This window comes from Candidatus Zixiibacteriota bacterium, from assembly GCA_036480375.1.
Taxonomy (GTDB): Bacteria; Zixibacteria; MSB-5A5; order GN15; family JAAZOE01; genus JAZGGI01.
Genome location: JAZGGI010000028.1, coordinates 115,344 through 173,014, shown reverse-complemented (window position 1 = coordinate 173,014; position 57,671 = coordinate 115,344). Strand labels below are relative to the sequence as shown.

Here is a 57,671-nt window from a genome sequence, read left to right as displayed (position 1 = left end):
CTATCTGGGTAATGCGCCAGGCCGGTCGATATCTTCCTGAGTTCCGCGCCGTTAGGGAGCAGATTTCATTTATGGATTTGTGCCGTTCTCCCGAGCACATGACCGAAGTAACTTTGCAGCCGATTGATATTTTCGGATTCGATGCCGCAATACTATTTTCCGATATCTTGATTCCCTTGGAGCCGCTGGGGGTGAATGTCTCATTTGATAAGGGGGGCCCCCAGGTATCGCCTACCGTACGCTCACCGCAAGATGTTAAGGATCTCAAAAATTATAACCCCCTCGATGAACTGGTTTATCCTTTACAGGGGATAAAGGAGATAAAAAAACGTCTCGATGGTCGCGCCCCGCTTATCGGTTTTTGCGGTGCCCCTTTTACTTTAGCTTGCTACTTAATTGAAGGTAGCGGAACACTGAATTTTACAGAAACCAAGAAATTTGTCTATAATTATCCAACGGAAGCGACAGCTTTATTGAGTCACCTGGCTGAAGTAACCGGAAAATATCTGAAGGCGCAAATTGAAGCCGGAGCTGACGCGGTGCAACTATTTGATTCCTGGGGGCTGGCCTTACCTCCCGAGGCTTACAGAAAATACTCTCTGCCATTTATAAAAACCGTATTTGAAATTTGTAAAACCGAAGGTATCCCTCGCATACTTTATTTGAATAATACTTCCCCTTATCTGGAAATTATTGCCGAGCTTGAATGCGAGGTGATCGGGGTTGACTGGAGGACCGATATAAAAACAGCGGCGACAATACTCGATGGAAAGGCTCTCCAGGGCAATCTCGATCCGCATATTCTATTTGGGCCCGGTGAATTAGTGTGCCGCGAAGCTACTCGTATTCTTGAGGCGACGGCAAATATGGATGGATTTATTTTTAATCTGGGACACGGCATATTGCCGGAAACTCCGGTTGAAAATGTTCGTCTTTTAGTCGATACGGTTCACGCCTTTAATTGCAATAACAAATAAGATTTACTAACCCAAAAATTGAATACTCACTATTATTCGCGTATATTAATTTATGGAATATCTGATGCGGGTTTTGCGTTTGTGTGTACAATCGATTATACTTCGTGCGAATAAGGAGGATTATCAATGTCAGAAATAAATAACAAATGGCGGATTCCGGTTGAGAAACTTCGTTTCCGTTTTGATGAGAAGAAGGTTGAGCATACGCCTTTGGATGAGATTGAACCGTGCTGCGGGATAATAGGGCAGGATCGAGCGATTTCCGCTGTTGAACTGGGGCTTGAGATAAAATCAAAAGGATACAATATTTTCGTAACCGGCTTGCCCGGTACCGGACGGACTACCGCCGTAAAGCTTCTTCTGGATGAAATTGAAAAAGACGAAACGGTTGAACTTAAGGATATTTGCTATGTGAACAATTTCAAAATGCCCGACTCTCCGCGGGTGTTGTACTTTGCCGCCGGTGAAGGGCGCAAATTCAAAAAGGCCGTTTCGTATCTGATAGATTCCCTGGTAACGATTATTCCCAAAATATTTTCGGGCGAGAATTATCGACAGCGACGCGAGCGAATTATCACCGAGTTTGAGACGCGTCAAAAGGAGTTGTTTAAGGATTTTGAAAAAGACCTTAAGGAAAAAGGATTTGTTCTGGTACAGCTTCAATTTGGCCAAACGGTACGGCCGGACCTTCATCCGTTTATCAATAATGAACCGGTGTCTTTGAATGAATTGGAGAAATTAACCGATGAGGGGAAATTCCCTGAAATCAATTTAAAGGAATTGAAAGCGGAATATGAAAAATTATCGAAGCAGTTTGAAGTAATTTCCGGCCAAAGTAAAAAGATTTCATCCGATTTGGAAGAGGAGTTAAATAAGCTTGATACGTCGTTGGTGGTTCCCCTGGTAAATGATAAAATAGAAACTCTAAAAAATCTTTATGATGATGAAAAAACACGCGAATACCTGTCAGACTTGAACGAAATCCTGATTGAGGAACTTGATTTGTTTCGGGGAACTGATGCGGAGAATGCTGAACAAGATGGCGCGACCAAAATCCGTTCGTTGTTTAATGCTTTTACCGTGAATCTATTAGTCGATAACAATGGTTTCAATAAACGCCCGATCATTATAGAAGAATTTCCAACTTACAAGAATCTTTTTGGTTCGATTGAGCGGGTGTATTCATCGGGTTCGGGATGGAGATCCGATTTTACTCGCATCAGGAGTGGCTCTATTCTTGAAGCCAACGGCGGTTATTTAGTTCTAAATGCGATTGACCTGTTTAATGATCCTCAATTATGGCCTATGCTGAAACGGACTCTGCGCTCCGGGCATCTCGTTATTTCAAATATTGATACGCCGTTTATGAGCGGCAGCGGTCTGAAACCGGAAAAAATCGATTTGGATGTCAAGGTGATTTTGATTGGCGAAAGCCGGGTGTATGATACATTGTTTCGAGCCGACGCCGATTTTAAGAAAGTCTTCAAAGTCAAAGCCGAGTTTGATAATGTTATGAAAAATGATGAGTCGGGGATTAATCAATATGCTCAATTTGTCAAAAAGATCGTTTATGAAGATGATTTGATGGATGTGAATCATTCGGGATTGGCAGCACTCCTGGAATTTGGCGTGAAACTATCCGGGCGTCACGACCGTTTATCGACTCGCTTTACCAATATCGCCGATGTCATTCGAGAATCATCATGGCTGGCGCGAAAAAACGGCAAAAGCAAAATTGATCGTGAAATCATAAAAGAAACCATTCTCATGCAGAAAAACCGAGTCAATCTTATCGAGACCAAGATGCATGAGATGTATCAGCGGGCGTTATATCTTATTGACGTGACCGGTTGGGAAATCGGTCAAATCAACGGTTTGTCGGTCTATGACCTGGGAGAGCATTCTTTCGGGCGGCCGACCCGAATCACCGCTTCTCTTTCACCGGGAGCGGACGGCATTATAAATATAGAGCGTGAAGCCTCGCTATCGGGTCGCTTGTATGATAAGGGTGTTTTGATTTTAACCGGTTTCATGCGCCATCGCTTCGGGAGTAAACGTCCTCTGGTATTTACGGCATCGCTTTGTTTTGAGCAGTCATATTCCGGAGTTGACGGTGACTCAGCTTCATCAACGGAAATTTACGCCCTGCTTTCGGCCTTGTCCGGCAAACCGATTAATCAATCATTGGCGGTAACCGGTTCGGTAAATCAAAAGGGGGAGATTCAGCCAATCGGAGGAGTCAATCAGAAGATTGAGGGTTATTTTGATACTTGTATGATTAACGGCCTTACCGGTGAGCAGGGAGTCATGATTCCCAAACAGAATGAACCCGAATTAATGCTGAAAGATGAAATTATCGAAGCAGTTGAGAAAAATAAATTTCATATCTACGCTGTCGAAAATATCGACGAAGGGATAGAGTTGTTGACCGGCATTCCCGCTGGCGAGATAAATGATGATGGCGATTATCCGGAAGATACCATCAATTATCTGGCTGACATAAAGCTTCGGGAGCTCGCCGATACCTGGCGCGATTATATAAAGTAGACAAAAGGCATAATGATGTATCGGGACGCTTTGCTTGCGTTCTTTATCATAATAAGTGAATAATTGATTCCTCGATTAAGTTTGATACAAACGATAGAGAATCTTCGTCGTTTAACATGACGTTTGAATTAGTATTCATCGAAATGTGCGCAAGATATGTCGGCCGGATAAAAAAATGATGTGATGATGTTTTTAGTATTGACTTGATAGGAAAAAGAATTACTTTTAATACAGTAAAGAGTTCACACACCATTAACCACACTCGCATTCCCATAATTGATGCGAGGAATTGATAGGAGGGTTTTTCCGTGCGAAAACCTACAAAAAAGAAAGCATCTCCCAGAAAGAAGACTACGACTAGAAAGGTCGCTCGAAAGCCAGCCCGTACAACCTGGAAGAAAGCGGCTCCGAAAAAAACTACTAGAAAAGTAGTCAAGAAAGCCAAACTCTGGACACCGGCTGAGATTCGCGAATTAAAAAAGCTGTACAAAAAGACTCCCAATCCTCAAATCGCGAAAGCTCTGAAGAGAACCCTGAGTTCCGTACGATCCAAAGCGGTTGCTCTTTCTTTGAAGAAAGCGGCTACACCTAAAAGGGCCGTGCCAAAGAAAAAAGCGACTGCTAAGAAAAAGACGGCTCGTAAAAGGATGACGGCAATGAAAAGAAAAGCCGCGCCCAAACGCAAAATCAAACGCCGCTAAAATTCAAATTGGATGAAACAAAAAAGCCCGCATTGTCGCGGGCTTTTTTTATAGCCTTTTAAGATTATTAAAAATCGGCTCCCAGCGAGAAGTAATGTTTGGTATGGGGCTCGACGGAATCAAAATCGGTTCGCCAGGCAAGATCGTAACGCAGTAAAATAAAGCCAAGATTGGCGCGGGCTCCAAACCCAAACCCGCTTTTTATGCCGATCAACTTGGTGCCGTTAGCGGCCTTAAAGGTAAAGGTGTCGTCGCCTTTGTTCCAGGCGGCGCCCATATCCAAAAATAACGCACCCTGTATCCGGGCAATTCCCAGGCTCAAAGGATAACGCATGACGAAATAGTCAATAAACGGGAAACGTATTTCCATGTTCACCACGCTATACCGGTCACCCACCAGATCGTAATAATCATAGCCTCGCAAAGGCGTTATCAGGTTGGAGAAATAGAGGTTCTCAACATCATAAACGCTATTGTCAACCGATACCGATCCGATATTGTTGACGTTTCCGCCCAGATAATAATTCTTGGGAAAGGCCCCGTTCGAAAAACCGCCCGAATATCGGAACGCGAATGTAAATGAACGGCTTAGCGGGAAATAGTGCCTATAATCAACCTCACTCGAATAATATTCCAATGATTCGGTACCAAAAACGGGAGTAGTTCCCTCCACACTAAATTTGAATCGTCGACCTTTGACAGGACCGGTGAGGCCCCACAAAACGTTATCATGCGTCCAGCTTAATGAAGCCGTGGATAAACGTATATTACTTTTTTCCTCAAAGGGATTATCATAATTGTGGCGGTCGACGAAAAACGTGGCTAAATTCAAGTCAAGGCGAGTAAAGCGCGACCGCGGCCACGAGACCAAACCCACAAAGCCGTAGAACCGGTCAGAAAATAATTCGTTACGGCCGTTGATATAGAAATTCTTGGTATGGAATAAACCGCCTCCGAAATTTATCCGGTGTCGTTTATAATTGTAAAAAGCCTGGATGTTCGATTGGTCAATAGTATTTATCAGATCCGTCGCGATAACAATTTCATGGTCGCCGAGATAATCGGAAAACAGGAAAACGGTCTGACCCCGGAAGCCAAAAAAAGTGTCATATTGCAATCCGCCCGAAATTATATCCGGGGTAAATTTAGTTTTATACGGTCGTATCCTAAACTCTCCATCCGGCAATTTATTGTTTAGCTCAACTTCCAGAAGACTATCGACCGGTTCTTCATCAAACAGTTCTTGTCCGTCTTCAGTCATTATTTTACCGGAAGGCGAAAAAACAGATTCGTCCGAGGGAGGAGCGTGATAAACATAGATATCTTCTTCTCCGGTTTCCTCGGTTTTATCGCGGACAATGGCTGAATCGGATGAGGGCCCTTCCGCGGGAGGAATTGCAGTATGGGAACTATCGGTAGCACTGTCCGTTTTATTCGGATCATCCTCTCCTGCGGCAGAGGCATTTAATAATTCACTTTCATCGGGATTAATCTGCGTAAATTCTGATAGTCCTTCGTCCGGTTTTATGGGATAATCCGGATCAACCGGGGATTCATCCGTTGCCGCCAATCCGATGTGACTTAATTCTACATGTTCACTTTCCGGTTTTTTGCGAGCCCATTCAACGGTGTTGTCGAACTTGCCTTTGGCAAAATCCGTTAAGGTCAGGATACCATTTTCACCTTTGGGCTCCATTCTTGACATCACATAAACATCGAAACCGCCCTTATAAAAAGTCGAGATAGCTAATTTGTCTCCTTTGTCATTCCAGCTCGGAGAGGCTAATCCGGTAATAGCATCGGTTACCGCCAATGAACGAGCAGAATCAACATAATGTACATAGATATTGTCAATGCCGTTGCGGCCGGATATAAATGCAATCTTTTTGCCGTCGGCCGAAATGACCGGTTCCCGATTATTTCCAGGGCCGACATTTATCGTGGTAATGTCTCCATTATCCAGATTTAAGGAATGAAGATTATAATAGCCAAAAATCATTTCCTCGTCAGATATCTCGACACCATTTTCAGGATGGGGTCGATCAGAGCTGAAAATAATTCTCTTGCTATCTGGATACCAGGCAATATCAATATCGTCGTAAAGATCATTGGTTAATTGCAATAACCGATCCTGCTCCAGATGATATAAATAGATATTGCGGCTGGCGTTATCCAGGGCCGTAAAGGCGACCATTTTCCCATCAGGTGACCAGGCAGGAGAAATTATTGATTTGAGTCCGAATTTCTTTGATAGAAATATGTCTTTGCCTCGGATCTTCAAAAAGTTTAGGGCGTCTTCGCCTTTGGATTTGGCGACGAAGACCAAATTTTCGCTGTTGGGTGAAAATGACATGCCTGATGTGTACCAGCGCAGCGATTCAAGAGCGGAGTTGCGCTCTCCCTTTACCAGCCGAGCGATTTCTTTTCCGTCGATGGGTGAGATTAAATAAATCTCAGAATATCCGTTACGGTTAGTGAATATAGCCAGGAGACGGCCGTCCGGTGAAAATACCGGTTTTTCATTGTAAAAGGAGCCATCTTTCCCTTGATGAGTTAATTGTTTGGCAAAATCTCTGGGTTCCTCGCGAGATGCGATATCGGGCCAGTATCTCTTTTTCATTTCCTTATTGAATTTTTCAAATAGCTCCTTGGAATCCAATCCCAGAGATGATTTCAGGGCTTTATCGATTGAGATTAGCGCTTTTCCTTTTTTGAATATTTCACCGGTTTTTTCAATACCGTAATTGTCAACAATATACTTGACGAAAGCAAACCCCTCGGTGTAGGCGAGTCCTCCCATATATCCCAGAGGTTGTAAATATCCGTGAACGGTGGCGTCGCGGACCATCATATCCGCCTCAGCCGTCCAGCCGCCGTTGGAAGTATATTCAGCGTATCCTTCGGCCAGCCACAAGGGGATTACAAAAAGACGGGAAGAACTGATTAGAGATTTGAAAAACTGCCCGTAAATCATATCATAAGCGACCGCGTGCGATAATTCATGGTGAAGTAAATGCCTTAATTCGGCATATGAGCCCATGAAATGTACAACCATGCGGTTTTTGAAGACTTCAGTAAAACCTTGAATACCCTCGGAGATATCCTGGCCGATTATATTTGTTTGTTGAAAGTCATTATGCGAACTATAAATGAATACCGGTATCCGACGGGCAACAAAATACTTGAGCTGTTCTGAAATTATTAAATAAGATTTTTCCAATTCTTCGGCGGCAAACCTGGCGAGGTCATATTCACCGTCATAAAAATAAATATCAAAATGTTCCGACTGAATATAATTCCAGTCGAAATTTCGATACTGTACTTTGTTCTTGCCAAAGTATGTGTCCTGTGCCCCAGCTATAGAAAAGCCGCAAATAAGCAGCACTGCAGTAATTACCGCGATATATCTCATTTTGATCATCCTTTCAGAATCAGTCGCTTATTCTATTAATATCGGCGCCCAGCGCCCGCAACTTTTCCTCCAATCGATAGTATCCCCGATCAATATGATACACTCTCAATACCTCAGTCTGCCCTGAGGCGGCCAGCCCGGCTAAAACCAACCCGGCTCCGGCCCGTATATGCGGAGCCATAACTGAGGCTCCCGTCAATTTTTTTACGCCGGTTATGGCGGCTTCGTTGGCGGTGACGCTGATATCGGCTCCCAGGCGGTTTAATTCCATCACGTACGTGAAAGCATCTTGAAAAACAGTCTCGCGGACACGGCTGATTCCATCACCTTTCGATAAAAGAGCGGTCATGCAGGCCTGTAAATCGGTGGGAAACCCGGGAAACGGGAAAGTAACCACGTCAACAGATTTTATTTTTTTCGGGGCGGCAAGTTTAATACCATTTTTTATATCCTTGATTTCAGCGCCTGCCTCCACTAATTTCTTTAACACTATTTCGAGGTGAGATGTTTCCGCACCGCTAACAATGATGTTGCCTCCTGTGGCCATAGCAGCCATCAAAAAGGTACCAGCTTCAAGACGGTCTCCCATGACGGTATGTTTAACGGGCTTTAATTGCGCGACCCCTTCTATAGTCATACGGGGTGTCCCCGCGCCTTTTATTTTCGCGCCGGCCCTGGTTAAGAATTTAGATAAATCTACCACCTCCGGATCGCAGGCGGCGTTTATGATATGTGTCGTTCCCTTAGCCATAACCGCGCCGAACATGATATTTTCAGTTCCGGTATGGCTGGGACGATCAAAATAAATAGCATTGCCTTTCAAACGTTTTGCGCGAGCGATGACGTATCCCTTTTGCTCTGAAATTTCGGCGCCTAGTCCGGCGAATCCCTTGATATGATAATCGACCGGCCGCGGTCCCAGGGCACATCCACCGGGGAGAGAAACTCTTGCCTCGCCCATTCTCTGCAGGATAGGGCCCAGTACCAAAAACGAGGCCCGCATTTTACGCATGAGATCATAAGGCGCTTTATTGCTGGTAAGATTTGAGGCGTCAATGGTCATAACCCCTTCATTGCGGTCATAGCTCACCTTCGCGCCCAAATGAGTCAACATGGCCGTCAGGGTATCGATATCTCTGAGAGGGGGGATGTTTTTGAGGACCGTTTCACCTTTCTTGACAAGAAGTGATCCGGCTATTATCGGCAGGGCCGCGTTCTTGGCGCCCTGCACTTTTATTTTTCCCGAAAGAGGTTTGTTACCGCGTATTAAGAATTTATCCATAGTTTTTTCCTACCCCATACAAGTTATACAATATTTATATCAAAAAGGTGTACGCTAATTTTCTTATTGCCTGAATTTAATTATAAAATCCTTCAATGATTCCCGAACGCGCTGCAAAAAATCGATTGTATCGGCGGTACGGTAATCCGGATAAGTCCATTTTAAGGGACGATAAGAGTTATCTTCATATAGAAGCGTTATTTCGCCAAAAATTCCGTTGCCCAAATAAATTCTGTGTGAATATTCCTTGGTTGAGGCAAGGATTACATTAGCCAAACCAATCAATCCCGGGTCGATATTGACCAAACGCCCGCCGTCGGCATTGACGAATTTGCGTTCAATGGAATTAGTCTCGTTTTTAATATCCTTGAGATTGTCGGGCATGACCGGTTTTTCAAACGATACAAACAGGCGTTTCAAATCCGCGCCCATTTCTTTTTTATAATACACTGTATGCGAAAAATCGAAATGCTCCGATTCAAACTCCACCGGCCCAAATTTATTTTCGAGTATTTCCAAAACCTGTTTCAAAGTTTCGATATCGCTGTAGATGAATCCCGCGAACAGCTTCACCGGTTCGATATTAGTTTTTTTCGTCATCTTTTATTCACTCTTTTGTGCATGGGGACAAAAGTTAAGACATAGGCCGCAAATAAGCTGTCCGAAATTATTTTGCTTCGAGAAATAAACGACTTGCTCCTGACACTTTTCCAGAGAAAAGTTATCCACCGAATCACCAATTGCCCCGGCTGGACATTTCTTTATGCAGGCTTTGCAATCGCCGCAGTCATTTTCGATAATCTCATCCGGTTCAAGCTCCAAATCGGTCAGAATCGTCGTTAGCCGAATCCGTCCACCGTATCGGGGATTTATAAGAAGGTTATTTTTCCCCCGCCAACCGAGCCCGGCTTTCCATGCAATTTCCCGGTGATTGACATGAGCCAGAAGGGGATAGCGGGTGACAATCATCGAAGCCGGAATCGGAATCGCGCTCCGGTCCATTTCGGCGATACGTTTGGCTAAATGAAACGTGATATTATCCATAACAGCGTTGGCTGTGCGGTAATGCGATTTGTAGATATCGTTGGGGCGATCAACGAGCGTATCCATGACTGCCTTACGCAGAGAAACACCGATTGAAATCGCAAAAGGCAGTTTTTTGGCTTTGTCTCTGATTTCAGGGTGAAAATTCTCAACCAGGTCGCCGAATTCGCAGATCCCGAACGCAGACGCGCCGAGTTCCATAACCAGATCTCTCAAATTGTTCTTAACCTGAGCCAAATTCATAGTTTTATATGGTAGAGGCTCGCAATACCGAAGTCAACTAAAAGGGCGGGATTTAGGGGAAAGCATAACATTCGATTCCTTACGATCTTAAATCAATAAGATGTAAAATTTCGTAGCAACTAAACATTTTCGGGAAGAAAAACGTCTTATAAGTGTAATCCCCTCAGAACATCGTTATAACACTTAAGCTCATGGAGGTGGATTATGCGTATCAAATCATGCATACCACATCTGATCCTCACCCTTCTCCTCACCGTCACAGTGTTTTTCGCCGCCGCCGGAGATGCCGGAAAGATCAAAGGAACCGTTATTGACGCCAAAACCGGCGATCCCCTCGCCGGAGTATCGGTTCAAATCAAAGGCACAACGATGGGAGCCAAAACCGATTTGGACGGAAAATTCCTTATTCTCTCGGTTCCGCCGGGAACCTACACTCTTGTTTTTTCATCCGCCGGATTCGAGACGGTTGAGATGACAGATGTTCAAGTAACAGCGGGAAAAGTTACCGAGCGGGATATTAAGATGAAGCCGGGTAAATCAGAGATTGGAAAAGTCGTCACCGTAACGGGCAAGCGTAAAGGGATTGATTTTAATCAGACCGGAACAATTTCTGTAAAGCCCTCTGGGTCCATCCATGAAATTAGAATTCCGTCAGCCGATTATCAACCATCCAGTGATGCAATTAGCGCTTCACGCAGCAAGGTACATTATAATGGCGGGCCTCAGGGTTATTGTCGGGAAGTACAAATTCCGCCGGTTCATGGAGGATCTTCGATTGTCAATGATGAGCCTTTCGATGCCATGTTCTTCAAAAATTACGGCGTCAATCCGTTTGTCGATACCGAAGACGATCATCTTTCGACTTTTGCCACCGACGTCGATGATGCATCGTTTATTATGGCTCGGTCATATTTGAATCGGGGTGAGCTGCCCCCGGTCGATGCCATCCGAGTCGAGGAATTTATCAATCATTTTGATTATCGCTATCCGGCTCCGTTTGAAAAGACTTTCGCCGTCAATATCGAAGGGGCCCCCTCCGAATTCGGTCAAAACTGTACTCTCTTACGGATCGGCATTAAGGGTTTGGAAATCCCGGATGAAATGAGGAAACCGGCCAATCTCGTTTTTGTCATCGATATTTCCGGGTCAATGAAACGAGAAAATCGCCTCCGATTGGTAAAAAGGTCGCTTCTCATGCTTCTCGATGAACTCCGCCGCGACGATAAAGTCGGTATTGTCGTTTACGGTAATCACGGGCGTGAAATTCTTCAGCCGACGTCAATCCGGTATCGCCAGGAGATTGAAAGGGCAATTAAGTGCCTCCAACCCGGTGGTGCGACCAACGCCGAAGAAGGTATAGTCCTCGGATATCAAATGGCCCGGCGGAATTTTGAAAAGGGTAAAATTAACCGGGTTATCCTTTGCAGTGACGGGGTGGCCAATGTCGGCAGGAGCGGCCCTGATGCCATCCTGGAACAAATTAAAGAATATGCTGATTTTGGGATTACGCTTTCGGCAATCGGTTTTGGGATGGGCAATTACAATGATATCCTGATGGAGAAACTGGGGAATAAAGGCAATGGCCACTATGCCTATGTGGATAACCTCAAGGAGGCTCATCGTGTTTTTGTCGAGAATTTAACCGGTAATCTGCAAGTTATTGCCCGTGACGTCAAGATTCAGGTCGATTTCAATCCTGATGTTGTCCGCAGTTATCGTTTGCTGGGATATGAAAACAGGGATGTCGCTGACAATAAATTCCGTGACGACAAAGAAGACGGCGGTGAAATTGGGGCTGGCCATACCGTTACGGCTCTGTATGAAATTAAATTCCATAAGTACAAAAACCATGGCCCAATCGGTAAAGTTTATATCAGGTATAAAGATCCGGTCGGTTTCGAAGTTACTGAGTTCAGCAAACGGATAAATCGAAAGATGATTCGCAGGCATTTTGCAGCGGCCTCTCCGGAATTTCAATTGGCCGCGGTTTCGGCCGAATTGGCGGAAATTCTTCGTAAGTCCTACTGGGCCAAGGAGTCACGTCTGGAAGACGTTTATAGAATCGCTCGCAGGATAAAAAGAAATTCTGAAATTTTTGGAATTGTTGAGCTTTTAAGAATGATTTTGGCGACTCAAAGGCTTGAAGATGAGTTAGCCGAAAGATAAAATTAAAAAAGGGATTCAGATAATGAGGGCTGAATCCCTTTTTTTGTCAAAAAAATAAAAATTATTTGGCAAAAAAGGGATAATAACTTATATTGTCGATAGCGATTAATGGGGAGGGTTATTTAATAGAGGGAGACGTTTATCGGGGCAGAGCACATTAAAATATCAAAGATTTGACAATCAAGTGCGTTTCAAATAGTAAATCAGAAAAATAATTCTCGTCGTTACTTCTTCCCCTCATGGGATGGCATTAATGGCGGGATTCGGGTCGATGGAGTTCGTGCTCTCTCCATCGACCATTTTTATTTTTATCGAATTAAAAATATTTTTATTGCTCACGGGTTGCCAATCCCGCCGCATTGATATAGATTTAGGTTTATTTTTTTGATGGTATAGTTATTAGCACAGGACTATTAAGTGCGGAATTATTCTTTCGGTTGAGGAGGAACCAATGATTAAGTCACGCCTGGCAATTTTCCTGGGGCTATTGATTGTGACAATGTTGGGGGTTTATTCTTATGCGGATGAAGATCGACTTTTGCGTTTCCCTGATGTAAGTAAGGATAAGATCGCTATCGCTTATGCCGGTGATATTTATACTGTTGATCGAGACGGCGGCCCGGCAATGCGCTTGACTGCGGATGAAGGATTGGAATTATTTCCTAAATTTTCGCCCGACGGCAGCAAAATCGCTTTTACAGGGCAATATGACGGCGATTTCTCCGTTTATTACATGCCTCTTGAGGGAGGCCTGCCAACGAAGCTAACTTTCCATCCGGGGGTGGCGCGAACTTCCGAGCGCATGGGACCAGAAAACATAGTAATGGGTTGGCACCCGGACGGCCAATCGATATTGTTCCGTTCCCGAAAAGCCGAGCTCGACGTCTGGCAGGGCCGAGCGTACCTGGTTAAAACCTCGGGCGGATTGCCTGAACCGTTACCGATGGCATGGGCCGGATTTACTAGTTTTTCTCCTGATGCCAAAAAAGTCGTTTATTGTCCCAAGTTCCGTGATTTTCGAACATGGAAAAGGTATAAAGGCGGAATGGCTCAGGATGTCTGGATTTTTGATCTGGAAAGCCTTGAGGCTCAAAAGATAACCGATTGGGTCGGTACCGACAATATGCCGATGTGGTTCGGAGATAAAATCTATTATAATTCCGATAGGAATGGACGGCTGAACCTCTATTGTTATGATATTGCCACCGGTGAAACCCGAGCCGTAACGAATTTTTCCGATTTTGACGTTCGCTGGCCAAGCCTGGGACCGGATGCCATCGCCTTTGAAAACGGCGGATATATATACTTACTGGAATTACCAAGTGAAACCGTTAAAAAAATCTCAATCGATATGATATCCGATTATAACTCTATCCGACCGGAATTTATTTCGGTGGGTAACAGTATTAATGACTTCAATCTTTCCCCGGATGCAAAACGCGCTGTTTTTTCGGCCAGGGGCGATGTTTTTACGGTTCCGGCTAAAGAAGGGAATACTCGGAATTTGACTAATAGTTCCGGGGCGCATGATAAAGCGCCGATTTGGTCGCCCGACGGGAAGTGGATCGCTTATTTATCGGATGAGACCGGGGAAGATGAACTTTATTTGATATCCCAGGATGGGAAGGAAAAGGTTCGCTTAACAAACGATGGTCATTGTTTCCGTTACATGGGAACCTGGTCGCCGGACAGCAAAATGCTGACTTTTGAAGATAAAAATAATAAGCTGTATTATGTCGATATCGAAAGTAAAAAAATCACGCTTATAGACCATGATAAAAATGGAATTGGCGGCCACGACTGGTCACCCGATAGCCGTTACATAGTCTATGACAAGAATCTTGAGAATAATATTCGGGCCATTTTTGTGTATGCCATTGATGATGGGAGCGCCCGGCAGATCACGCCCGGTTATACTGAAGACTACAACCCCGTATTTGATCCCGACGGAAAATATATCTATTTCCTTTCACAGCGATCTTTCAATCCTCTCCTGGGAAGTTACGAATTTCAATACGTAAATACAGCGATAACCAATTTATATTTAATTCTTCTCCATGCAGATGACAAATCTCCGTTCTTGCCTGAAAGCGACGAAGTCGCTGTTGCAAAAGATGAGGATGAGGATGAGGATGAAGATGAAAATGAAGATGAAGAAAAGGATAAGAAAGAAGATAAGAAAGGCAAAAAAGATAATAACGGTAAATCGGATGAGGATTCCAAGGAAATCAGGATTGATTTCGAGGGAATATATGATCGCCAGATTGCGTTCGATTTACCGGCCGGGAATTATTCCGGTTTGGCGGCTGCTTCGGAAGCAGTATTTTATGTATCCAATCCTCTGAGAGGCTTGCGGGGAAGTATCACCGACGGCGAGCGCACCTTGTATAAATATGATATTGCCGAAAAGGAAAACCACAGCTTCGCAAAAAATATCGGCGGGTATGTTCTCGACGCCCAGGGCAAAAACATGCTTCTCATTCGCGGCGGCGCTTATCATATCGTGGATATTTCAGGCAGTAAAGCGAGCTTTGAGGACAATCAGTTAAATACTTCACAGATGAATATGAAGCTGGATCGCAGGGACGAATACGCTCAAATGTTTCATGAGTCCTGGCGGCGCGACCGCGATTTCTTTTATGATACCAATATGCATGGTGTGGATTGGGAACTCATGCGGGAAAGATATGGGGCCTTAATTCCGTATGTCGCTCACCGCTTCGATTTGACTTATCTCATTGGGGAAATGCGAGGCGAGTTATGTTGCTCACACACATATACCGGGGGAGGAGATTATTATCAACCGCCTTCGAGCCGAGTTGCGCTGCTTGGTTGTGATTTTGAGATAGATGAAAAGAATGACCGCATTAAAATGGTTAATATTCTTGAAGGTGAAAACTGGAGCGGACAATTGAGGTCTCCGTTGACGGAAACGCATGTTGATATAAATGAGGGAGATTATCTTTTGGCCATCGACGGCGAGGAGATTAGGGCGGATACGAATCCTTATAAATTGACCCAAAATAAGGCGAATCAAAAGATTACTTTGACGGTAAATGATCGGCCGAGTTTGGATGACGCTCGCGAAGTCGTAATTGACCCGCTGGCATCGGAAGGTGACTTACGGTATTATAATTGGGTCGAATCCAACAGGGCTTATGTCGATTCAGTTTCCGGTGGCAAAATCGGATATATTCATTTGCCTGATATGGGCAGTTATGGTTTGGTGCGATTCAATCAGATGTTTTATCATCAGTTGCGCAAAGAAGGACTTATCATAGATGTACGCTGGAATGGAGGCGGTTTCGTTTCACAATTGGTTCTCGATCGCTTAAAGGAAAAACTCTCTGGCGTTAATACATCCCGTAACGGAAATCCCAGCCCCCGTCCGGGAACCGCGGTTACGGCACATATGATAACTCTGTGCAATCAATTCTCTTGCTCCGACGGTGATAACTTCCCGTACTTTTTCAAGTATTATAAGCTGGGAACCGTCATGGGTATGAGGACCTGGGGAGGAGTCGTCGGTATAACCGGTTTACGCCGATTACCTGACGGAGGGTATATATATGTTCCGCAATTCGCCAAATATTCAATGAACAGCGAATGGGTCATGGAAAATGAAGGCGTTATTCCGGATATTGAGGTAGATAATACACCCGAGCGATTGGCAAAAGGATACGATGATCAATTATCGGAAGCAATAGAAATGCTTTTGAAAAAGATTAAGGAGGAACCGGTAGCGCTGCCGCCTCACCCGGGAATCCCCGAAGAAAGATAATCAAAGGATAATTAAAAAAGGCCCCGAATTTTTTGTTCAGGGCTTTTTTATTGATATAAACCCATCACAGTTCTTTAAGAAGTTCCTTTACGGCCCGGACTAATTGTGGGTCTCTGCCGTTCATAAAATCATCCGGAAGGCGTTCCACCAGAATATCCGGCTGCCGGGGAGCTAAGTCGGTATCTTCCATATCTACTGTATAGGCTCCGGTTGATGGGCGGCGAATGCGAGTACCATCAATCAAGTAATAACTGCCCGTTCCGATAACTGCTCCGGCGGTCGGTTCCCCGATAACTTTACCCAATCCCAATTCTCTGAAACCTTCGGCAAAAATCTCAGAATTGGACGCCGACCCGCCATTTATAAGAACGTTCATTGGTTTTTCGAACGCTTTAGAGCGATATTTGGTTTCAGAAGTTGTCGGGAAATCGCGGAAGCTCCTGATGAAAAATGGTTTTCTGGCCAGCATCCCCAAAAGATGAACCGCGATATTACCGCCGCCATTGTCACGCACATCGATAATCAACCCATCTTTTTCTTCGGCATAAGCGATTAACTCCTGCTTGAAACGCCGGAGCCAGGTGCTCGACATCGCCGAAATATGGATATATGCCAATCGTTTGTCGGAAAGCGAATCTACCAAGCGTCGCCGGTCTTCTATAATTTCATTATATTTTAGCCCAGTTAATGCGCCTCTCGAAATCGGCTTAATGACGATACTGGTATCTTCTTTTCCGGCTTTATTGCCGATTGTTAACGTCAGACGCTTACCCCGTTTACCGGATAGATATGTAAAGAAATTATCGCCTGATTTTAATTTATGATCATCAATTTTGACGATATATTGTCCGGCTTTAATTCCCGCGATTGCCGCCGGGGATTCGGGAACAATGCGTCCAATTCGAAATTCGCCGTTTTCATCCAACTCCTCATAATCGAGCAAAATACCTGTTTCAGTGGTTACGATATGACGATTCGTTCCGGGGTCGCGAGAGTAAATATTTAAATGAGAGGCCCGTAGTTCACCCATCATCTCAAGAACCACATCTCTGAATTCCCGGTCGGAGCGAACATGATCCACCAAAGGTTCATATTTTTTACGAACGTCATCCCAGTCGGTACCGTGGAATTCCTTATCATAAAAAAATGAATTCAGCATTTGCCAGGATTCGCGGAATTTTTGCCGATTGAGCTCCTGAAGATCAATATCCATGACTGCCGAGAAGCTGACGGTACTCTTCTTGTTACCATCTATTCCGATTTTCTTAATCTTATCATCCTCAAGGTAAAAAACGGATTTTGAATCTTCTGATACGCGAAGAAGAGACTTTCGCGATTTTGAATGAGTCAGCTGTTTCAGATTTATTTTATCTTCAGTATTGACCGACCATAGTTCGGGTTCCCCTAATAGAGACGCGACAAACACGTATTTTTCGCCGTCGGGGGCTAAAACGGGTGATCTACTGGAACCGGATAAGTTAAAGGCCAAAGACCTTCTCTTTTCAATGCGAGTAAAATCGATTATAGTTTCTTCGGCTGACTTGTCCTTATCATCCTTGTCTTTTTTATCCTTTTTATCTTTGCCGTTTTCTTTCTTTTTGTCTTCAGGCTCTTCGATAAACAGAGAATCGAAGGATGATTCGTAGAACTCGAGAGGTTCATGCTGCAAATCAATTTTATATGTATTGACATCGCCTTCAAAATAGTTTGAAAAGTACACAATTTTACCATCTTTTGAGAAGCGAGGAGCAAAGCTCCATCCGGAGGATTTGGACAAAAGCTGAGGCTCACCATCAAGCGTAATGGCGTAAATATGCATTTCATAGGTGGGGCCAGTCATCGTAAAAGTGAGCCATTTCGAATCGGGCGACCAATCATACTCAAAATCCGGTTCAAGGCTCAAATCATAAAAATTGCCTTCAATCCAGGTCGTTTCGCTTCCGGATTCAATATCGTACCGCATTAATTTGTTCAATCCGCGATAAAAGGCGAGATATTTGCCATCGGGGGACACCAGCGGCTTGACATCGTTTTCATCGGATGAGGTTAATTGTTTTTCTTCTTTTGTAGTGACATCAACGCTATATAAATCATAGTTGCCGTTGCGATCGGATGAATAATATAGAGTTTTAGAATCGCTTCCCCATACCGGCGTAATTTCCCGGGCCGGCGTATTAGTGATTCTAAATCCGTCCTCAGGGTCCTTGGCCGGAAGTATAAAAATTTCACCGTGAATTATGGTGGCGATCTTTTTCTCATCCGGGGAAATCGAATACCAATCGATATCACTTTTGAATAATTTTGTTTCGACCAGATTAAATCGCTCATCGGAACGAATAGATATTGGAATACGTTTTGGTTTGCCGTCGGCTGGATCAAACAGCCATATATCAAACCCCTGTTCAAATACAAGCTTGGTGCCCTGCGGATTGGAGTTTAACCATTGAACGCCGTCACCTTTAAAGTTAGTTAGTGCCTCCGCTTCGCCTCCGCCGAAAGGAATTTTCCAGACTTGCGCCCAATTACCCGGGCATGAAACATAATAAACTTCACTTCGTTCGGCATTATAAGCGGGCCAGAAATTATGGCGTGGCTCATTGGTTAGACGCCTTGATGTAAATTTTTCTTTGGTGCGATCCTGGATATAAATATTGGCGGGAATGCTGGCTTTTAAGTCTCGCCGCCACCATCGGGTAGAGCCGACGTTAAAGATGAGATACTTGCCATCGGGAGTAATTCGTCCGTTGTATTCTGACGCATAATGATAACCGGTCAACTTGATGGGTGTACCGCCGGTTAAGTCAACCTTGTATATATCGTATCTTCCTTCCCGGCCCGAATTGATTATTACCGAGTCGCCTTCCGGGGTCCATCCGCTGCCGTAATCGTAGGATGTATGAAAGGTGATTTGCCGGGCCTGGCCCCCTTCGGCGGGGATAATAAAAGCATCGGCATTGTTAAATCTCCATGAGGTAAATAAGATATATTTTCCGTCAGGTGAATAAAACGGCCGAGCATCAACCGCGTCATGTATTGTCAGGCGGGTAGCTTCCCCTCCTCCGGACGGTACCGTCCAGATATCTCCAAAATATGAAAAAGCTATGGTCGATCCGTCGGGAGATAAGGCAGGATATCTCGCGTATTTGATATCTTCGGCAACCGTTAAGATTGTAAATGAAATTAAAAAAATAAGAAGGGTTCCAAAAATACTGGCTGATTGTTTCAAGGCGACTCTCCAATCTGTGATATTTGGTTAGAGTTCAAATTTATATAGAATTGCGGATAATGTCAACTGATGCAATATTGTAATTGGGGAGCGAATAACTGAATAACATGCAAAAAAAAACGCCCCGTTCGGGGCGTTTTGACGTGATATTTATTTCTTCTTTTCGCGCATAGCGTGAACGCCCTTGGCTTTCATCTTGACAAAATCAAATGTTTTGCCGGTTTCGCCAAGCTTACCCGGGGCTTTTTCGTTGTGACATTTTTTACAGGTTTTCTCATCGGGGATTACCAGGCCGTTGGCGACCGCCTTTTCGCGATCTTCCATAATTGCTTTCTTCTTATAATCAGATCCGGCGCCATGACAGGCTTCACATTGAACTTCTTCCAGTAGAACTCCCTTGACGTCAACACCAGTTGTATAATATTTTTTGTATTCATCTTTGGCCTTATCAGCATCGGTAAGCTTGTCGTATACTGTCGCGTGGGTAGTTGCAGACCATGATTCAAAGATGCCGTCCTTTTTATGACAAACTTTGCATTTTTTTACACCAACGTACTCATGCTTTTTGGCTTCATCGGCGCCCACCAGTACAAACGTTCCGCCGACAAGAATCAAGATGATGATAGCAATGATACCTTTTAAACGCATATGCCTACTCCTTTTACTTTTTCCCTTGCGGTGAAATCATTATCTTCGCTACTTTCTTGTACAAGAATCTATATAAATAGTTTTCAAAATCAATAGTAAAATAGTCTCCAATTAAAAAACAATTCCAATTTGCCCCATAACCAATACCGCCAATCACCGCTTTCCTGTTGACTTCTGTGGATGATTATATCATACTATTCGGTTTAGGAGCAAATATGCCTGATTTATATATAGTTGCATTCAAAGGATATCGGCGGGGTTACTATTTCAATACTTACTATCACAGTCTTGAAAAAGGCAATAAAGTAATCGTCGAGGCCGAAAGGGGAGAGGACTTAGGAACAATATCCGAAAAAGTGCCTAATGAAGACTATATTGGTCCCGAAGAGAAACCATTATCTATCCTCAGGCCAGCTTCGGCTGGAGATTTTAAAAATCAGGAGGAAAATGCTCGGGATGAAAAAAGCGCCATTGTGCGTTGTGAAAAACTGGTAGCCAAGCATAATCTCCAGATGAAATTAATTGATACGGAATATCAGCATGATAGAAATAAGCTGACATTTTACTTCACTGCCGACGAGCGTGTTGATTTTCGTGCTCTGGTACGGGATCTTGCCGCTATCTATAAAACCCGCATAGAATTACGCCAAATCGGAGTACGCGACGCGGCACGCAGACTGGGCGGATTCGGAGTTTGCGGGTTAGTGCAGTGTTGTTGTACGTTCTTACATAAATTCGATCCGATATCAACCCAATTTGCCCGCGAGCAGAATTTATCCCTCAATCCCGCGAAGATTTCGGGAAATTGCGGGAGACTTTTATGTTGTTTGACCTATGAAACGGAACATTATAAGGAGATTATCAGTAAGTTTCCGCAGCAGGGCGATGAATATACTACCGATAAAGGCACTGGAATTGTCGAGGCAATAAATATTTTTGAAAAATATATGCTGGTCAAACATGAAAACGGTGAAATGGAAAAAATCACACTTAACGATATCCGTATAAAAGAACGCCATAAAAAATCATTTTTCAATAACTGGCGCGATTAAAAATTAAAAGGGAAGGAAAGTAGCGTTGAAAAATTTTTATGTCACCACGCCGATTTATTATGTAAACGATAAACCGCATATAGGACATGCTTATACTTCAATCGCCGCTGATTTTTTCTCACGATTTCACAAAATCGCCGGAAGAAAATCGTTTTTCCTGACCGGTACTGATGAACATGGTTCCAAAGTCGCCGATACGGCCGCGGCCGTGGGGAAATCGACGCAGGAGTTTTGCGATGAAGTGGTTAAGCATTTCAAGGAAACCTGGAAAACGTTGGGACTGGAGCATGATTATTTCGTCAGGACGACAGATGAGCGGCATATTAAGGCGGTCCAAAAACTACTTACAATTCTCAAAGAGGCCAGGACCCCCGATGGTCAGGATGTTATTTATGAAGGCGTCTATGAAGGTTTATACTGCACCGGTTGCGAGAAATTTGTGACGGAAACGGATTTGGATAACGGGAATTGCTCAATACATAAAAAACCGGCGACTCCGCTCAAAGAACGCAATTACTTTTTCCACCTCAAACCGTATATCCCGATTCTCAAACAAATGGTCGAAAAGAATGAACTGGTAATTCTGCCGGAAGAGAGGCGCAAAGAAGTTCTCGGTCTATTAAATATTGATCTGCCTGATTTTTCAATTTCGCGTGAAACCGTTAAATGGGGTGTTCCGCTGCCATTCGATCCTAAACAAATTGCCTATGTTTGGATTGATGCCCTCCCCAATTATATTTCGGCCATTGGTTATGAAGATAATCAGGAACAGTTTGATACCTGGTGGAATCAAGCTGAGGTCGTGCATTTGATGGCCAAAGAAATTCTCAAGTTTCATACAATATTTTGGCCGGCGATGCTCATGGCGGCGAAAATTAAATTGCCGGACCGGATTTTTCTTCACGGCTTCTTTACAGTTAATGGCGAAAAGATGGGCAAATCAGCCGGAAACATGATTGATCCCAAAGCGATGGTCGATATTTACGGCGTCGACGGTACCCGTTACTTGCTATTGAATCAATATCCGTTTGGAGTTGACGGTGATGTAAAAGAAAAGGAATTCGTCATTCGCTATAACGCCGATCTGGCTAATGACCTGGGCAATTTAGTATCGCGAGTTGCCAAAATGACAGAGCAGTTCTGCGACGGCATAATTCCCAAACCGTCCGATGAAACGCCCGGTCAGCAAAAAGTGATGGAGATGGCCGAGAAACTTGCGGGAACCGTCTATGATCATGTTCGGAATTTCAGGATAACCGATGCAATCAACAATTCTTTGAACCTGGTTCGGGCGACCAATAAATTTATCGAAAACGCCGCCCCGTGGAAGCTGGCCAGGGAAGGAAAACTCGATATCGTTGGCGGAGTATTATACACCGCTGCAGAATTGATACGAATCGCCAGTATATTATTGTATCCGATAATGCCGGCCAAAATGAGAGAGGTCCGGGAAGTTTTCGGGCTTAGCGATGATACCCTGACGTTGCGTTCCGCCAGTACCTGGTTTGATTTGCCCAGTGGGAATAAAATAAATATCAAGGGCTCAATCTTTCCCCGGCTGGATGCCAAAAAGGTCCCAACATTGGTCAAAGCACAACAATCCGAAAATGAACCCCCGGATGAATCGGGACTAATCGAGATTGATGATTTTGTCAAAGTGAACCTACGGGTCGCCAGAGTGATTATAGCCGAAAAAGTTGAGAAGGCGGATAAGTTGTTAAAACTGCAAATTGATTTAGGTTCGGAACAACGGCAGATTGTGGCGGGGATCGCCGAGCATTATAATCCGGAAGAAATAATCGGAAAAAATATTATCCTCGTCGCCAATTTAAAACCAGCCAAAATCAGAGGTTTAGAATCAAACGGCATGCTTCTGGCCGCCAGGAAGGACGGTGTGCTGAGGCTGGTTACGGTTGACGGAGAGATGAAACCCGGCGCCGGCATAAGTTGATAAATTTTCGATTCTCTTATGATAGATACTCATTGCCATATTGATTTCCGGGATTTTGATAATGACAGGGAAGACGTTATCGTACGTGCCTCCGAATACGGAGTTGACCGACTAATTAATATCGGGGCTGACATGGACTCGACCCGGAGGTCATTCCGACTGGCAAATGAATACGATAATGTATTCTGTACAGTGGGAATACACCCGCATGACGCCAAAACCCTGACCGATGAATTCCTGACGGAAATGAGAAAAATGGCCGAGAATCCCAAAGTCGTTGGCATCGGCGAAATCGGCCTTGATTACTATCGGGATTTATCGCCGCGCAAGATTCAGCGCGCGGCCTATATAAAACAGCTTGACCTCGCCGCTGAGCTCAAAATGCCGGTTGTTATTCATGTTCGCGAAGCGCTCGATGACGCCTTTGAAATAATATCCAACTATATTGGCCGGTTATCCGGGGTGTTTCATTGTTTTCCGGGAACAGTTGAACAGGCCGAATGGGTAATTTCCGTGGGATTTCATGTCTCGGTCAATGGCGTTATGACCTACAAAAATTCCAAAATGGCACATATCGGTCGGGAAATCGATTTGACAAAAATATTAATTGAAACCGATTGCCCGTATTTGACGCCAGTTCCTCACAGAGGCAAGAGAAATTGTCCGGCTTATGTTAAATTAGTCTGCGAAAGATTGGCTGAACTGAGAGATATTAGTATTGAAGAAGCGGATAAGATAACGACTCGTAATGCCGAAAAACTATTTCGGCTGGTAGAAATGTTTGAGTAATGACTAAAGCCAAGAAATCTCTCGGGCAACATTTTCTTATCGATCCCCTGATTATCAATCAAATTATCGAGGCGCTAAATCCTCAGCCCGGTGAAACCATTTTGGAAATAGGTCCTGGGGAAGGGGTGCTTACATTGCCTCTCGTGAATTCCGGAGCCGATATTGTCGCGGTTGAGCTCGATCGGCGACTGGCTCCCGGACTCGCCAAAAAATTTTCGGGCAAAGAAAATTTTCGAGTTCGCGAAACCGATATCCTGACGGTTAATCCGCAGGAAGCGGGACTGGATATTTTCGCCGTCATCGGCAATTTGCCATATAATATCACGACTCCGATAATGGATTGGCTGATGATGTATCATGCCCAAATCAACCGTGCCGTTTTTATGATGCAAAAGGAAGTCGCCGACAGGGTGACCTCACCGCCGGGCAAAAAAGCTCGTTCGACGATATCGGTTTTGACATCATTGTATTTCGATAGCGAAATAATTTGCCCGGTGCCTCCCGACTCTTTTCGTCCTCCCCCAAAAGTCGATTCGACAGTCGTAAGATTTACCCGGCATGACTCCCGGTATCAGATTTCGGATATAAAGCGGTTTGAGAAATTCGTCCGAAATAGTTTTTCGGGAAAGCGCAAATCTCTTTTGAATAATCTTAATTCAGCGTATCCTTTGCCCCGAGCAGAACTGGAAAAAATAATTGTAAAGCTGACAAATTCATCAACTACCAGAGCCGAGCAACTCGAACTCGACGCTTTCATAGAATTGGCGGATACCATATTTCAACAGCTTTAATATCGCCCATAATTTCTTGCCTTGAATGGGCGGAAATCCATATCTTCAATTTATGAGTACATCTGCGGAATTAAAAAAAATCAATACCGAGGAATTATCCAGACCTCAAAGATTGGATAAGTATCTGGCATCTCGGGAAGATCTGGAATTGTCGCGAGCTTATATCCAGAATCTGATTAGTTCCAATTATGTCCGGGTTAATGATAAGACGGTATCGAAAAATTATAAATTAAAAGGCGGCGAGACGATTGTTATTCAAATTCCTCCGCCGGAAAAATTGGATTTAACCCCTGTAGATATTCCGCTTGATATTGTCTATGACGATGAACATCTCGCGGTTGTCAATAAACCGGCCGGACTGGTTGTTCATCCCGGAGCGGGCAACAAATCACATACTCTCGTTAACGCTTTGCTTTATCATTTTAAGGGGCTATCCGATCATGATTCGTTTAATCGCCCGGGAATCATCCATCGCCTCGATAAGGATACTTCAGGATTAATAGTAATCGCCAAAGATGACTTATCCGCGCGGAGGTTGCGAGAGCAATTCGCGGCCCGGGAAGTCGAGAAAATATATCATGCCATAACTTGCGGTCACATGCCCGAAGAAGAAGGCACGATTGAACTTCCTATCGGCCGTTCTCTGCGCGATCGGAAAAAAATGGCGGTTACAAATTTGAAATCACGAAATGCAATTACTCATTATAGAGTTCTGAAGAGGTTTTGGATAAATGATTATGTCGAAATCAGGCTGGAAACCGGACGAACTCATCAAATACGCGTTCACTTAGCTCATTTTAACCGGCCGGTACTGGGAGATCCGGATTATGGCGGTGGACAAAAATGGTTAAAAGGAATTGACCCGTCCCACAGAAAAACCGGTAAACATTTGCTGTCTTTGATTGACCGTCAAGCATTGCACGCCAAATCGCTTGAATTTATTCATCCGATTATGAATAAGAAAATATTTGTCTCAAGTAATCTACCTGAAGACATGGATCGGTTATTGAAATATTTACGGGAATTCTGCGCAGCCTAAATTTATTATTTGACTTTTTTCAAAATAGGGACAAATCGCCAGGATTCGGAAGCATTTGACAGTTTTATTTTCGGATCTACCGCACCGTAGCGATCTACTATTTCAAATCTGCCCGATAGCTCAACGAATGCTTCAAAAGTCTTAATTGAACAACGCCGGTATCGATCAGGGAATTCATATCGTTTTTTCCCTTCCGGCGTAGTCACATCGAATGAAACAACAATATCATCAATCTCGGTCAAGGCATCGAATTTTTGATCATCTCCGCCCCAGTCGGTCATGACCTTTATATCACCGCGAGTCATTTCCCAGGTATTCTTGACAGTTGGTTTTTCATCCCCATAAAAATCGCGGGGATGAGCGGTGGAAATAATATAAATGCCTCCATCAGTTAATAAGTTGGCTGCGCAATTGAAATTATCAATGATATCTTTATTTGTCAAAAGCTGGGCAAAGGAAGCCATCAGCATATATACGAGATCGTATTTCTTATCGCTTTTAAACGACCGCATGTCGCCTACAAAAATATCCGCTTTGATATTTTCTTTTGCGATTAATTCTTGTGTGTATTTCACCATGGCCGGTTCGATATCCAAACCGACCGAAACAACGCCTCTTCGTGCGATTTCCCGGGTATGATAGGCCGGACCGCAGGCCATCTCAAAGGCGGACTTTACTTTTCGACCGATCTGTTTCTCAGAGATTCCCAAAAGGAAGTCAACCTCTTCGGATACGTCGCGAAAATCAAAAGCGATATCATATATTTGTGGGAGAGTATAAGTTTGACGGGGCTTTTCAAGGTCAACGTCTTTTTCTTTTTTTTGATCAGGCATATACGTCCTCTCTAATAATCGAGTGCAATATACTACTTATTTAGAAATTTGAAAAACCTATTCAATCGGGAATTTTTACTATCTTGACAAGTCACCTATATGCGACTACTTTGGCGGGTACTATGGAAAATAAAAATAAGATCGATTATGCGTCGGCGGGAGTGGACCTTCAGGCCGCCGATGAAGCGCTGAATAAAATAAAGAAGCTGGCGCGGACGACTTTCAATGACAACGTGCTTTCGGATATTGGATCATTCGGAGGCTTATATAAACCGCCATTAGAGAAATTCGAAAATCCGGTTCTGGTATCATCGACCGACAGCGTCGGAACGAAATTGAAGCTGGCGTTTATGACCGGAATTCATAACACTGTCGGCCAGTGCATCGTCAATCATTGCGTCAATGATATCCTGGTTCAGGGAGCGATGCCTTTGTTTTTCATGGATTATATTGGAGTCGGGGTGTTAAAACCCGAAGTCGTGGCACAGATTGTAGAAGGATTGACAATTGCCTGTCGTGAAAACGATATGCCCCTTCTGGGTGGTGAAACCGCCGAGCTTCCCGGTTTTTATAATCCCGGCGAATATGACCTGGTGGGGACGATTGTCGGCATGGTTGACCGGGATAAAATCGTTGACGGTTTGACAATCACTGCTGGCAATATTATCTATGGTCTGCCCTCGGTGGGACTGCATACCAACGGCTATTCCCTGGCGCGGAAAATATGTTTTGAGATGGCCGGATTGCAGGCTGATTCCTATGTCGAAGAAATCAAAGGAAAAATCGGCCCGGAGCTATTGAATGTACATCGCAGTTATTTAAAACCGGTTACCCGACTGATGAAAGAAATTGATGTTAAGGGGATGGCTCATATTACCGGCGGCGGTATCGCTGGAAATCTTATCAGGATTATTCCGGAAAATCTCAGGGCTGTGCTGAAAGTGGAAAGTTGGCCTGATTTACCGATTTTTGAATATCTTCAAAAGCAAGGCAGTGTTGCCGATAACGATATGTTTGATGCCTTTAATATGGGCATCGGGTATATTGTGGTAGTCGACGAGTCTGACACGGGCAAAACCGAGAAAACCCTTTCGAATCTTAACCAGGAATTTTATCGAATCGGGGAAGTTGAAAAGGGCGTTCGTGAAGTTGTCATTAAATAGAAGTAAAGTTTCTCTAAACATCCTTTTATCGGACGTATAGTATTCAATTATGATTTTACTCTGCATTTTAGACGGTTTCGGACTCCGTTCCGAAAAAGAAAATAATGCTGTGGCTGCGGCCCGAAAACCGAATCTGGATAAAATTTTTGCCACGTGGCCAGGCGAACCAATTGATGGTTCAGGGTTGGCGGTGGGATTGCCCAAAGGCCAAATGGGTAATAGCGAGGTTGGGCATCTGAATCTTGGCGCCGGACGGGTCGTCTATCAGGATATTACTCGGATTGATAAATCCATTGACGACGGTTCATTCTTCAAGAATGAGGTTTTGGTATCGTCAATCAAGAAAACCGCAAATGCTGGTAAAGCGGTGCATCTTATCGGACTTGTTTCAGATGGCTGTGTGCATAGCTCCATGAATCATCTCGACGCGCTGATTCGTTTAGCCCGGGATTTGAACACGCCGGAATTGTATCTGCATGCTTTCCTCGATGGTCGGGATACGTCGCCGACTTCCGGTGCTGGATTTGTTCAGCAGGCGCTGGATATGTTTGAAAAATATCAAATTGGTTCTATCGCGACGATTATGGGACGATACTGGGGGATGGACCGGGATAAACGCTGGGATCGGATTGAACGGGCTTATCGAGCGATTGCCTTAGGCGAAGGGAAAAAAGTCGATAATCCCATTCAGGCGATTAAAGACTCGTATAAGGCGGGCGTAACCGATGAATTCGTCGAACCGACAGTATTGAATTATGATGACCGAGGCGGCAAGGTACAATCGGGCGATTTGGCTTTGTTTTTCAATTTCCGGGCCGACCGGGTGCGGCAACTTAATCATGTCTTTGAAGGCAACCAATTTTTGCCAACGCTCGATACCGATAATGGCCTGAAAGTTAATCTCGTCAATATGACCATCTATGATGAGAAATTGAAAACTCCCGAGATTGCTTTTTCTCCCCGGAGGATGAAACGGCTGTTGGGCGAATTGCTGGCGGAGAATAATCTCAAACAATTACGAATTGCCGAAACCGAAAAATACGCGCATGTCACTTATTTCTTCAATGGTGGAAATGAAACGCCATTTCCGGGCGAAGACCGCGAATTGATTCAATCGCCGAAAGTCGCCACTTATGATTTACAGCCGGAAATGTCGGCGCTTGAAGTGACTTCCAGAGTTATTGAAGCAATCGAATCTGACAAATACGAAGTCATTGTCCTCAATTTCGCCAACTGTGATATGGTCGGACATACCGGAATAATTGAAGCCGCGGTCAAGGCGGTCGAAACGGTTGACGATTGCGTCGGCAAAGTATTAGATACTCTTATATCAAAGGGCGGAATGGGAATCTTAACTGCAGATCACGGTAACGCGGAGATGATGGTTGATCCCGAAAACGGCGGGCCCCATACCGCTCATACGACTAATCTTGTCCCCTGCCATCTCATCAACGGACCTGATGGCGCAAAATTACGGTCGGGAGGGAAATTGGCCGATATCGCTCCGACAATGCTTCAGCTATTAAATATAAAAAAACCTATTGAAATGGACGGCGAGTCGCTGTTAATTTAGCTGGTGCCGAAGATTTTCCATTATATTGCCAAATCTATCTGGCCTGATGATTTAACCCTGCGCCAGGAAAGATTATATTTACTATTCTTTGCGGCTCTTTTGGCCGCCGCCTGGCCGCCTTTACCTCTGGGATTTCTGGCCGTGATCGCGTTGATTAAGCCTCTGGATATAATATCCGGAAAGCCATTTGGGTCGGCGTTTAAGCAGGGTTATTATTATTCGTTTTTCTATCATTGCTTTTCGCTTTATTGGATTGGCTGGGTGACCATTCCGGGAACAATCGCGGCCATCGGAATTATTTCTTCCTATTCGGCCTTTGTGCTTGCTCTTTATTCGGCTCTTTATCGAAAATCAAAAAAAGTGGCGTTAATATTATTGCCGTTTCTGTGGGCAGGCGTCGAATACTTCAGAACTTTACTGGAGATTGCTTTCCCGTGGTCAAACCTGTCTTACACTCAAGGCGCATACACCGCTTTTATACAGATATGCAAATTCACCGGGGACGCCGGCATTACGATAATCCTGGTCGTTGTCAATATTTTGCTCTGGCAGGCATGGAAAAATAAGAAGCCATTATACGTTTTCATCGTCGGACTTCTGATCGGGCTTCCGACAATTTATGGGGCAATAGTTTTATCTCAGGCGGAGCCGAGTAATGAGGGTCCAATTAAAGTTGCGCTTTTGCAGGGGAGTTTGAGTATTGAGGAAAAATGGGATCCTGATAATAAGGAGTACAGTTTTTTCCTGTATGATTCCCTGGCGGTTGAAGCCGTTTCGGATTTCTCCCAGAGCAAACCTGATTTAATTATTTGGCCCGAGACGGCAGCGCCGGCATATTTATTATCGGAATATCGCCTGACGCGAATGGTGGCGCAAACGGCACGGAAAGTTGAAACGCCAATGCTGGTCGGCACGCTCGATTTTACGAGGATGGATAAAGACAACGTAAAAAGCTATAACGCGGCAGTACACTTTAACGCCGACGGTTCTCATGACAAACCGTATCACAAAAATAAATTGGTTCCGTTCGCTGAAACGGTACCCTATAGTGAATATGTTCCCTGGCTGGCGAATCTTTCGTTGGGCTGGTCTGATTTTGAGCACGGCACTGAGCTTCCCGTATATGAAAGCGAATTTGGCGGGTATGGCGTTTTGATATGTTATGAAGTGGTTTTCCCTGAGCTGGTCAATCAGTACGTTAGAAACGGCGCTGATTTCCTGGTCAATATAACCAATGATACCTGGTACGGATATTCATCGGGGCCGTATCAACATGCCGGAATGGCAGTATTTCGCGCGATAGAAAACAATATTTATATTGCCCGCACCGCTAATAGCGGTTTTACGTATTTCGTTGATAATTTCGGGCGAATATACAATAAGAGTAATTTGTACGAAAAAACAATCGTCCGTGGTCAATTGAAACCGGTACAAGGATTGACTGTTTTTAATAAAACCGGCCCCATCCTGGGGCAATTTGGCCTGTTGTTAATTGGATTATTGAGCATTATATTATTTGGACTATGGATAAAAGAAAAAGCCTCTGCCTGATAGTAATTTTCTCGCTCTTGGTGATTTGCCTTTTTTCAATAAAATTAAAGGCTGAGATAAGAGAATGGACAACTTATACGTCTTTTGGTAATACCAGGGACGCTGTAATATATAATGGGGATATATGGTTCGCGACCACCGGTGGTCTGGTCCGCATCAACCCAGAGGATATGTCTTTTGAAACGTATTCCAATATCGACGGTCTTCAGACAAATCAGCTTTTTAGCCTGTATATAGATGATAAAAACAGATTATGGGTTGGAGGGCACGGACGGCTTGTTAACTTCACCAATCCGAATAATCCCGATGGATATTTATTTACCGATAATGACGGCGTTCTTCTCGATATTGAGGATATTGACGGGGTCACCGGAGGTGATTCATTGTGGTTGGCCAGTCGCGCTGGATTAATACTTTTTCTGCCCGGTGACAATTTGACAGAAGGTTTGGTTTTAGATACTTATAATCGATTTGGAGATATTGACCGGGATACACCGGTTCGAACGATAGCGCTGGATGAAGATAATATCTGGATCGGTTCCGATGCCGGGCTGGCGGTGGGGTCGCGATTTGATATCAGGCAACTGAAAGCTCCGACCGGATGGACATCATATCTGCCATCTGATTTATCCGGCCCCACGTTTGATTCAATAAAAGCGCTAACTATTAAAAATGGGGAAATCTTCGTTGGCACCCCGGCTGGAGTTTATCAATTTAATCAGTCTATCCCCGAATTTACGAACCTGAATTTGTACGGTAATCCTTTGATCTATAACCTGTCGGCTATTGGCGATTCGATCATGATAAATAGCACTCGCGGTTCCTCTATATATTATAATGGCGTCGTTTCCGGATTGCCGACAGCCGGCTTATCGATACCGCATGCTACGTGCGGAACGATTGACGCGAATAATCTTTATTGGCATGGGGGATTAGTTGACGGTATTTTTTATCAGCAGGGCAATGAATTGACTCCTTTTCCGGTGGGGAGTCTGCCCTCCAATGATTGCCGTCAAATAGTCGCGGCTCAGGGAAAAATCTGGGGTGCCTTTTGGAATGCGGGGTTGGCGTATCTGGAAAACGGTATTTGGACTTCGGTAGATTCTGTGGTAGGAGGGATATATAGTCTTGGAGTCGGTCCTTTCGGTGAAATCTGGGCCGGCACCTGGGGGAACGGTGCCTTTCGTATCCTCGGCGACAGTATTATACATTTCACTTACCATAATTCAGCCTTATCGGGTATTGCCGAGGCTCCCCAATTCGTTGTTGTAGCCGATATTCATTTTTCAGGAGACGCAATCTGGTTTGCTAATCTGCGCGCCGCCGAAGGCGAACTGGCTGCGGTTAATCCTTATGACCTTGAGCAATGGCAAAGTTATATATTGACCGGAGGCATTCAGGCCGAATGGGTAGAGACGGTGACCAGCGGTCAGGGAACGGTATATATCGGTTCGGCTAATAATGGCATATTCGCTCGCCTGTATAATGGCTCGCCGTTTTACGCCGCCGATGATTTTACCTGGCAATTCACTTCGGCAAATTCAGGTATCGGTTCGGATATTATTCAATATTTGAAAGTCGATGGATATGATTCGCTTTGGGTCGGAACAGCATTCGGATTGTCATATCAATCTCTGGGGGAAGTAATCTTCACCAATGAGACATTGCCCATTGATTTTGGGCCGGAGACTACCGCGATTAGTTTTGACGGTCAGGGGACACTGTATTCCGGTTCCGGGCGGGGTATAGCGATACGCGATATAGCGACCGGAAATTATGAACATATCACTGAGAAAAATTCAGGGCTGGTCTCGGATGTAATCAACGATATCTATTATGATTCCGATGATAAGGCGTTATGGATTTCGACTCCGGCCGGAATTTCGAAAATGATGCTGCCGGCCAGATTGGCTGCCGATAATGTTGATGAAGTGCTGGCCTATCCTAACCCTTATACTATCCGAACCGGTAATGAAACAGTACGTTTTAATTATTCGGGGTTATCCGAGATAAGAATCTTTTCCTCGGCCGGCGAATTGATTCGTGAGATTCCCGTAACCGGTATGTGGGATGGGCTTAATAGCGCCGGTCAACCGGTAGCGTCCGGAGTATATCTATTTACAATCACCGCCCGCGACGGTGAAGTGGGGCGAGGGAAAATTTTTCTAATCCGCGAATGATAGAAATTCGAATTATAGATCGCCGCTACCTCGATGAACCGAGTTGGGAGAACTTGGCGCGGCGCGGATCTTTTTACCATACTTTACAGTGGGTAGATATATGCGCAAAAGGAATTCCCGGGCGGGGAATTTTTGTGTGCGGATATGAGAATGATTCACTTCTGTGTGGAATGCCCGCAATAATTTCCCGGCGGATGGGTGCCAAATCATTTTATTCCATGCCCAACGGAACCTATGGAGCGGTTCTTTGGTCGGAAGATATACTTAGTGATCATAGGGAACAATTTGGACGAGGACTAATTGATTATTTTACGGAAAACAGTTTTTCCCAGGTAATAATTGTCGATTACGCTAATAGCCTCGGATTCTGGCAAAATCGCCGCTTTTCTTCAGAATCGAACTCAACCCATATTCTCGATCTTCGCGGTGAAAATGATTTTTCTCCTCCCAAAAAAGTCATGACTGAAATCAAAATCGGTGAGAAAGCGAGAGGCGAGGTCATCAGGATTACTGATGATCATTGGCTTGAAGAATACTACGCTCTTTATCTCAGAAATGAACTAAGGCATGGACGAAGCAGGCCGCTTTATGAAAAGAGATTTTATGAAGCGATAGTAGAAAAATTGAAAGACTCTGATAATTTGTATTGGAATGGATTAATTGTCAAAGATCGGCTAATCGGATCACAAATTCATTTCATCCATAACAAGGCTCAATATTACTGGCAGGCGGTTTCGGATTTCGATAAAAGAAATTTCCGCCCCGACTATCGGCTCCTTTATGATGCAATAAAATATAATCGAAACCAGGGAGTGCTGACGGTTAATCTGGGTGCCTCACCCGCCGACGCGGAAGGATTAGTGTTTTTTAAAGAACGTTGGGGCGGCCGCAAATTCAAATATCCAATCCTGACCAATAAATCGAAGCTTAGGAAATTATTGGGGCGTTAGGATGAAAAAACTCCTGGTATTATCCGACGGACGCTCGATTCATACAGAACGCTGGTGCCGATATTTTGAGCAAAATGATTTTGAAGTCGCCTTGTTTTCACTCGAGGAGATTTCAATTTTAGGCCCAAAAATTAAATATCAGGGGAGTCGCCCAACCGGGCGGGGGCTAATTGATTATTCACTGGCAAAAAACCATTTCCGCATAGTCGTCGAATCATTCAACCCCGATATTATAAACGCCCATTACGTGAATTCATACGGTTGGTTGGCTTCGCATACCGATAAATGCCCCGTGATTGTGACCGCATGGGGCAGCGATCTCCTTATAGTTCCTCAAAAATCAAAAATGCAAAAGCGGCGGGTGGCACAGGCGCTTAGCCAGGCCCATTATTGTACCGTCGATTCACATAATTTATTTGAAGCCGCCAACGAATATATTGACGCACAAAAAATAATAAAAATCATTATGGGGATTGGCAGAGAGTTTTTTGAATATCGCGTGAAAAAGGATTATGGCAATAATGAAATCATCCGAATCCTGTCGCCCCGTGGTTTTCAGCCAGTGTATAATCCGGAAACAATCATTGCGGCTGCCGAGAGGCTTAAAGAGAAATTCCGGTTTCACATTGATATGCTTGGGGACAGTTCGAATATTGAGAAATATTCGGCAATAATTGAAGATCGAAATCTTTCCAGCCATATTAAAATAAAAAATCGTCTACCCCGAGAGGAATTTGAAAAATCATTGTCGGATTACGATATTTATTTGTCGGCATCTCGGTCGGATTCCACCTCGGTCTCATTGCTGGAGGCGATGTCGGTGGGTTTGCTGCCCGTCGTTAGCGATATCCCCGGTAATCGAGAATGGATTACAGATTATCATAACGGATATCTTTTCGAAACTGGAAATGTCGCATCATTGACGGAAAAGCTAACGGAAGTTTTAAAAGGGAAAATAGATTTTGACCGCATTGCTCAAATAAATCGATCATTAATTCAGGAAAAGGCAATCTGGCAGGATAATATGTCAAAGCTGAAAAAACTATTTCTGGATATTTCGTGCGAATGAACAGATCCATTCTGATAATCGCATACTATTTTCCACCTCTGGCCATGGGGGGCGTGCAGCGGATTGCCAAACTGACGAAATATCTTCCTCAATTGGGTTACAATGTCCATGTGCTAACCGTAAAACCAATCAAATATCCTGCCTATGATAATTCTCTGCTTGAAGAACTCCCTGATTCGGTCAGGATGTATCGTTCAGGTTCATCCGATCCGGCGCGGCTGGCTCGATATTTACCTCTGCCACTGACTGGCCTAAAAGACATTTCACAAAAGGCCAAAAAAGCCGGAATGATCTGGCCCGATTCAAAAATCGGCTGGAAAAAGTATGCGATTGGAAAAGCATCTGAGGTGATTAATAAGCATGATATTGATTTGATCCTATCATCTTCACCTCCCATTACCGCTCATATCGTGGCTATGGAAATATCGGAGAAATTTCAAATTCCGTGGGTTGCCGACTTCCGAGATATCTGGGAATCGCGCGGACCGGAAATGATGTATAAGGATGAGTTGCTTATAAAAAAATCTTATGATCTACTGAATCAAATCGGTCTAAAAGCGTCGGCGGTATCAGCCATCAATAATACAATAGCATCCCAAATATCCTCAACTGCCGTTTCCATACCGGGCGGATATGATCCTGATGATTTTGCATCGCTGCGGGCTGTTGGCGATGACGGGAAATTTAATCTATGTTACCTGGGGACGATTAGTGGCCTCCATCCTATTGAACCTTTTCTAAATGCGGCTCATGATTTAGCGTGTAAAAATAGCGAATTTCGAGCAAAATATAAATTCACGTTTATCGGAGCCAACGATAAGAATGATATCATGCGTCTTGCGGGGAAATTTGAAATGACCGATAGGATAGAAGTCATTGATTATCGGCCGCATCGCGATGCTCTCTCGAAAGCCGCGTCCGCTGGGGTATTATTACTCAGTGCCGCTGAAAATCATGAGGATATTTTGACCGGTAAGATTTTTGATTATTTGGGGCTCAAAGCGCCAATTCTTGGAGCCGTGCCGCCTGAAGGAGAAGCGGCTAAGATGATTGAACGGCATAAGGGCGGATTGTTCGCATCGCCAAATGACATAAGTGGGCTGGCCAAAGCGATGGAGGAATTATTTCGCCGATGGCAAAACGGCGAAAAATGGGAAAAATCCGGACTTGATACTCTAACCCGATTGCATACCGCGAAACAATTCATCAATGTTTTTGAGAGAATTCTTGATGCCTGATAAATCTGAAATTTCTGCTGTAGTTATTTCCTATAACGGAAAGGATTTTATTTCCGATTGCCTGCGTACGCTTCAAGATGATCTCATGGATTATAGGCATGAAATAATTATCATTGATAATCATTCAACTGATAACACGATCGAAATTATTGAACGAGATTTTCCGAATGTAAACCTTATAAAAAATTCAGAAAATCTTGGATTCGCCGGGGCTGTCAATCAGGGGATCGCACGGGCGAAATGTGAATATATTTGGATATTAAATCAGGATATTCGCGTTCGAAAAGGATGCGCCCAAACATTACTTAATTATTATTCAGACCATGGCGATGCCGGAATGGCAGGCCCGCGACTTGTAGGTTTTGACGGCGCTCTCCAGAAATACTGCCGCCGCTTCCCGCTTTATCATCATATCCTCTTTGAGCTGTGTGGACTTTCAAAGCTATTCCCTCGGTCGAAATTATTTAACGGCTGGAAAATGGGCGACTTTGATCATTTGACCTCAGCCGTAATTGAACAGCCGATGGGGGCCGCCATACTTATCAAGCGAGATCGAATCGATAAAGTGGGGATGATGGATGAATCCTTCCCGATATTTCTAAACGATGTTGATTTATGCAAACGGTTGTGGATAAATGGATATAGAAATTATTATTGCTTCGACGCCGTCATTGAGCATTACGGAGGAGCGTCAGTTTCCAGACAAAAGCCCAAAATGGTCTGGCTCTCGCATCTAAGTATGATAAAGTACTTTGCCAAGTATGAGAAGTTGGACCGATCGGAATTGCCGGTAAAAGTATCACGCTATCTGCTTTTAGGTATAGTTTCTTTTCTTCTATTCGTTGCCGCGATTCCAAGGTCGGCATATCACTTGATTCGAAAAATTATTTAACCAGCGCCATTTTTCGCGTGATAATTCCCTCTGCGGTTTTCAATCGATAAAAATAAATTCCCGAAGGGGCGGAATTGTTATTCATGTCGGTACCTTCCCAAATGATTTGATGAATACCGGCCGGCAGGTATTCGGCAACCGGTTCGTCAATTACATTTCCGAGGATATTATATATCGTAAGTTCAACCCGGCCGGATTGTGAAGTCATAAATTCAATGGTTGTAGTCGGATTGAAGGGATTGGGGTAGTTTTGTACCAATGAAAACCTTAACGGAATCGGCAAGTCGTTATCATCAACATCGGAAGCGATAGACGGACTGAGCGTGATTTCTGAAGATATATATCCATGACCGTTAACGGTTACGGTGATAATTTCGGTCCAGTCATCGGGGATGGAAAATGTAGCAATCCCATGCAAATCTGTGGTTGCGAATAGATAGATATCATTGGCGTTATTTATAACTACGGTTTTCCCGGCCAAAGGAACGTCATTTACGTCAACATGGATGCTGAGTTCTCCACCAATCGGGTAGGCATACGGACCGGAAATATTTATTTCTTCCGGACGGTCGAGATACAATTCAATTGAGGGGTCGCCATAATAATTTTGTCCGTATATCTGGTCGCGATAATATGGAAAATCTATCCATGAGCGGTACATCGCCTCGACCGGATTGCCTTCGGCGGCATCAAAGAGATGGCCATAAAACGATGCCATTAATTTGTAGCTGGATCCAACCCAACCCCATCGAGTAAAGGCAATCATGCCGACCGGTCCGGAATTTTCCAGAGATAAAAGCTCCTCCGCGACCGAAGGAACCGTTTGGCCGTATAATGTTTCAAGATCAAATGAAGCCTGGTCGCAAGACACCGAATAATAAAACCCGATTTTATTGTTATCCTCCATGCTGGAAAAATAGTCACCATCAATACCTTCGGCGGTAAACAGATATTGCTTGGGAAATTGATTATACTCTCTGGAACTTAATACGAAACCGTCAGGGCGTCCATGAGCCAAAATATTTACGAAACCGTAACCCTGTGACAAACCGCTGAGAGCATCATCGGCATAGGGGCCGGTGGGAGCCGGATCATTACCGTTCGGATCTTCGGCTAACCGCTCACAGTCATTGTCTATATGTGCCGGGAATGATTCGGCTACCCGGTATTGCTGGCCGCCCTCAAAATAATCGCGCATCTGATCTGATGAAAAAAATACGGATTTCTTAAGATAATCCGTATCGCCGCTTCCGGGATTGAATAAATAATCCCTCAATTTTTCTGTGTATGCGATTACCTGAGAGGCTTGAGAAAACGGCAACCGACCTATTAATACTTCCGCTCCCAGATCTGGATGATCCTGAGTCGGCTCACCCCAGACACCATCGCCGTCAAAATCCCAGTCGCCATCAAAATCGGCAAAATATAAGTCGCAGATCATTAGATCGTAAAGAGCAGGAATGATTGTCGTATTATAGAAATACGCGTATCTAACCGGGACCTGGTTTTCATCCCCTCCGAGTAAAACATATTTCCCGCCATTATTATAAAAATCATGGAGATAATTTCTGAGGGCTTCGGCTTCGTCAATTCCCGAGTAATTCGCGTAAATGGAATCGGTAATGGCTAATGCCGCGTTGTATCCCGTAGATCGTTTCAAGTCTATAAAAACCTTAAAGGCGTCGACAAATTCGGGGGATGTGACGACCACGAATTCATTACCCAGGGGACAGCCGTCAATTCCGGATCCGGAAGATAAGCGGTCCAAGGCGGACTTAGATTTATTATTTTCAATTGAATTGGGAAGCCCTTCATAAATTTTCGCTCTATTATTCGATGATGAAATTTCAATAACGTGATTGAAAACTATTTTATCCTCACCCAAAAACTGAATCGGGAAAACAGTGATCGACCAGATCGAATAATTACTCATAAATATCTGTTCGATTTTCCCGGGAGCGGAAGGATAAATGTTGTATACTCTGGAGAAATATCTTGGGTTTTCGATTTCTTTGTTCAATGCGCTGGTGGGAATATCGGCCTTATTTTTTGAAATTTGAAAATCGATCTGAATTGTATCGCTTTCAATAACTCGCAAAAACAGCGTTTCCTCATCTTGATTAAGATAGGAATGATATTTAAGCTGAGTTATCGGTAAGGACGGATATCCCTCAATGCTGATAGTTTCCAGTCCCGAAAGGCTAATTTCACCTTTTTGTCCATCTATTACTAATTTTTCCAGATCGAATTTAATTAACTCAATGGCATCGGCGGAAAACGCGTTTCCGACGGCTAAGATCAAGGCCGTTATTAAAATAGTCAAAACTTTCATTATCATCTCGCTTGTTCCTTTTCGAATCAATCTGATAAAACGCAAGAGAGATGCCTTTGAAGGAGCTTTTTGAGGAATTTTCGCGGTTTATAAGTTATTGCTTAGTATTTGGTTAGAGGTGGGTGTTATAGTTCAGGAATTAGTCCAAATAGTTTTCAGGAATTATATGGTAAGGCCACAATACTCAGTCGATTCTCATCAATTGAGAAAATTAATAATCCTGAAAATTTTGTTGAGGGCTGTGACATTTTTTGGTTCAAGGAAATACAAAAAAATGAAAAAAAATCCATTCTTACTTATTGATTGATATTAAATTAGGGCGGTCTTTTTTTTTAATATTTTCCTTGACTTTTTTCAGATACATGGGCAATATTGGGGTGCGGTGGGATAAAATGGGTAAATTTTTTTTAGAAAGGCGCGTTTTGCTCGGATTTTGCGGCTCTTATACTTGCACCATTGACGACAAAGGTCGTCTTTCCATTCCGGCTAAAATCAGGCCCGGAGATCCGGAGAAATCAAAGGAGAAGAGTATTCCGTCGGGAGATAAACTGGTTGTATCTCAGGGTCTCGATGGTTGCCTATCATTGTATCCGGTTGATGAATGGAAAAAGGTGCAGGAGCGCCTTCAATCCAAATCCTTTACTCTTAGAGATTTCCGCTATGTCAATCGACGCCTCCACCAATACACGTCAGTCGAGAAAATTGACAAATCAGGCCGAATTCATTTACCGGAAATATTACGAACTCAGGCGGGAATAAGCAAGGAAGTTCTGGTTATAGGAGCCAATCAGACGATTGAAGTCTGGGATCCCGAACGATATCACGCTTATACGGAAAACTATGGCCGCTCGCTGGAAGACGTAGCCGAAGAATTGTTTAAAGATGACCCTGACTGATGGTTATCATCAGCCGGTAATGGTTGATGAGGCTGTCGGTTTATTGAATATCCGTCCCGCTGGTAACTACATAGACGCTACCGCAGGTGGAGGGGGATACACAGTTATTATTGCATCCCAACTGGGACCTTCGGGAAGGCTTTTGGCAATTGACAGGGATGTTGAAGCAGTTGAGCAAACCAGGGAGAGAAACAGGGAGCTTTTATCGCATGTGGATATTACTCAGGGGAATTTCAGCGACATGGCCAATTTAGCATCTACGGTTGGAATTACAGCCATTGACGGAGTCGTTTTTGATCTGGGAGTTTCCGGGCATCAATTCGATTGTGCCGAAAGGGGTTTTTCTTATCGGCAGGACGGACCGCTCGATTTTCGCATGGATCGTTCACAAGGATTAACCGCCGCGGATATTATTAACAATTACCCTCAGGAAAAACTTAATAATATTTTTTATACTTTAGGCGAAGAAAAAAACGCGCGCCGCATAGCCTCGGTAATTTCCAATTCGAGAACAAAAAAAGAAATCACGACCACCTTTGAATTAGTCAAAATCATAAAATCGGTAACTAATCCCAGATATTTGAATAAAACTTTATCGCGCTGTTTTCAGGCTATTCGAATAGTCGTCAATGAAGAGATAGAGAGTCTGAATAAGGGGCTGCAAGTCGCGATTGGACTATTGGCTCCCGCCGGGAGAATAGTAGTACTATCATATCACAGCTTGGAAGACCGTCTGGTTAAAAATATATTCCGCGAACGCAAACAAAACGGGGATCTACAAATCCTCACCAAAAAACCGCTAATCGCCAAAGACCAAGAAAAGGATTCAAACCCTCGCTCCCGTTCAGTCAAATTGAGGGCTGCTGAGAAAATATGAAAATGAAGATACCCCGCCGCTACAAAACTAAAAGACGCTCCTCACGCAAAAACAACCTGCCCGTCAATCGGTTTGTCCGCCTTATCCTCTTTACGTTGACAGTCGTTTTTCTCGCGTCGGTTTACATTTATCAGCGGGTTTGGGTTCGAGAACTTGATAATGAGATAAAAAAATTACAGAAAAAGAATGAACTGGCCGAAGAATTTCTTTCTGAATTGAAAATTGATTGGATTGAAGCGTCAACTTTGATAAATGTCGAGAAAGCTATCGCCGTTCACAAACTTGGCCTTCAGCCAACTATGCCGCATCAGAATTTGATTGTCAATCCGGTGCTGTACGAGGACCGGGGACGCTACGCCGGTTTCTTTAAGGCTTTTGATAAGTTAAAAGAGGGTATTCCCTTCATAGCACCGAGTGAAGCGGAAGCAAACCAGCTATTTGAGGTAAAGTGAAAGTACATTATTCAAAAATACGGGCCGGACTGGTTCTGATGACATTTACCCTGATTTTCTCGATCTTTCTGGGCCGTGTGATTCTTTTTCAGGTTGTGCGCGGAGGCGATTATCGAGAAACGGCCCGGAAATTGTATTTACAATCCAAATCAATTCGAGCCGAGCGCGGTTTGATATTCGACAGTAAAGGTCGAAAGGTAGCCATTAATAAAACGTATAAATCTCTTTGCGCTTACCCCTCAAGTAAAGATGTTATCGAATCGACTTATACCTTAATTTCAAATGTACTAAAGAAGAGTAAAAATTCTGTTAAGCGTGAATATATATTAATTCCCCGGAAATTCTGTTACATCAAGCGAGGATTGAACGCTTCCGAATATGCTCGTTTTACATCGAGTAAGAAAAAATACGGGCTCTTCATAGAAGAAGAACCTGCCCGTGATTATCCCTACGACATGGTTGGCAGATCTATTCTTGGATTCGTTGATTCGGACAACATCGGGAAATCGAGTGTGGAGATGTTCATGGAAGATATTCTGGCCGGAATTGAAGGACGTTCCCTGATAAATCTCGATGGTCTTGGTACAGAATATCAGATTCAGGAGATTCCACTCAAGGAAGCGGTTAAAGGCAATTCGGTAGTACTGACTATTGATTGGGATAAGCAACAAATTGTAGAAGAAGAACTTGCGCGAGCCGTTGAGAAATACAATGCTAAAGGCGGGGTAGCCGTATTTGTCAATCCGCACGACGGAGCTGTGATTGCCGCCGCAGAATATAGCCCGACTGAGACCAATCATGACAAGCCAATGAAATTATCCGCCGCCGCGGATACTTTTGAACCGGGTTCAATTTTCAAACTTATTACCGCCGCAGCTGTTCTCGAAGATGGATCGATTAAAGCGAGCGACAAGTTTTACGCCAATCAGGGACGCTGGCGTCTGGGGCGGAATAGTCTCCGGGATGATCATAAGTATGACACCCTGACGTTTCAAAGCGCTTTTGAATTGTCGTCCAATATCGCTATTGGCAAAATCGCTAACGAAATTGGCGGCGAAAAAGTATATGCCATGGCCCGCAAATTTGGATTCGGACAAAAAACTCGCTGCGGCATGAACGGCGAAAGCCGGGGAATCCTTACAAAGCCTCGAAGATGGTCAAAATTCGTGACTTCGACCTTCGCCATCGGCCATGGATTATCGGTGACGCCGCTACAAATGGTTCAGGCATATGCGACAGTCGCGTCGGGCGGATTTTTAAATCAACCATATTTTGTCAGCGGGTGTATAAATCATGAAGGGGAAGTCATTAACCGGCATGAAAGTCGGCCGGTTAAAGTACTCGATGATGAAACCGTAAATCAGCTGCGGGAATTTATGCGCGGTGTAATTGTCAATGGCACCGGTACCCCGTTGGCTGACGCTGGTGTGACAATCGCCGGAAAAACGGGTACGGCTGAAAAGCCTAACCTGGAGACGGGCGGGTATTACAAAAACAAATTTATGGCATCCTTTGCCGGGTTTTTCCCTGCCGATTCACCGCTGGTAGCTGGTATTGTCGTTCTCGATGAACCGGAACCTATTCACTACGGCGGTTATACTTCGGGTCCGGCCTTCAAAAATATCGCTGAAAAATTCGCCGCGATTGATAATTATGGCTTCTCGACAATCAATTCCCGGCCATTCGCGGACAATCAGGAAATGGATAATGCCGAAGCATTTACTGAAGATTTTGTGCGCGTACCGGCTTTAGTCGGTCTCTCATGTGATAAAGTCACAAATAATTGTGGTCGTCTAAAATTAAAGACCCAATTTATCGGATGCGGATCGCATGTCATAGCTACATGTCCCCCGAATGGTGCCTTTGTTGAAAAGGGAGAATTGCTCCGGTGTTTCACCAACAAGATATCCGGTGAAGATTTAACTGTTCCTGATGTGACAGGCTTAACGATTCGTGAAGCCATAAACATTTTCGATTGCTATGGAATCGAGGCGAAATACCGGGGAACGGGAAGAGTTGTCAAGCAAAAACCGGAGGCGGGTTGTGTTCTTGCATCCGGAGAAAAAGTAGAATTGACGTTCAAACGAAATACAGGAGTGTAATCATTCTTTTACGGGATTTAGCCAGAGCGGTTTCGGGTGCGGAAATTACCGGCAATGACGATGTCGAAATTTCCGGTATCGAATATCATTCCGGGATGATTAAACCGGGTTCGGCCTTTGTGGCCATAACCGGTTTTCAACAGGACGGGAATCTGTTCGCTCAGGATGCCATCGAAAAAGGAGCCGTGGCCATTATAACTGAAAAGGAAGGCGACTATTCCGTCCCGCAAATGATCGTTCCCGACACTCGTATGGCATTGGCCGATCTGTCCGCACTCATCTATGATTATGAAAAAAACAAAATAAAAATTTGCGCCGTTACCGGTACTAACGGCAAAACAACATCATGCTTTTTGATAAGAAATATACTAAACGCCCGAGGTAAGCGAACCGGTTTGGTGACATCTTTGGTATATGACACTCTGCGCGACCAGATTACGGCTTCTCGCACGACACCGGAATCTCTGGATATCTTTCGGTTACTAACCGCCATGAAAAATAATTTCTGCACGAATACCGTTATTGAAGTTTCCTCGCATGCGTTAATGTTGCATCGCATTAGAAACCTGAATATTCAGGTGGCGCTGTTTACCAATTTTACCCGGGAACATCTCGATTTTCATAAAGATATGAATGATTATCTGGAAGCCAAAGCCAAACTGCTCGACTTCGTAACGTCAAAAACTCAGTGGGCGGTTCTGAATTATGACTGTCCTGAATTCAGAGGTTTTCTCGATCGCCTGACATGCTCACACATGACCTACTCACTTTCGGATCCGGGCGCCGATGTCTATCTGGAACATTTTGAGTTGCGACCCGATGGTTCGAGTTTGGAGCTTCGGACGCCGATGGGTGTCAAGCATATCGACTTCAAATTACCGGGACGGTACAACTTATATAACGCCCTGGCGGCTGCGACAGCATCACTTGCATCGGGAGTCGATATTGATTCGGTTGCTACCGGATTGGCTAATTCACGAGTAATACCGGGAAGACTGGAAAGAATCGAGAGCAACGCGCCTTTTTCGGTTTTTATCGACTATGCGCATACTCCCGACGCCTTGAAAAGAACGATTGAGACATTGAAAGAGATCGGTACTGGCCGCGTTCTCACTCTCTTTGGATGCGGTGGAGATCGCGACCGAGGGAAACGACCTCTGATGGCTGAAGCCGTGGCGTTATCTTCCGACTATTGCGTTCTCACATCCGATAATCCTCGTTCCGAAGATCCTCAACAGATAATAAATGATGCCCAGGCCGGATTTACGAACGGGGCCAGGGCCGAAATAATCAAAGACCGTGAAGAAGCCATAAAGCATATCTTAGAAAATTCTGAACAGGGGGATATCATTCTCCTGGCAGGCAAAGGGGCGGAAGAATATCAGGAAATCAACGGCGTTCGTTATCCGTTTAGCGATAAGGATGTGGCGATTAAATATTTGGAAAAAATGAGGCACGGGAGATAGGTGAAATACTTGAATCCGTCAATACTGCAAAAAGTTCTTGATTCGGAAATTGTCGACGGGGCAATTGACAAAATGCCCGAATTTACCGGACTATCCGTCGATAGCCGCACGATCAGATTTGGTGAATTGTTTTTCGCGATTCAGGGAGACAATAACGATGGGCACGATTTTATCCCCGGCGCCTTTAAAAATGGAGCCGCTGCCGCGGTTATCAACCGCAACCGTTTGGCTCAATTTGCCGACAATCCGCCGGGATTAATTTACGCCGTTGATGATACCCATGAGGCTCTGCTAAACCTGGCCGGTTATATTCGCCGCCAGATAGACGCCCGATTCGCCGGCATCACCGGCACCAATGGCAAAACAACAACCAAGGAAATGCTTTACTCAATCATAAACGTGAGTCATAATGCCTTTCGCTCTCCGGGAAATTTAAATAACCTCTTTGGACTTCCTCTCTCGTTAGGCATGATGCCCTCAAATGTTGACTATGCCGTTTTTGAGCTTGGCATTTCGGTTCCGGGGGAAATGGCCCGATTGGCGTCGATTATTAAACCGGACATCGCGGTAATTACCAATATCGGTCCGGCTCATCTGGATACGCTGCGTACGATGGAAAATGTAGTCAAAGCGAAGTTCGAATTAGTTGATAATCTTCCGGTGGGGGCGGTAGTTATCCTCAATGCCGATGATGAAAATCTGACAAAGGAAGCCCATAGAAGAAATCTCAAATATATCGGCTTTGGGATTTCCAACTTTTGCGACATCCGGGCGACCAGAATAGAGATTGATGATAAGGGCAATTACTCCTGTGACGTCAACGGCCGGAATATCCGTGTTCCGGTTTATGGCAAAGTAAATATCTATAATGTCCTGGCTGCCATCGCGGCGGCAACGGTCTGGGAATGTCCGCCGGATGACTGGGAGCAGGGTTTCGCATCATTTCAGCCAGTGGATATGCGAATGGTCTCGGAATCATTTGAGGGATTGCATCTTTTGATCGACTGTTATAACGCCAATCCCGAATCGGTTACGGCGTCGCTCGAGACGTTGAGCAATATACCCACCGAAGGTAAGCGTATTGCGGTCATGGGAGATATGCTGGAACTTGGCGAAAATGAGAAAGAGTTTCATAAAAGTATCGGGGCTATCGCCGCCGAATCAGGATTGGATTTTCTGTTATGTCTGGGACCGTTGACTTCAATTACGGTCGAAGAAGCAATTTTCAAAGGCTTGTCCGACAAACAAGCGATGCATTGCCGGGATCATAACGAATTGCTTAACCAATTACTGAAAATCATACGTCGAGGTGACCTGATTTTGTTCAAGGGGTCTCGTGGCATGCGAATTGAAAAAATCGTCGCCGGATTGAAGGGAACGGCTTTTAAAAACAATTAAGATGCTGTACTATTTGCTCATAGAATTAACACAATACATCTCCGGTCTGAATCTGTTCCGTTATATCACCACTCGAGCTGTTGCGGCCTCGGTAACCGCGCTTCTCATATCAATATTATTCGGTCCCATGTTTCTTAGGATTTTGCATCGCTATCAGGTTAAGGAAAAAATCAGGGACGAAGGCCCCAGCACCCATAAATCCAAGGAAGGCACTCCAACGATGGGCGGGGTCATGATCCTCTTTTCGGTTTTAATACCAACCCTTCTTTGGGCGGATCTGGCCAATCGGTTCATTCTCTTAATTCTGATGGTCACCGTCTGGATGGGCGCTATCGGATTTATGGACGATTATCTCAAAGCAAAAAAACTTCAAGCCCGCGGTTTGGTCGGACGCAAGAAAATGATCGGTCAAATTGGCTGCGGTCTGTTATTTGGTCTGCTGTTATATTATTTCCCGCCCAGCGGTGAGTTTAGCACCCATACTAATATACCGTTTTTCAAAAACTATATTCTTAATTTGGGCATTCTCTACGTTCCGTTTATAATCGTGGTCATTACCGGTACATCTAACGCGGTAAACCTATCCGATGGTCTTGATGGTTTGGCAATAGGGCTTTCGGCATTTTGCTTTATCGCTTTCGCCGGATTGACCTACCTGGCCGGACGCGCGGACTATTCCTCCTATCTGGCTATTGAGTATATGCCCGGTTCCGGAGAATTAGCGGTTTATTGCGCTGCTGTAATCGGCGCCTCGTTGGGATTCTTGTGGTTTAATTCTCACCCCGCCCAGGTATTCATGGGTGATACCGGAGCGTTAGCGTTGGGGGGAGCTTTGGGAGCCATCGCGCTCTTAATTAAGAAAGAACTTTTGCTTGTTATCGTTGGAGGAGTATTCGTGGCCGAAGCGCTGTCGGTCATAATTCAGGTAATGTCTTATCGACTAAGAGGCAAGCGAATCTTCAAAATGGCTCCGTTGCATCATCACTTTGAATTATTAGGATGGGATGAATCAAAAATTGTCGTCCGGTTTTGGATAATAGGCGCTATATGTGCACTCTTAACCCTAAGTACATTGAAAATACGATGAACAGAATTGATCGCATACAAGGAAGAAAAGTCGGCATAATCGGCATGGCCCGGTCGGGAATTGCCGCCGCGAAATTAGTTAAGCAACTGGGTGGTCTACCGCTGGTTTCGGACGTCATGCCGGAAAAGGATTTGTCTGAGGAAATCGCAATTCTCGAAAAAGATAGCATCGCGTTTGAATACGGCGGACATAGCGAAAAATTACTCGAAAGCGATTATCTGATATGTTCGCCCGGTGTATCGGGTACGATTGATATCCTTCAAAAGGCATCGAGTGCCGGAATTCCGATTCTTTCGGAAATTGAGTTGGCTTACTGGGTTTGTCGGGGGAGAGTTCTGGCAATAACCGGCTCCAACGGCAAGACTACGACAACGACATTGCTGGGAGAAATATGCAAAGCCTCGGGAATACCAACGGCGGTAGGAGGAAATATCGGAACCCCGTTTTCACAAATTGCGCGGGATGTACCTGATGATGGCTTGGCAGTCATTGAAATTTCTTCATTCCAATTGGATCGGATTGAGCAATTCGCGCCATACGTTGGCATTCTGTTAAACCTGACACCCGATCATCTCGATCGATACAAATCATTTGATAATTACTGCGCCGCCAAATACAAAATATTCGAAAACCAAACGGCCGAACATTATGCCGTGCTCAATGCCGACGATAATGAAATTTCGCGGCGGCCTTTTCCATACCAAGGCCGTGTCATTAAATATTCAATCCAGGATAGCACCAGTATCGGCCAACTCCCGGATGGTGTCTCCCAGAGGGGGAAGAGACTGTTCGGGAAGTTGGCCGGCAGAGAATACGATATTATGGTCTCCGACAAAATCGGAATCCCCGGCCCGCATAATTTATCCAATGCCTCGGCGGCCGCAGCCGCGGCGCTGATATGCGGTATTGATACCGATGTAATCGCTTCCGTTCTCGAGAGATTTTCCGGAGTCGAGCATCGCCTCGAATATGTCAATACCATCGGGGGAGTTTCGTTTATAAACGATTCCAAAGGCACTAATGTTGATGCCGTTGTTGTCGCCCTGCAGTCTATTCCCGGAAATATTAATCTTATCGCCGGAGGGCGCGATAAAGAGGGCGATTTTATTCGTCTCCTGCCTTACGCGGAGGGTAAAGTCAATCATTTGATTCTTCTTGGCGAAGCCCGGGAAAAAATATTTGATCAACTGGGCCGTCATTTTCCGGCGGTCATGGCTGATTCAATGGCTGACGCCGTGCGAAAATCATTCGACCTGTCGCACCCCGGAGATACGGTCCTTCTTTCGCCCGGATGCGCCAGCTTCGATATGTACCGTAACTTTGAACAGCGCGGCGAAGATTTTAAGAAACTGGTAATGAAATTAAAAAACGGTAAAGGTAAGGGAACCGCTGTTGAAGCCTAAAGAACAAAAGATCGATCATTGGCTGCTTTTATCAGTCTCTCTTTTAATTCTACTTGGCAGCGTCATGGTTTATTCATCTTCAAGCGCTATCGCGCAAAATGCCATGACCGAAGAAGGGCGAAAATTCTCGAGCCATGCTTTTTTCCTGAAACGCCAAATTGTATATCTGGTGTTGGCTTACATTGTCATGTATCTGGCAATTAAAATCGATCTTGAAAAAACAAGAAAACTGATATTCCCGGGATTAATTTTGGCCTTTACCCTATTGATAATCGTCTATTTCACTCCGCCGATACGAGGTACGCACCGCTGGTTGTCGATGGGCTTTTTCACATTCCAGCCGTCGGAAATTTTCAAGTATATGACTCTATTTTACCTGGCCCACTCGTTATCGCAAAAAGGGCGTTCACTCGACAATCTCAAACTATATGTGTGGCCCTACGGTCCGATTCTACTGGCGGGAGCGCTTTTGATAGTCTTTGAGCCTGATCTTGGTTCGGTTCTGGTTTTGGGAACGACAGTCATTATTCTTTTATTTCTGGCCGGAGCGAGGTTAAATCATCTGGCCATTGCCATAGGAGGATCAGCCGTTGCGGTTTATCTCCTTGTATTTATCGCCGGATATAAAAAAGGACGGGTCCTTGATTTTCTCGATTGGATGGCCGATCCAATGCAGGCTCCGCATCAGGTCAAACAATCGGTTTTATCAATCGCCAATGGAGGTATTCTGGGGACCGGGCTGGGAAATGGAATTTTCAAGCAGTTTTTCCTGCCGGAACCGCATACCGATTTCATCTTTGCCTCAATCGGGGAAGAGCTTGGTCTTTTGGGATTGACCATTACTCTGGGATTGTTCTTTACGGTAATCTGGCGAGGTTTCCGAATTGCCTCCGGTCAGCCGGATAAATTCCGATACCTTCTGGCATCCGGATTGATTCTTTGTTTGGCGATTAATATCTGCATCAACATCGCGGTTGTTCTGGGTTTGATTCCGACGACTGGATTACCGTTGCCGTTTCTCAGTTTTGGAGGGTCTTCATTAATTGTATCAGCAGCGGCCGTAGGACTCCTCCTCAATTTATCCCGCTGGCAGGTGAGGAGGGTTAGATGAGAGTATTATTTGCGGGAGGAGGAACGGGCGGCCATCTGTTTCCGGCTCTGGCCATTGCCGAAGAAATTAAACGCCTTAATAAAAATAACGAGATTGAATTTGTGGGAACCAGATACGGTATCGAATATCGCATGAGGGAAAAACTGGGATATCCATTATCTCTGATTTCAATGCGCGGCCTGCCTCGAAAAGTTTCTCTTAATCTGTTGATATTTCCTTTCAGGGTGGCGTGGACTGTGATTCAATCAATAAAAATATTGCGTCGTTTCAAACCTGACATAGTAGTCGGTACCGGAGGGTATGTAGCGGGACCGCCGATTATCGCGGCCTCAATGAAAAAAATCCTCTGTGTCATTCAAGAGCAAAACAGTTTCCCCGGTTTGGTAACGCGCAAATTGGCATCCCATACCAATATGATTTACCTGGCTTACCGGAAAGCGGAGGAATATTTACCGAAACGGGCGAATCGGATGCTTCTCGGTAATCCGGTCCGTTCCTCAATTAATTCCGGCGACAAAAACCTGGCGTATGAAAAATTTGGATTAAGACGGGGGCGAAAAACAATTTTGATCCTGGGCGGTTCACAAGGAGCGCGGAAGATTAATTATGCCGTACTCGATGGATTGAAATTCCTCGATGATTCGGTTCAATTATTATGGCAATGCGGGGAGGGGGATTACAAGGATGTAACTGAGCGACTGGACAAAAAGGATTTTGTCGTCTCCCTCTTCCCGTTTTCAAAAGATATGGAACTCGTTTATGCCGCCGCCGATATCGCTATCGCTCGGGCCGGAGCGCTGACTATTGCCGAATTAACAGCCTGCGGCATTCCGGCTATACTGATTCCCTATCCTTACGCGACGGCCAATCATCAAGACTATAACGCCCGGGAAATCAAAAAAGCGGGCGCGGCCGAAGTTATCGCTGACAAGGACATTGACACTGTCAATCCGCTACAGAAAGCCATGACAATTTTGGCATCGGATAAATATGAAAAAATGAAATCGGCGTCATTGGAACTGGGGAATGTGGATACGGCCCGGAAGATAGCTCTTCATATTGCGGATTTGGTTCAGAATAAAGGAGAAAAGCTTGGCGACTATCACCAGGGTTGAAACACCGAAAGAGTTTAGGCGGGCAAATATGATTTTTTCGAAATACAAAAGACTCCACTTCGTGGGAATTGGCGGCGCGGGTATGTCGGGTATGGCCAAGATATTACACAATCTGGGTTATCAGATATCGGGTTCCGATATTTCGCCTTCGGAAGTCACCGAGCATCTTGAATCGCTTAATATGCCAATTTATAGCGGCCATAGCGCTTCTCAAGTGGACGGCGTGGATTTGGTCGTCATATCTTCCGCGGTGGACGAATCAAATCCAGAAGTTGTCGCGGCGCTTGCAAAAGGTATACCGGTTATTAAGAGAGCTGAAATGCTGGGCGAATTGATGCGCCTCAAATTCTCCATCGGAATCGCGGGCAGTCACGGCAAGACGACAACCACCGCCATGCTTGGCAAAATTCTGGTAACCGCCGGAATGGACCCGACCATACTCGTAGGCGGACGCGCCGTCGAACTTGATTCAGGCGGCCAGCTTGGGCAGGGCGAGATTATGGTCGCTGAAGCGGATGAATATGATCGCTCTTTTTTGAAAATGTATCCTTCGATAGCTGTAATCACCAATATCGAAGAAGATCATCTCGATTGTTATGACGGGATCGAAGACTTACTGAATTCATTTACGGAATACGTCAATCGTGTTCCCTTTTACGGCTCCGTCATTATACCCGAATCGGATGGAAATGTTCTGCGTATTCGCGATAATATTAAACGCCCAATTATCACTTTTGGGTTTAGCCCCCAGGCCGATATTTATGCCGATAATATTGAATTTTCGGGTCACGGTTCAAGTTTCGAGCTTATTGTCAGAGACGAAAGCAAGGGTCGGTTTTCTCTCAATATACCGGGCTGGTTTAATATTGCCAATGCTCTCGCGGCAACTGTGGCCGCTCTCGAATTGGAGATATCCCTTGAATCAATCGATGAGGGGCTCCGGTCATTCAAGGGAGTGGGACGCCGTTTTGAGGTTATAGGCGAAGTTAATGATGTAACCGTTATTGATGATTACGCTCATCATCCCAGCGAAGTCAAAGCCACCTTAAGCGGACTGCGCGAATCGGTTTCATCATCTCCAAGAAAAACGATCGCCATTTTCCAGCCGCATTTGTTCAGCCGTACGCGCGATTTCTATCGTCAATTCGCTGAGGCCTTACACAGCGCCGACGTCGCTTTGGTAGTTGATATCTATCCCGCTCGGGAAAAACCTTTGCCGGGAATAAGTGCCAAGATGATCGCGGAATTCGCTCATTCTATTGGTTATAAAAACATCAGATACGTCGGACTCAAAGAAAACGCGATAGACATCGCCGCTGATTTATCCGAGCCGGGGGATGTAATCATCACAATGGGCGCGGGAGATATCTTCCGCATTAACGAAAAATTGCTCAAAAAACTGGGTTTGTGATGTTTCTGGGAATTCGAAAAAAATATTGGATTTGTTTGCTAATCACCTTGGTAATCGGAGGAACGATTCTCTTCGCCAATATTTCGTCCGTATTCGCCTGGAAAAGCATTGAATATTCAGGCCCCAGAGCGGATGAGCTAAATTCTAAATTAGAAAATTTTCCCGATGAGACAAATATCTTCAGATTAAATAAGGATATACTGACCGATACTATTATGGCATGCGACGGCATCCATAATATAGCCCTTAATTATGATTTGCCTTCAGGAATCTATGCTGAAGTTAATCGCTTTACGCCGCTGGCCATTTTAGCCTCCGAAGATCTACATGGCATTGATAAATTCTGCCGTGTAATACCTTATGATACCGATTGGGTATCAAAGGATGTGCCGGTCATTACAGGCTTGAATAGTCCGCGCCTATTTACTCACCCCGATGATTTTAGAATTGCCGATGTTATCCGGGGCCTGGAAGAAATCAAAGAAAACTTACCGGAGCTATTTGCCCGGATTGCTGAAATAGATTTCTCATCGAAGATTTATCTCGAAATATTTCTGACTACCGGCCATGAATCGTATTTGGCAATTTCAAGAGATTTCGCGGCTCAGCTCTATAAAATGCACTTGTTTCGCGAGACCAGATTAGGTCTTCAAGGCGGTCAGTTTAATCTCCAGTATGCGGGAGTGGTTATTAGGAAATGAGAAGAGGAAGGAAGTCATAAGTGCGGACCATAGTAGGACTCGATATCGGAACCACCAAAATATCGGCCCTCATCGCCGAAGTCGAATCAGGTGAGGAAACTCCGCGGCTGGTCGGAATGGGAATGGTTCCATCCGACGGAATGCGGCGAGGAGTAGTAGTGGATCTGGAAAAGACGGTGCGATCGATATCCAAGGCGATAACCGATGCGGAGTTGATGGCAGGTGTCAACGTCGAATCGGTTCTGGCCGGAATTTCCGGCGATCACATTCGCTCGATAAATTCGCACGGCGTTATCGCCGTTTCCCGGAGCGACAATGAAATTACCGAAACCGATATTGAGCGCGTTATTGATGCTGCCCGAGCGGTCGCTATCCCGGCCGACCGCGAAATTGTCCATGTTATTCCGCAGGATTTCATTATCGATGAACAGAGCGGCATAAAAGTTCCCATCGGAATGTCGGGTGTGCGGCTCGAAGCCGAGGTTCATATAATTACCGCGGCGGCCACTGCCATTAGAAATATCTACCGCGCTATCGGACGCTGTGAACAGGAAGCGGAAGCCCTGGTGCTGGAATCTTTAGCGTCAAGTTACGCTATTCTTACCGATGAAGAAAAAGAACTCGGTGTTGCCGTCATTGATATCGGTGGAGGAACGTCCGATATCGCTGTTTACTATGACAATTCCATAAGACATACATCAACCGTTCCCCTGGGCGGAAAAAACGTAACCAACGATATCGCCATCGGCTTGCGCACGCCGATTGAGCATGCGGAAGAAATTAAAAAGAGATTCGGAGCCGCTATGCCTTCTCTGGTAGACGCCAATGACATGATTACGGTTCCCGGTGTGGGCAGTCGCGCCGCGCGAGAGATTTCAAGAAATGTCCTGGCGTCAATTATCGGACCGCGTATGGAGGAAATATTGACCATGACGATGCGGGAAGTCAGGAAATCAAATTTCCCCGATTCTTTGGCGGCCGGTATTGTCTTAACGGGAGGGGCGTCGCTCTTGCCAGGCACCGAAGAGTTGGCGGAGCAAATTTTTGATATGCCCGTCAAGATCGGATACCCTAAGGGATTTGACGGAATGACCGATATGGTCAACTCGCCGATTCATGCCACCGGAGTGGGTTTGATTTTATACGGGATGAAGCATGGCCATGAAGTCGCGCGCAAAAGCAAGACTCACGGCCTGTTTAAGAAAATTGAAAAATGGTTCAACGAACATTTTTGATAAAAAAGAATAAGTAGGATAAAATCTCAAGAGGAGGATGTCATGCCCTTTGAGTTTGAAGACGAACAAGTAATGCACGCGGCGCTGAAAGTTGTCGGCGTTGGGGGAGCGGGCGGAAACGCGGTCAATCGCATGATTGACAATGGACTTTCGGGAGTTGAATTCATCGCCATTAACACCGACGCGCAGGTTTTGGAGCAAAATTCCGCCGCCGCCAGGATCCAAATCGGCAAGCGCGTTACCAAGGGATTGGGCGCGGGAGCCAACCCGGAAATCGGAAAAAAATCAATTGAGGAAGATGCTGATGAAGTCGCGGCCGCTCTTGGTGGAGCCGATATGGTTTTCGTTACCGCGGGAATGGGCGGCGGAACCGGAACCGGAGCCGCTCCCTCGGTAGCCAAACTGGCCAAATCGCAGAGCGCCCTGACGGTGGCGATTGTCACCAAACCGTTTGATTTCGAAGGCAAAAAGCGAATTTCACGAGCCGACGATGGTCTGGAAGAATTGCGCAAGCATGTCGATACTTTGATTACGATACCTAATCAAAGACTTCTCGCCATCGCCGATAAAAACACACTTTTGACTGATGCCTTCGGTATCGCCGATGATGTTCTTTATCAGGCGACCAAAGGCATCTCCGATTTGATTACCGTCGCCGGACTCATCAACTGTGACTTTGCCGATGTCAGAACGGTGATGCTGGAAATGGGCGATGCCCTAATGGGTACCGGGGAAGCTACCGGCGAAAACAAAGCGTCGATTGCCGCTCACGACGCCATATCATCGCCGCTACTGGAAAATATTTCTATCGCCGGCGCGAAGGGCGTTCTGGTGAATGTTTCCGGCGGACCGGATATGACCCTGTTTGACGTCAATGACGCTACCTCCAGGATATATGATGCCGCCGGCGCGGATGCCAATATTATTATCGGGGCCGTCATCGACCAAAATCTAAAAGATACTATTCGCGTGACGGTAATCGCGACCGGATTCGGCCAGGGTACATCTATGCGGGAAGAGCTTGAGGAACCGCGGGAAGAACAGGCGCCGACCGACTTATTCGGTAATGTCATCAAACATGAAGCGCCTGCGACTCCGGCCAAAAAAGCTCCCCCGTCTTCCAATGGCAACGGTGATCCCAAACGGGCAGTGGTCTTTACGGCTAATGATAATTATGAGGTACCGGCATATTTGCGAAAAAAAATGGATGAGATAGAGGAGGAATTGGCCGAACCATTTGATGAAAATTAAGGATATAGTAATAGAAATTTATGCCGCGCCACCTTTCGGGGTGGAATGCGATAGAAAAATGTCCAATAACAGGGCAATTGAAATAATCCTTCTTATTCTTTTTACAGGACCCGCCGGAGTGGTTTCCCCCCATTCCGGCGAGGTTTATTTTTTGGGATAAATGTGATCAATCAATAGCTTGAAAAAGGTTTGGGTATTCATCTAATTACAATATTCACAGGGTACCTGTCCATTTTTAAATACGTAATTTATGAGAAATACAGCGTCACCGACGTTGCACCCCTCATCACAATTGGCATCACAGTTACTGGGTGTGTCTCCGCCCTTGAATATATAATTTATGAGAAAAACCGCATCTCCGATATTTGTGGTACCGTCATTATTGGCGTCGGCGCAGGAGAAATCATTAGGCCTATTTACGTCAGACATCCCAAATCCCCAAGAGGATAGCGCAAATAAATAACTATCTTTAGCATCAATTGCGACGTTATAAACCGCTGATTTCTGGCCGAATAGTTCGGGTTCTGCTGGATTGGAAACATCAAAAGCATGTATTCCGTCAAAGTCCATATAATATGCAAACCCATCAGCGGCCGCAATATTTTTCCCTTCAGTAGATGTCTCAATATATGTCTCTACAAATGGAGCGGTAGGATCGGCAACATTAATAATTCCCATATATCCGTTATAGGGTTCAACATTGGCGATAGCGGCATAAGCATAATCTCCAATCACTTCTATATCCATAACATTAAATTGCACATAGCAATTACCGCTCAGAATTGGATTTAGCGGAGCCGATAAATCCAGAATATATAAATTATCGACATACGCATAATGACCCGAGATATCAATTGCCTGTGAATGCTGCAAATCATAATTGCCTTCGATAAATGGTGCGGATGGGTCAGAGATATTGATAATTTGAATGCCATCCAAATTTGCCGTAATATATGCATGATCGCCATAAATGCCAATATCGGTGCAATATGTACCAATATTTTCGAGAGTCCCTGCCAATTCCAGTGCCGCCGGATCATTAATATCTACAATCTTTAAGGTACCATTATTATCGATAGTATAAGCATAGGGGTCAACGATTTCAATTACAGCCGCGCCGTCAAGATATAAACCTCCTATCAATTTGGGATAGGGATATCTTGGATAGGATACATCAAAGGATAGGAAATGATCGCCGGCAATATAAGCAAAATCTCCGGAGACTTTGATATCCTGCATAGTATAAGTAGTCTGATAACTGCCTATTATCTCAGGATTTTCAATGTCTGAAATATCCAATATCTTGAATGTCCCGCCTATGCTTATTGGATTCTCGTTATGAAATAATGAAATATATAAGCCTTCCAATTTGCATACGAATTGAGAGTTCAACGGATCTTCAATATTGTAAACATGAGTTGTATGGTTTTCAAGTTCATACACGAAGAGCATTGATCCATTGATTATAATATTTATAACACCGTCGAATATATCAATTATTGCAATGGGACAGGGATTTTCCGGCGAATTAGCATTCAGGATTTTCAGGGTATCGTTGTAAACAACATAGATGGTAGTATCCTTGATAGCGAAAATATGCTTGGAGTAAGTGGTTACGTGCTGTAAATCAAGGCATTCCCCCACAGGATAAGGAGCGGTTGGGTCGCTGATATTAAAAACCTCCAACTTTGATTTTTCAGTGACGAATGCGAGAGTATCAGATACGATAAGATCAC

General features: G+C 44.7%; 41 protein-coding genes (2 of these 41 cut by a window edge). 32 read left to right on the top strand and 9 right to left on the bottom strand.

What is annotated here, in order from left to right:
• The 3 genes from hemE to V3V99_09075 all read left to right on the top strand — a co-directional run.
• Window positions 1–977 carry the 3' portion of a uroporphyrinogen decarboxylase gene (hemE, locus tag V3V99_09085; protein MEE9442808.1) on the top strand. It extends 55 nt beyond the left edge of the window, so 977 of the gene's 1,032 nt are visible here — the last part of the coding sequence; the start codon falls outside the window, past its left edge; its stop codon occupies window positions 975–977.
• Window positions 978–1,103: 126 nt separating this feature from the next.
• Window positions 1,104–3,524 carry an AAA family ATPase gene (locus tag V3V99_09080; GenBank protein MEE9442807.1) on the top strand — a complete coding sequence of 807 codons (2,421 nt, stop codon included), beginning with the start codon at window positions 1,104–1,106 and terminating at the stop codon, window positions 3,522–3,524.
• 308 nt (window positions 3,525–3,832) lie between these two features.
• Window positions 3,833–4,225: a histidine biosynthesis protein HisIE gene (locus V3V99_09075; protein ID MEE9442806.1), complete on the top strand. Its 393-nt coding sequence runs from the start codon at window positions 3,833–3,835 to the stop codon at window positions 4,223–4,225.
• 67 nt (window positions 4,226–4,292) lie between these two features.
• Here the strand turns inward: V3V99_09075 and V3V99_09070 are convergent, their stop codons facing one another.
• From V3V99_09070 to V3V99_09055, 4 genes are all read right to left on the bottom strand, one after another.
• On the bottom strand, window positions 4,293–7,637 hold the full coding sequence (locus tag V3V99_09070) for a hypothetical protein (protein ID MEE9442805.1): 3,345 nt from the start codon (window positions 7,635–7,637) through the stop codon (window positions 4,293–4,295).
• 19 nt (window positions 7,638–7,656) lie between these two features.
• Window positions 7,657–8,919: a UDP-N-acetylglucosamine 1-carboxyvinyltransferase gene (murA, locus tag V3V99_09065; GenBank protein ID MEE9442804.1), complete on the bottom strand. Its 1,263-nt coding sequence runs from the start codon at window positions 8,917–8,919 to the stop codon at window positions 7,657–7,659.
• A 63-nt stretch (window positions 8,920–8,982) separates the two neighbouring features.
• Window positions 8,983–9,519 carry a DUF4416 family protein gene (locus V3V99_09060; protein ID MEE9442803.1) on the bottom strand — a complete coding sequence of 179 codons (537 nt, stop codon included), beginning with the start codon at window positions 9,517–9,519 and terminating at the stop codon, window positions 8,983–8,985.
• Window positions 9,520–9,522: 3 nt separating this feature from the next.
• Entirely contained in the window at window positions 9,523–10,206 is a 684-nt protein-coding gene (locus V3V99_09055) for an epoxyqueuosine reductase (protein ID MEE9442802.1), read from the bottom strand.
• 204 nt (window positions 10,207–10,410) lie between these two features.
• Here V3V99_09055 and V3V99_09050 point away from each other — a divergent pair, with 204 nt between their 5' ends.
• Together V3V99_09050 and V3V99_09045 are read left to right on the top strand one after the other, a co-directional pair.
• Complete coding sequence (locus V3V99_09050; GenBank protein MEE9442801.1) at window positions 10,411–12,372, top strand: von Willebrand factor type A domain-containing protein; 1,962 nt, start codon at window positions 10,411–10,413, stop codon at window positions 12,370–12,372.
• Between the two features lie 451 nt (window positions 12,373–12,823).
• The gene (locus tag V3V99_09045) at window positions 12,824–16,153 is read left to right on the top strand and encodes a S41 family peptidase (GenBank protein ID MEE9442800.1); all 3,330 of its coding nucleotides are present in this window, start codon (window positions 12,824–12,826) and stop codon (window positions 16,151–16,153) included.
• Window positions 16,154–16,217: 64 nt separating this feature from the next.
• Here the strand turns inward: V3V99_09045 and V3V99_09040 are convergent, their stop codons facing one another.
• Complete coding sequence (locus tag V3V99_09040; protein MEE9442799.1) at window positions 16,218–19,379, bottom strand: S41 family peptidase; 3,162 nt, start codon at window positions 19,377–19,379, stop codon at window positions 16,218–16,220.
• A gap of 150 nt (window positions 19,380–19,529) precedes the next feature.
• Window positions 19,530–20,027, bottom strand: a complete 498-nt coding sequence (locus tag V3V99_09035; GenBank protein MEE9442798.1) for a multiheme c-type cytochrome — start codon at window positions 20,025–20,027, stop codon at window positions 19,530–19,532.
• A gap of 215 nt (window positions 20,028–20,242) precedes the next feature.
• On the opposite strand from V3V99_09035, the gene ricT reads away from it, so the two are divergent.
• Genes ricT through V3V99_09010 form a run of 5 tightly spaced genes read left to right on the top strand, consistent with a single transcriptional unit; the run spans window position 20,243 to window position 25,649 of the window.
• Window positions 20,243–21,079, top strand: coding sequence for a regulatory iron-sulfur-containing complex subunit RicT (ricT, locus tag V3V99_09030; GenBank protein ID MEE9442797.1), 837 nt, complete (start codon window positions 20,243–20,245; stop codon window positions 21,077–21,079).
• 25 nt (window positions 21,080–21,104) lie between these two features.
• Window positions 21,105–23,030 carry a methionine--tRNA ligase gene (gene metG, locus V3V99_09025; GenBank protein MEE9442796.1) on the top strand — a complete coding sequence of 642 codons (1,926 nt, stop codon included), beginning with the start codon at window positions 21,105–21,107 and terminating at the stop codon, window positions 23,028–23,030.
• An 18-nt stretch (window positions 23,031–23,048) separates the two neighbouring features.
• Window positions 23,049–23,819, top strand: coding sequence for a TatD family hydrolase (locus tag V3V99_09020; protein ID MEE9442795.1), 771 nt, complete (start codon window positions 23,049–23,051; stop codon window positions 23,817–23,819).
• The gene (gene rsmA, locus V3V99_09015) at window positions 23,819–24,610 is read left to right on the top strand and encodes a 16S rRNA (adenine(1518)-N(6)/adenine(1519)-N(6))-dimethyltransferase RsmA (protein ID MEE9442794.1); all 792 of its coding nucleotides are present in this window, start codon (window positions 23,819–23,821) and stop codon (window positions 24,608–24,610) included. Before V3V99_09020 ends, rsmA begins: the two co-directional genes overlap by 1 nt.
• A 52-nt stretch (window positions 24,611–24,662) precedes the next feature.
• Window positions 24,663–25,649: an RluA family pseudouridine synthase gene (locus V3V99_09010; GenBank protein ID MEE9442793.1), complete on the top strand. Its 987-nt coding sequence runs from the start codon at window positions 24,663–24,665 to the stop codon at window positions 25,647–25,649.
• Between the two features lie 5 nt (window positions 25,650–25,654).
• Here V3V99_09010 and V3V99_09005 read toward each other — a convergent pair whose 3' ends face one another.
• The gene (locus V3V99_09005) at window positions 25,655–26,482 is read right to left on the bottom strand and encodes a class I SAM-dependent methyltransferase (protein ID MEE9442792.1); all 828 of its coding nucleotides are present in this window, start codon (window positions 26,480–26,482) and stop codon (window positions 25,655–25,657) included.
• 122 nt (window positions 26,483–26,604) lie between these two features.
• Here V3V99_09005 and purM point away from each other — a divergent pair, with 122 nt between their 5' ends.
• From purM to V3V99_08965, 8 genes are read left to right on the top strand one after another with little or no spacing between them, the layout of a single operon-like run.
• Entirely contained in the window at window positions 26,605–27,645 is a 1,041-nt protein-coding gene (gene purM, locus V3V99_09000; GenBank protein MEE9442791.1) for a phosphoribosylformylglycinamidine cyclo-ligase, read from the top strand.
• A 49-nt stretch (window positions 27,646–27,694) separates the two neighbouring features.
• Window positions 27,695–29,218 carry a 2,3-bisphosphoglycerate-independent phosphoglycerate mutase gene (gene gpmI, locus V3V99_08995; protein ID MEE9442790.1) on the top strand — a complete coding sequence of 508 codons (1,524 nt, stop codon included), beginning with the start codon at window positions 27,695–27,697 and terminating at the stop codon, window positions 29,216–29,218.
• 3 nt (window positions 29,219–29,221) lie between these two features.
• Complete coding sequence (gene lnt / locus V3V99_08990) at window positions 29,222–30,769, top strand: apolipoprotein N-acyltransferase (protein ID MEE9442789.1); 1,548 nt, start codon at window positions 29,222–29,224, stop codon at window positions 30,767–30,769.
• The gene (locus V3V99_08985; GenBank protein MEE9442788.1) at window positions 30,742–32,949 is read left to right on the top strand and encodes a hypothetical protein; all 2,208 of its coding nucleotides are present in this window, start codon (window positions 30,742–30,744) and stop codon (window positions 32,947–32,949) included. Before lnt ends, V3V99_08985 begins: the two co-directional genes overlap by 28 nt.
• Window positions 32,946–33,899: a GNAT family N-acetyltransferase gene (locus V3V99_08980; protein ID MEE9442787.1), complete on the top strand. Its 954-nt coding sequence runs from the start codon at window positions 32,946–32,948 to the stop codon at window positions 33,897–33,899. Before V3V99_08985 ends, V3V99_08980 begins: the two co-directional genes overlap by 4 nt.
• 1 nt (window position 33,900) lies before the next feature.
• Window positions 33,901–34,968 carry a glycosyltransferase family 4 protein gene (locus V3V99_08975; GenBank protein MEE9442786.1) on the top strand — a complete coding sequence of 356 codons (1,068 nt, stop codon included), beginning with the start codon at window positions 33,901–33,903 and terminating at the stop codon, window positions 34,966–34,968.
• Window positions 34,965–36,206, top strand: coding sequence for a hypothetical protein (locus V3V99_08970; protein MEE9442785.1), 1,242 nt, complete (start codon window positions 34,965–34,967; stop codon window positions 36,204–36,206). Before V3V99_08975 ends, V3V99_08970 begins: the two co-directional genes overlap by 4 nt.
• On the top strand, window positions 36,199–37,098 hold the full coding sequence (locus V3V99_08965; GenBank protein MEE9442784.1) for a glycosyltransferase family 2 protein: 900 nt from the start codon (window positions 36,199–36,201) through the stop codon (window positions 37,096–37,098). The genes V3V99_08970 and V3V99_08965 overlap by 8 nt, the downstream gene beginning before the upstream one ends.
• Here the strand turns inward: V3V99_08965 and V3V99_08960 are convergent.
• Window positions 37,091–39,430: a C25 family cysteine peptidase gene (locus V3V99_08960; GenBank protein MEE9442783.1), complete on the bottom strand. Its 2,340-nt coding sequence runs from the start codon at window positions 39,428–39,430 to the stop codon at window positions 37,091–37,093. The genes V3V99_08965 and V3V99_08960 overlap by 8 nt on opposite strands.
• Before the next feature lie 392 nt (window positions 39,431–39,822).
• On the opposite strand from V3V99_08960, the gene mraZ reads away from it, so the two are divergent.
• Genes mraZ through ftsZ form a run of 14 tightly spaced genes read left to right on the top strand, consistent with a single transcriptional unit; the run spans window position 39,823 to window position 55,935 of the window.
• Complete coding sequence (gene mraZ, locus V3V99_08955) at window positions 39,823–40,326, top strand: division/cell wall cluster transcriptional repressor MraZ (GenBank protein MEE9442782.1); 504 nt, start codon at window positions 39,823–39,825, stop codon at window positions 40,324–40,326.
• Window positions 40,313–41,203, top strand: a complete 891-nt coding sequence (rsmH, locus tag V3V99_08950; protein ID MEE9442781.1) for a 16S rRNA (cytosine(1402)-N(4))-methyltransferase RsmH — start codon at window positions 40,313–40,315, stop codon at window positions 41,201–41,203. Before mraZ ends, rsmH begins: the two co-directional genes overlap by 14 nt.
• Window positions 41,200–41,655, top strand: a complete 456-nt coding sequence (locus tag V3V99_08945) for a hypothetical protein (protein ID MEE9442780.1) — start codon at window positions 41,200–41,202, stop codon at window positions 41,653–41,655. Before rsmH ends, V3V99_08945 begins: the two co-directional genes overlap by 4 nt.
• Window positions 41,652–43,757, top strand: a complete 2,106-nt coding sequence (locus V3V99_08940; protein ID MEE9442779.1) for a penicillin-binding transpeptidase domain-containing protein — start codon at window positions 41,652–41,654, stop codon at window positions 43,755–43,757. The genes V3V99_08945 and V3V99_08940 overlap by 4 nt, the downstream gene beginning before the upstream one ends.
• Window positions 43,697–45,223, top strand: coding sequence for a UDP-N-acetylmuramoyl-L-alanyl-D-glutamate--2,6-diaminopimelate ligase (locus V3V99_08935; protein MEE9442778.1), 1,527 nt, complete (start codon window positions 43,697–43,699; stop codon window positions 45,221–45,223). Before V3V99_08940 ends, V3V99_08935 begins: the two co-directional genes overlap by 61 nt.
• Entirely contained in the window at window positions 45,224–46,621 is a 1,398-nt protein-coding gene (gene murF, locus V3V99_08930; protein MEE9442777.1) for a UDP-N-acetylmuramoyl-tripeptide--D-alanyl-D-alanine ligase, read from the top strand.
• Between the two features lies 1 nt (window position 46,622).
• The gene (gene mraY / locus V3V99_08925) at window positions 46,623–47,708 is read left to right on the top strand and encodes a phospho-N-acetylmuramoyl-pentapeptide-transferase (protein MEE9442776.1); all 1,086 of its coding nucleotides are present in this window, start codon (window positions 46,623–46,625) and stop codon (window positions 47,706–47,708) included.
• Entirely contained in the window at window positions 47,705–49,111 is a 1,407-nt protein-coding gene (gene murD / locus V3V99_08920) for a UDP-N-acetylmuramoyl-L-alanine--D-glutamate ligase (GenBank protein ID MEE9442775.1), read from the top strand. The genes mraY and murD overlap by 4 nt, the downstream gene beginning before the upstream one ends.
• Entirely contained in the window at window positions 49,101–50,222 is a 1,122-nt protein-coding gene (gene ftsW / locus V3V99_08915) for a putative lipid II flippase FtsW (protein MEE9442774.1), read from the top strand. The genes murD and ftsW overlap by 11 nt, the downstream gene beginning before the upstream one ends.
• On the top strand, window positions 50,219–51,337 hold the full coding sequence (gene murG / locus V3V99_08910; protein MEE9442773.1) for an undecaprenyldiphospho-muramoylpentapeptide beta-N-acetylglucosaminyltransferase: 1,119 nt from the start codon (window positions 50,219–50,221) through the stop codon (window positions 51,335–51,337). The genes ftsW and murG overlap by 4 nt, the downstream gene beginning before the upstream one ends.
• 28 nt (window positions 51,338–51,365) lie before the next feature.
• Window positions 51,366–52,748 carry a UDP-N-acetylmuramate--L-alanine ligase gene (gene murC, locus V3V99_08905; GenBank protein MEE9442772.1) on the top strand — a complete coding sequence of 461 codons (1,383 nt, stop codon included), beginning with the start codon at window positions 51,366–51,368 and terminating at the stop codon, window positions 52,746–52,748.
• Between the two features lie 35 nt (window positions 52,749–52,783).
• Window positions 52,784–53,449, top strand: a complete 666-nt coding sequence (locus tag V3V99_08900; GenBank protein MEE9442771.1) for a hypothetical protein — start codon at window positions 52,784–52,786, stop codon at window positions 53,447–53,449.
• A gap of 20 nt (window positions 53,450–53,469) precedes the next feature.
• Window positions 53,470–54,684: a cell division protein FtsA gene (gene ftsA, locus V3V99_08895; GenBank protein ID MEE9442770.1), complete on the top strand. Its 1,215-nt coding sequence runs from the start codon at window positions 53,470–53,472 to the stop codon at window positions 54,682–54,684.
• 42 nt (window positions 54,685–54,726) lie between these two features.
• On the top strand, window positions 54,727–55,935 hold the full coding sequence (gene ftsZ, locus V3V99_08890; protein ID MEE9442769.1) for a cell division protein FtsZ: 1,209 nt from the start codon (window positions 54,727–54,729) through the stop codon (window positions 55,933–55,935).
• Window positions 55,936–56,136: 201 nt separating this feature from the next.
• On the opposite strand, the gene V3V99_08885 is transcribed toward ftsZ, so the two are convergent.
• Window positions 56,137–57,671, bottom strand: the 3' portion of a protein-coding gene (locus tag V3V99_08885; protein MEE9442768.1) for a dockerin type I domain-containing protein. 538 nt of this gene lie beyond the right edge of the window; 1,535 of the gene's 2,073 nt are visible here — the last part of the coding sequence; its start codon lies off the right edge, out of view — the gene reads right to left on this strand; its stop codon occupies window positions 56,137–56,139.

What these genes read in the sequence shown, in the direction of transcription:
- V3V99_09005 (MEE9442792.1), bottom strand. Translation starts at nt 26,482, where the DNA reads ATGCCTGATCAAAAAAAAGAAAAAGACGTTGACCTTGAAAAGCCCCGT.
- V3V99_08965 (MEE9442784.1), top strand. Translation starts at nt 36,199, where the DNA reads ATGCCTGATAAATCTGAAATTTCTGCTGTAGTTATTTCCTATAACGGA.
- murD (MEE9442775.1), top strand. Translation starts at nt 47,705, where the DNA reads ATGAACAGAATTGATCGCATACAAGGAAGAAAAGTCGGCATAATCGGC.
- V3V99_09050 (MEE9442801.1), top strand. Translation starts at nt 10,411, where the DNA reads ATGCGTATCAAATCATGCATACCACATCTGATCCTCACCCTTCTCCTC.
- murG (MEE9442773.1), top strand. Translation starts at nt 50,219, where the DNA reads ATGAGAGTATTATTTGCGGGAGGAGGAACGGGCGGCCATCTGTTTCCG.
- V3V99_08980 (MEE9442787.1), top strand. Translation starts at nt 32,946, where the DNA reads ATGATAGAAATTCGAATTATAGATCGCCGCTACCTCGATGAACCGAGT.
- V3V99_08970 (MEE9442785.1), top strand. Translation starts at nt 34,965, where the DNA reads ATGAACAGATCCATTCTGATAATCGCATACTATTTTCCACCTCTGGCC.
- V3V99_09080 (MEE9442807.1), top strand. Translation starts at nt 1,104, where the DNA reads ATGTCAGAAATAAATAACAAATGGCGGATTCCGGTTGAGAAACTTCGT.
- gpmI (MEE9442790.1), top strand. Translation starts at nt 27,695, where the DNA reads ATGATTTTACTCTGCATTTTAGACGGTTTCGGACTCCGTTCCGAAAAA.
- rsmH (MEE9442781.1), top strand. Translation starts at nt 40,313, where the DNA reads ATGACCCTGACTGATGGTTATCATCAGCCGGTAATGGTTGATGAGGCT.
- V3V99_08975 (MEE9442786.1), top strand. Translation starts at nt 33,901, where the DNA reads ATGAAAAAACTCCTGGTATTATCCGACGGACGCTCGATTCATACAGAA.
- mraY (MEE9442776.1), top strand. Translation starts at nt 46,623, where the DNA reads ATGCTGTACTATTTGCTCATAGAATTAACACAATACATCTCCGGTCTG.
- murA (MEE9442804.1), bottom strand. Translation starts at nt 8,919, where the DNA reads ATGGATAAATTCTTAATACGCGGTAACAAACCTCTTTCGGGAAAAATA.
- V3V99_09020 (MEE9442795.1), top strand. Translation starts at nt 23,049, where the DNA reads ATGATAGATACTCATTGCCATATTGATTTCCGGGATTTTGATAATGAC.
- purM (MEE9442791.1), top strand. Translation starts at nt 26,605, where the DNA reads ATGGAAAATAAAAATAAGATCGATTATGCGTCGGCGGGAGTGGACCTT.
- V3V99_08985 (MEE9442788.1), top strand. Translation starts at nt 30,742, where the DNA reads ATGGATAAAAGAAAAAGCCTCTGCCTGATAGTAATTTTCTCGCTCTTG.
- ricT (MEE9442797.1), top strand. Translation starts at nt 20,243, where the DNA reads ATGCCTGATTTATATATAGTTGCATTCAAAGGATATCGGCGGGGTTAC.
- rsmA (MEE9442794.1), top strand. Translation starts at nt 23,819, where the DNA reads ATGACTAAAGCCAAGAAATCTCTCGGGCAACATTTTCTTATCGATCCC.
- murC (MEE9442772.1), top strand. Translation starts at nt 51,366, where the DNA reads ATGATTTTTTCGAAATACAAAAGACTCCACTTCGTGGGAATTGGCGGC.
- V3V99_08960 (MEE9442783.1), bottom strand. Translation starts at nt 39,430, where the DNA reads ATGAAAGTTTTGACTATTTTAATAACGGCCTTGATCTTAGCCGTCGGA.
- V3V99_09045 (MEE9442800.1), top strand. Translation starts at nt 12,824, where the DNA reads ATGATTAAGTCACGCCTGGCAATTTTCCTGGGGCTATTGATTGTGACA.
- V3V99_09055 (MEE9442802.1), bottom strand. Translation starts at nt 10,206, where the DNA reads ATGAATTTGGCTCAGGTTAAGAACAATTTGAGAGATCTGGTTATGGAA.
- V3V99_09035 (MEE9442798.1), bottom strand. Translation starts at nt 20,027, where the DNA reads ATGCGTTTAAAAGGTATCATTGCTATCATCATCTTGATTCTTGTCGGC.
- mraZ (MEE9442782.1), top strand. Translation starts at nt 39,823, where the DNA reads ATGGGTAAATTTTTTTTAGAAAGGCGCGTTTTGCTCGGATTTTGCGGC.
- V3V99_08945 (MEE9442780.1), top strand. Translation starts at nt 41,200, where the DNA reads ATGAAAATGAAGATACCCCGCCGCTACAAAACTAAAAGACGCTCCTCA.
- ftsZ (MEE9442769.1), top strand. Translation starts at nt 54,727, where the DNA reads ATGCCCTTTGAGTTTGAAGACGAACAAGTAATGCACGCGGCGCTGAAA.
- V3V99_09010 (MEE9442793.1), top strand. Translation starts at nt 24,663, where the DNA reads ATGAGTACATCTGCGGAATTAAAAAAAATCAATACCGAGGAATTATCC.
- V3V99_09070 (MEE9442805.1), bottom strand. Translation starts at nt 7,637, where the DNA reads ATGAGATATATCGCGGTAATTACTGCAGTGCTGCTTATTTGCGGCTTT.
- V3V99_09060 (MEE9442803.1), bottom strand. Translation starts at nt 9,519, where the DNA reads ATGACGAAAAAAACTAATATCGAACCGGTGAAGCTGTTCGCGGGATTC.